Origin of the sequence: Mycobacterium europaeum (assembly GCF_002102155.1) — a bacterium.
GTDB lineage: Bacteria > Actinomycetota > Actinomycetes > Mycobacteriales > Mycobacteriaceae > Mycobacterium > Mycobacterium europaeum.
Map to the genome: position 1 here is coordinate 1 of NZ_LQOU01000032.1, position 54,622 is coordinate 54,622.

Annotated in this window: 58 protein-coding genes, 1 tRNA gene and 1 pseudogene (1 of these 60 cut by a window edge); 34 read left to right on the top strand and 26 right to left on the bottom strand. The window is 70.0% G+C overall.

The window, feature by feature from the left end; all coding sequences use genetic code 11:
- A partial coding sequence (locus tag AWC03_RS15375) for an MlaD family protein (protein WP_420845675.1) occupies positions 1-209 on the bottom strand: 209 nt, incomplete at its 3' end.
- A 241-nt stretch (positions 210-450) separates the two neighbouring features.
- On the opposite strand from AWC03_RS15375, the gene AWC03_RS15380 reads away from it, so the two are divergent.
- The 4 genes from AWC03_RS15380 (at position 451) to AWC03_RS15395 (ending at position 2,766) form a co-directional block, all read left to right on the top strand.
- A complete protein-coding gene (locus tag AWC03_RS15380) occupies positions 451-939 on the top strand; it encodes a glutathione peroxidase (protein ID WP_085241759.1) in 489 nt (162 codons plus the stop codon).
- Between the two features lie 229 nt (positions 940-1,168).
- Positions 1,169-1,378 (top strand): dodecin family protein, encoded by a 210-nt coding sequence (locus AWC03_RS15385; RefSeq protein WP_085241596.1) that lies wholly within the window; start codon positions 1,169-1,171, stop codon positions 1,376-1,378.
- Between the two features lie 14 nt (positions 1,379-1,392).
- Complete coding sequence (locus tag AWC03_RS15390; RefSeq protein WP_085241597.1) at positions 1,393-1,824, top strand: DUF2267 domain-containing protein; 432 nt, start codon at positions 1,393-1,395, stop codon at positions 1,822-1,824.
- Positions 1,825-1,878: 54 nt separating this feature from the next.
- A complete protein-coding gene (locus tag AWC03_RS15395; protein WP_085241598.1) occupies positions 1,879-2,766 on the top strand; it encodes a universal stress protein in 888 nt (295 codons plus the stop codon).
- A gap of 104 nt (positions 2,767-2,870) precedes the next feature.
- On the opposite strand, the gene AWC03_RS15400 is transcribed toward AWC03_RS15395, so the two are convergent.
- A tRNA-Met gene (locus AWC03_RS15400) sits at positions 2,871-2,947 on the bottom strand.
- Between the two features lie 112 nt (positions 2,948-3,059).
- On the opposite strand from AWC03_RS15400, the gene AWC03_RS28330 reads away from it, so the two are divergent.
- Positions 3,060-3,233, top strand: coding sequence for a hypothetical protein (locus AWC03_RS28330; protein WP_158089973.1), 174 nt, complete (start codon positions 3,060-3,062; stop codon positions 3,231-3,233).
- Between the two features lie 10 nt (positions 3,234-3,243).
- Here the strand turns inward: AWC03_RS28330 and AWC03_RS15405 are convergent, their stop codons facing one another.
- On the bottom strand, positions 3,244-3,894 hold the full coding sequence (locus tag AWC03_RS15405; RefSeq protein ID WP_085241599.1) for an HD domain-containing protein: 651 nt from the start codon (positions 3,892-3,894) through the stop codon (positions 3,244-3,246).
- A 141-nt stretch (positions 3,895-4,035) separates the two neighbouring features.
- On the opposite strand from AWC03_RS15405, the gene AWC03_RS15410 reads away from it, so the two are divergent.
- Complete coding sequence (locus AWC03_RS15410) at positions 4,036-5,016, top strand: GlxA family transcriptional regulator (protein ID WP_085241600.1); 981 nt, start codon at positions 4,036-4,038, stop codon at positions 5,014-5,016.
- A 3-nt stretch (positions 5,017-5,019) separates the two neighbouring features.
- On the opposite strand, the gene AWC03_RS15415 is transcribed toward AWC03_RS15410, so the two are convergent.
- Positions 5,020-8,013 carry a UPF0182 family protein gene (locus AWC03_RS15415; RefSeq protein WP_085241601.1) on the bottom strand — a complete coding sequence of 998 codons (2,994 nt, stop codon included), beginning with the start codon at positions 8,011-8,013 and terminating at the stop codon, positions 5,020-5,022.
- A 74-nt stretch (positions 8,014-8,087) separates the two neighbouring features.
- A complete protein-coding gene (locus AWC03_RS15420; protein ID WP_085241760.1) occupies positions 8,088-9,110 on the bottom strand; it encodes a YlbL family protein in 1,023 nt (340 codons plus the stop codon).
- Between the two features lie 77 nt (positions 9,111-9,187).
- Here AWC03_RS15420 and AWC03_RS15425 point away from each other — a divergent pair, with 77 nt between their 5' ends.
- The 4 genes and pseudogenes from AWC03_RS15425 to AWC03_RS15440 all read left to right on the top strand — a co-directional run bounded on the left by AWC03_RS15425 (position 9,188) and on the right by AWC03_RS15440 (position 13,092).
- Positions 9,188-10,552 (top strand): zinc-dependent metalloprotease, encoded by a 1,365-nt coding sequence (locus tag AWC03_RS15425; protein WP_167542752.1) that lies wholly within the window; start codon positions 9,188-9,190, stop codon positions 10,550-10,552.
- Between the two features lie 85 nt (positions 10,553-10,637).
- Positions 10,638-11,846, top strand: a complete 1,209-nt coding sequence (locus AWC03_RS15430) for a Fic family protein (protein WP_085241603.1) — start codon at positions 10,638-10,640, stop codon at positions 11,844-11,846.
- Positions 11,847-12,018: 172 nt separating this feature from the next.
- A pseudogene (locus AWC03_RS15435) lies at positions 12,019-12,201 on the top strand (zinc-dependent metalloprotease); the annotation flags it as partial.
- A gap of 78 nt (positions 12,202-12,279) precedes the next feature.
- Complete coding sequence (locus AWC03_RS15440) at positions 12,280-13,092, top strand: TOMM precursor leader peptide-binding protein (protein WP_085241604.1); 813 nt, start codon at positions 12,280-12,282, stop codon at positions 13,090-13,092.
- Here the strand turns inward: AWC03_RS15440 and AWC03_RS27485 are convergent.
- Positions 13,089-13,262 (bottom strand): hypothetical protein, encoded by a 174-nt coding sequence (locus tag AWC03_RS27485; RefSeq protein ID WP_090422838.1) that lies wholly within the window; start codon positions 13,260-13,262, stop codon positions 13,089-13,091. The two genes, AWC03_RS15440 and AWC03_RS27485, sit on opposite strands and share 4 nt — an antisense overlap.
- Before the next feature lie 140 nt (positions 13,263-13,402).
- Here AWC03_RS27485 and AWC03_RS15445 point away from each other — a divergent pair, with 140 nt between their 5' ends.
- The gene (locus tag AWC03_RS15445; protein WP_085241605.1) at positions 13,403-14,746 is read left to right on the top strand and encodes a macrolide-binding ATPase MABP-1; all 1,344 of its coding nucleotides are present in this window, start codon (positions 13,403-13,405) and stop codon (positions 14,744-14,746) included.
- On the opposite strand, the gene AWC03_RS15450 is transcribed toward AWC03_RS15445, so the two are convergent.
- The 3 genes from AWC03_RS15450 to AWC03_RS15455 all read right to left on the bottom strand — a co-directional run bounded on the left by AWC03_RS15450 (position 14,743) and on the right by AWC03_RS15455 (position 17,532).
- Positions 14,743-15,012, bottom strand: coding sequence for a WhiB family transcriptional regulator (locus tag AWC03_RS15450; RefSeq protein ID WP_085241606.1), 270 nt, complete (start codon positions 15,010-15,012; stop codon positions 14,743-14,745). The genes AWC03_RS15445 and AWC03_RS15450 overlap by 4 nt on opposite strands.
- Before the next feature lie 145 nt (positions 15,013-15,157).
- Positions 15,158-15,319 (bottom strand): hypothetical protein, encoded by a 162-nt coding sequence (locus AWC03_RS27490; RefSeq protein WP_167542711.1) that lies wholly within the window; start codon positions 15,317-15,319, stop codon positions 15,158-15,160.
- A 101-nt stretch (positions 15,320-15,420) separates the two neighbouring features.
- The gene (locus tag AWC03_RS15455; RefSeq protein ID WP_169716530.1) at positions 15,421-17,532 is read right to left on the bottom strand and encodes an ATP-dependent DNA helicase UvrD2; all 2,112 of its coding nucleotides are present in this window, start codon (positions 17,530-17,532) and stop codon (positions 15,421-15,423) included.
- 157 nt (positions 17,533-17,689) lie between these two features.
- Between AWC03_RS15455 and mrx1 the strand changes: the two genes are divergently transcribed.
- Complete coding sequence (mrx1, locus tag AWC03_RS15460) at positions 17,690-17,950, top strand: mycoredoxin Mrx1 (protein ID WP_085241608.1); 261 nt, start codon at positions 17,690-17,692, stop codon at positions 17,948-17,950.
- Positions 17,951-18,030: 80 nt separating this feature from the next.
- Entirely contained in the window at positions 18,031-18,705 is a 675-nt protein-coding gene (locus AWC03_RS15465) for a sensor domain-containing protein (RefSeq protein WP_085241609.1), read from the top strand.
- Positions 18,706-18,708: 3 nt separating this feature from the next.
- On the opposite strand, the gene nudC is transcribed toward AWC03_RS15465, so the two are convergent.
- From nudC to AWC03_RS15485, 4 genes are all read right to left on the bottom strand, one after another.
- A complete protein-coding gene (gene nudC / locus AWC03_RS15470) occupies positions 18,709-19,641 on the bottom strand; it encodes an NAD(+) diphosphatase (RefSeq protein WP_085241761.1) in 933 nt (310 codons plus the stop codon).
- Positions 19,642-19,697: 56 nt separating this feature from the next.
- Positions 19,698-20,768 carry a potassium channel family protein gene (locus tag AWC03_RS15475; protein WP_085241610.1) on the bottom strand — a complete coding sequence of 357 codons (1,071 nt, stop codon included), beginning with the start codon at positions 20,766-20,768 and terminating at the stop codon, positions 19,698-19,700.
- A gap of 90 nt (positions 20,769-20,858) precedes the next feature.
- Positions 20,859-24,167, bottom strand: a complete 3,309-nt coding sequence (locus AWC03_RS15480) for an ATP-dependent helicase (protein ID WP_420845674.1) — start codon at positions 24,165-24,167, stop codon at positions 20,859-20,861.
- Positions 24,134-27,280: an ATP-dependent helicase gene (locus tag AWC03_RS15485; RefSeq protein WP_085241611.1), complete on the bottom strand. Its 3,147-nt coding sequence runs from the start codon at positions 27,278-27,280 to the stop codon at positions 24,134-24,136. Before AWC03_RS15485 ends, AWC03_RS15480 begins: the two co-directional genes overlap by 34 nt.
- A gap of 110 nt (positions 27,281-27,390) precedes the next feature.
- Between AWC03_RS15485 and AWC03_RS15490 the strand changes: the two genes are divergently transcribed.
- The 3 genes from AWC03_RS15490 to AWC03_RS15500 are packed head-to-tail and all read left to right on the top strand — an operon-like array spanning position 27,391 to position 28,719.
- Positions 27,391-27,594, top strand: coding sequence for a hypothetical protein (locus AWC03_RS15490; protein ID WP_085241612.1), 204 nt, complete (start codon positions 27,391-27,393; stop codon positions 27,592-27,594).
- A 34-nt stretch (positions 27,595-27,628) separates the two neighbouring features.
- A complete protein-coding gene (locus AWC03_RS15495; protein WP_085241613.1) occupies positions 27,629-28,414 on the top strand; it encodes an alpha/beta fold hydrolase in 786 nt (261 codons plus the stop codon).
- Positions 28,415-28,416: 2 nt separating this feature from the next.
- Complete coding sequence (locus AWC03_RS15500) at positions 28,417-28,719, top strand: MGMT family protein (RefSeq protein ID WP_085241614.1); 303 nt, start codon at positions 28,417-28,419, stop codon at positions 28,717-28,719.
- Here the strand turns inward: AWC03_RS15500 and AWC03_RS15505 are convergent.
- The 3 genes from AWC03_RS15505 to AWC03_RS15515 all read right to left on the bottom strand — a co-directional run bounded on the left by AWC03_RS15505 (position 28,716) and on the right by AWC03_RS15515 (position 32,057).
- Positions 28,716-29,570: a TIGR02569 family protein gene (locus AWC03_RS15505; RefSeq protein ID WP_085241615.1), complete on the bottom strand. Its 855-nt coding sequence runs from the start codon at positions 29,568-29,570 to the stop codon at positions 28,716-28,718. The two genes, AWC03_RS15500 and AWC03_RS15505, sit on opposite strands and share 4 nt — an antisense overlap.
- 174 nt (positions 29,571-29,744) lie before the next feature.
- Positions 29,745-30,932, bottom strand: coding sequence for an adenylyltransferase/sulfurtransferase MoeZ (gene moeZ / locus AWC03_RS15510; RefSeq protein WP_085241616.1), 1,188 nt, complete (start codon positions 30,930-30,932; stop codon positions 29,745-29,747).
- Between the two features lie 90 nt (positions 30,933-31,022).
- Complete coding sequence (locus AWC03_RS15515) at positions 31,023-32,057, bottom strand: DUF3152 domain-containing protein (protein WP_244275371.1); 1,035 nt, start codon at positions 32,055-32,057, stop codon at positions 31,023-31,025.
- A gap of 201 nt (positions 32,058-32,258) precedes the next feature.
- Here AWC03_RS15515 and AWC03_RS15520 point away from each other — a divergent pair, with 201 nt between their 5' ends.
- Complete coding sequence (locus AWC03_RS15520; RefSeq protein WP_085241618.1) at positions 32,259-32,945, top strand: HTH-type transcriptional activator FasR; 687 nt, start codon at positions 32,259-32,261, stop codon at positions 32,943-32,945.
- Here AWC03_RS15520 and AWC03_RS15525 read toward each other — a convergent pair.
- Positions 32,932-33,201, bottom strand: coding sequence for a DUF3107 domain-containing protein (locus tag AWC03_RS15525; protein WP_085241763.1), 270 nt, complete (start codon positions 33,199-33,201; stop codon positions 32,932-32,934). The two genes, AWC03_RS15520 and AWC03_RS15525, sit on opposite strands and share 14 nt — an antisense overlap.
- 207 nt (positions 33,202-33,408) lie before the next feature.
- Between AWC03_RS15525 and AWC03_RS15530 the strand changes: the two genes are divergently transcribed.
- Positions 33,409-34,131 (top strand): MmpS family transport accessory protein, encoded by a 723-nt coding sequence (locus tag AWC03_RS15530; protein ID WP_085241619.1) that lies wholly within the window; start codon positions 33,409-33,411, stop codon positions 34,129-34,131.
- A gap of 3 nt (positions 34,132-34,134) precedes the next feature.
- Here the strand turns inward: AWC03_RS15530 and AWC03_RS15535 are convergent, their stop codons facing one another.
- The gene (locus AWC03_RS15535) at positions 34,135-34,854 is read right to left on the bottom strand and encodes a ferritin-like fold-containing protein (protein ID WP_085241620.1); all 720 of its coding nucleotides are present in this window, start codon (positions 34,852-34,854) and stop codon (positions 34,135-34,137) included.
- Positions 34,855-35,104: 250 nt separating this feature from the next.
- Between AWC03_RS15535 and AWC03_RS15540 the strand changes: the two genes are divergently transcribed.
- Both AWC03_RS15540 and AWC03_RS15545 read left to right on the top strand, forming a co-directional pair.
- Entirely contained in the window at positions 35,105-36,598 is a 1,494-nt protein-coding gene (locus AWC03_RS15540; RefSeq protein WP_085241621.1) for a DEAD/DEAH box helicase, read from the top strand.
- Between the two features lie 15 nt (positions 36,599-36,613).
- Positions 36,614-37,834: an Rv3212 family protein gene (locus AWC03_RS15545; RefSeq protein ID WP_085241622.1), complete on the top strand. Its 1,221-nt coding sequence runs from the start codon at positions 36,614-36,616 to the stop codon at positions 37,832-37,834.
- Between the two features lie 111 nt (positions 37,835-37,945).
- On the opposite strand, the gene AWC03_RS15550 is transcribed toward AWC03_RS15545, so the two are convergent.
- The gene (locus AWC03_RS15550) at positions 37,946-38,746 is read right to left on the bottom strand and encodes a ParA family protein (protein ID WP_085241623.1); all 801 of its coding nucleotides are present in this window, start codon (positions 38,744-38,746) and stop codon (positions 37,946-37,948) included.
- A 145-nt stretch (positions 38,747-38,891) separates the two neighbouring features.
- Here AWC03_RS15550 and AWC03_RS15555 point away from each other — a divergent pair, with 145 nt between their 5' ends.
- From AWC03_RS15555 to AWC03_RS15565, 3 genes are read left to right on the top strand one after another with little or no spacing between them, the layout of a single operon-like run.
- Positions 38,892-39,503: an acid phosphatase gene (locus AWC03_RS15555; protein WP_085241624.1), complete on the top strand. Its 612-nt coding sequence runs from the start codon at positions 38,892-38,894 to the stop codon at positions 39,501-39,503.
- Between the two features lie 53 nt (positions 39,504-39,556).
- Entirely contained in the window at positions 39,557-40,654 is a 1,098-nt protein-coding gene (locus tag AWC03_RS15560; protein ID WP_085241764.1) for an isochorismate synthase, read from the top strand.
- On the top strand, positions 40,651-41,127 hold the full coding sequence (locus tag AWC03_RS15565) for a GNAT family N-acetyltransferase (protein WP_085241625.1): 477 nt from the start codon (positions 40,651-40,653) through the stop codon (positions 41,125-41,127). The genes AWC03_RS15560 and AWC03_RS15565 overlap by 4 nt, the downstream gene beginning before the upstream one ends.
- On the opposite strand, the gene AWC03_RS15570 is transcribed toward AWC03_RS15565, so the two are convergent.
- Complete coding sequence (locus tag AWC03_RS15570; protein ID WP_085241626.1) at positions 41,079-41,519, bottom strand: hypothetical protein; 441 nt, start codon at positions 41,517-41,519, stop codon at positions 41,079-41,081. The genes AWC03_RS15565 and AWC03_RS15570 overlap by 49 nt on opposite strands.
- Before the next feature lie 89 nt (positions 41,520-41,608).
- Between AWC03_RS15570 and AWC03_RS15575 the strand changes: the two genes are divergently transcribed.
- Both AWC03_RS15575 and whiB1 read left to right on the top strand, forming a co-directional pair.
- Complete coding sequence (locus AWC03_RS15575; RefSeq protein WP_085241627.1) at positions 41,609-42,580, top strand: diacylglycerol/lipid kinase family protein; 972 nt, start codon at positions 41,609-41,611, stop codon at positions 42,578-42,580.
- A gap of 281 nt (positions 42,581-42,861) precedes the next feature.
- On the top strand, positions 42,862-43,116 hold the full coding sequence (gene whiB1 / locus AWC03_RS15580; RefSeq protein WP_007168139.1) for a transcriptional regulator WhiB1: 255 nt from the start codon (positions 42,862-42,864) through the stop codon (positions 43,114-43,116).
- 93 nt (positions 43,117-43,209) lie between these two features.
- Here whiB1 and AWC03_RS15585 read toward each other — a convergent pair whose 3' ends face one another.
- Both AWC03_RS15585 and AWC03_RS15590 read right to left on the bottom strand, forming a co-directional pair.
- A complete protein-coding gene (locus AWC03_RS15585; protein WP_085241765.1) occupies positions 43,210-44,709 on the bottom strand; it encodes a sensor histidine kinase in 1,500 nt (499 codons plus the stop codon).
- 53 nt (positions 44,710-44,762) lie between these two features.
- The gene (locus AWC03_RS15590; RefSeq protein WP_085241766.1) at positions 44,763-44,978 is read right to left on the bottom strand and encodes a biotin/lipoyl-binding carrier protein; all 216 of its coding nucleotides are present in this window, start codon (positions 44,976-44,978) and stop codon (positions 44,763-44,765) included.
- 206 nt (positions 44,979-45,184) lie between these two features.
- On the opposite strand from AWC03_RS15590, the gene AWC03_RS28335 reads away from it, so the two are divergent.
- Positions 45,185-45,259 (top strand): 50S ribosomal protein bL37, encoded by a 75-nt coding sequence (locus AWC03_RS28335; RefSeq protein ID WP_011728008.1) that lies wholly within the window; start codon positions 45,185-45,187, stop codon positions 45,257-45,259.
- Between the two features lie 7 nt (positions 45,260-45,266).
- Here AWC03_RS28335 and rsrA read toward each other — a convergent pair whose 3' ends face one another.
- Together rsrA and AWC03_RS15600 are read right to left on the bottom strand one after the other, a co-directional pair.
- The gene (gene rsrA, locus AWC03_RS15595) at positions 45,267-45,497 is read right to left on the bottom strand and encodes a mycothiol system anti-sigma-R factor (RefSeq protein WP_244275519.1); all 231 of its coding nucleotides are present in this window, start codon (positions 45,495-45,497) and stop codon (positions 45,267-45,269) included.
- 146 nt (positions 45,498-45,643) lie between these two features.
- On the bottom strand, positions 45,644-46,291 hold the full coding sequence (locus tag AWC03_RS15600) for a sigma-70 family RNA polymerase sigma factor (RefSeq protein WP_167542796.1): 648 nt from the start codon (positions 46,289-46,291) through the stop codon (positions 45,644-45,646).
- A gap of 302 nt (positions 46,292-46,593) precedes the next feature.
- Here AWC03_RS15600 and AWC03_RS15605 point away from each other — a divergent pair, with 302 nt between their 5' ends.
- The 3 genes from AWC03_RS15605 (at position 46,594) to AWC03_RS15615 (ending at position 48,259) form a co-directional block, all read left to right on the top strand.
- On the top strand, positions 46,594-47,442 hold the full coding sequence (locus AWC03_RS15605) for an SDR family oxidoreductase (protein ID WP_085241629.1): 849 nt from the start codon (positions 46,594-46,596) through the stop codon (positions 47,440-47,442).
- Between the two features lie 12 nt (positions 47,443-47,454).
- A complete protein-coding gene (locus AWC03_RS15610; protein ID WP_085241630.1) occupies positions 47,455-47,943 on the top strand; it encodes a YbaK/EbsC family protein in 489 nt (162 codons plus the stop codon).
- 64 nt (positions 47,944-48,007) lie between these two features.
- Positions 48,008-48,259 carry a hypothetical protein gene (locus AWC03_RS15615; RefSeq protein WP_085241631.1) on the top strand — a complete coding sequence of 84 codons (252 nt, stop codon included), beginning with the start codon at positions 48,008-48,010 and terminating at the stop codon, positions 48,257-48,259.
- On the opposite strand, the gene AWC03_RS15620 is transcribed toward AWC03_RS15615, so the two are convergent.
- Complete coding sequence (locus AWC03_RS15620; RefSeq protein ID WP_085241632.1) at positions 48,256-49,029, bottom strand: SOS response-associated peptidase; 774 nt, start codon at positions 49,027-49,029, stop codon at positions 48,256-48,258. The two genes, AWC03_RS15615 and AWC03_RS15620, sit on opposite strands and share 4 nt — an antisense overlap.
- A gap of 69 nt (positions 49,030-49,098) precedes the next feature.
- On the opposite strand from AWC03_RS15620, the gene aroA reads away from it, so the two are divergent.
- Both aroA and rsgA read left to right on the top strand, forming a co-directional pair.
- Positions 49,099-50,382, top strand: a complete 1,284-nt coding sequence (gene aroA / locus AWC03_RS15625) for a 3-phosphoshikimate 1-carboxyvinyltransferase (protein ID WP_090422826.1) — start codon at positions 49,099-49,101, stop codon at positions 50,380-50,382.
- Positions 50,379-51,359, top strand: coding sequence for a ribosome small subunit-dependent GTPase A (gene rsgA / locus AWC03_RS15630; protein WP_085241634.1), 981 nt, complete (start codon positions 50,379-50,381; stop codon positions 51,357-51,359). Before aroA ends, rsgA begins: the two co-directional genes overlap by 4 nt.
- On the opposite strand, the gene AWC03_RS15635 is transcribed toward rsgA, so the two are convergent.
- Positions 51,346-51,819 (bottom strand): winged helix-turn-helix transcriptional regulator, encoded by a 474-nt coding sequence (locus AWC03_RS15635; RefSeq protein ID WP_085241635.1) that lies wholly within the window; start codon positions 51,817-51,819, stop codon positions 51,346-51,348. The two genes, rsgA and AWC03_RS15635, sit on opposite strands and share 14 nt — an antisense overlap.
- Positions 51,820-51,914: 95 nt before the next feature.
- Here AWC03_RS15635 and AWC03_RS15640 point away from each other — a divergent pair, with 95 nt between their 5' ends.
- The 3 genes in view from AWC03_RS15640 to AWC03_RS15650 are tightly spaced (at most 5 nt apart) and all read left to right on the top strand, a layout consistent with a single transcriptional unit that may run on beyond the window.
- A complete protein-coding gene (locus tag AWC03_RS15640) occupies positions 51,915-53,090 on the top strand; it encodes a thiolase family protein (RefSeq protein WP_085241636.1) in 1,176 nt (391 codons plus the stop codon).
- A gap of 5 nt (positions 53,091-53,095) precedes the next feature.
- Entirely contained in the window at positions 53,096-54,184 is a 1,089-nt protein-coding gene (locus AWC03_RS15645; RefSeq protein WP_085241637.1) for an NmrA family NAD(P)-binding protein, read from the top strand.
- Positions 54,181-54,622, top strand: partial view of a DUF302 domain-containing protein gene (locus AWC03_RS15650; protein WP_085241638.1) — the 5' portion only. Its footprint extends 44 nt past the window's final position; the window shows 442 of its 486 coding nt (coding positions 1-442); the start codon lies at positions 54,181-54,183; its stop codon lies beyond the right edge, outside the window. The genes AWC03_RS15645 and AWC03_RS15650 overlap by 4 nt, the downstream gene beginning before the upstream one ends.

Sequence of the window (54,622 nt, forward strand, 5' to 3'; positions counted from 1 at the left end):
GCCGGCTTGCCGTCGCGCACGGTCTCGGAGATGTTGCCCACCCGGCCGATCTCCACCCCGTTGTAGGTGACCTTCGACCCCGGATCCATCACCAGCCCCGCCCGCGACGCCAGCATCGTCAGCTTGGTCTTCGGGGTGAAACCGCCGCGGAACTGAACGTAGACGAGCGTGAACACGATGGCCAGGGCCACCAGGACGGCGACGGCGATCCAGCGGTACGGGGGGACGCGCTGAGAGTTGACCTGTACCGGGGAAGACGTGGTCACCAGCGCCCCTCACCTCTGCGCCGCATCCCGGTGCCGCGGCGGTGCCTTCCCCGTATCACGGGCTGTACACACACATGCAATAACGAAGTCCCCAGGAATGTACCTTGGCGGTCATTCACAGGCGAACCGCCGTTCGCACAAATCAATCCGGCCCGTCGCCCGAGCTTGCGTTAGCGTCATGAGCGTGACCCTCAAAGACATCGCCCTGACCACCCTCGACGGCCGGCCGACCACGCTGGCCGAATTGTCCGATGGCGCAACGCTGGTCGTGAACGTCGCCTCCAAATGCGGACTGACCCCGCAGTACACGGCCCTGGAGAAGTTAGCCGAGGACTATCGCGGTCGCGGCCTGACGGTCGTCGGCGTGCCCTGCAACCAGTTCATGGGCCAGGAACCGGGCACCGCCGAAGAGATCCGGGAGTTCTGCTCGACGACGTACGGGGTGACCTTCCCGCTGCTGGCGAAGACCGACGTCAACGGCGACGACCGCCACCCGCTCTACGCCGAGTTGACCAAGGCCGCCGACTCCGCCGGTGAGGCCGGAGACATCCAGTGGAACTTCGAGAAATTCCTCATCTCCCCCGCCGGTGAGGTGGTTCAGCGGTTTCGGCCCCGCACGGAGCCCGACGCCCCGGACGTCATCAGCGCCATCGAGGCCGTGCTGCCGCGATAGGCGGCAGCAAACGGCTCGGCGGGCCGAAATCCACCCCGTTTCGCCCCCGCATATCGGGGCAGCGACGCTCACCATCAGGTTCAGCAACTGGCCCTACCGGCTTCGTCCGTTTCCGGCGAGTGGCCGAAAGTCCTCCGGCGCGGAGTCCATCGCCACTTTTTGCCTCCGTCGCACCGGAGTTGAATGGTCACTGCCTGAGATCATCCGATATCGACCCTGGGAGGTCATCATGTCAGGAGGCACTGTCGCTCGCGTCACCGAGATCAGCGCGAGGTCCGACACCAGTTTCGAAGATGCTGTGAAGACTGGCCTCGCCCGGGCCGAGGAGACCTTGCGTGGTGTCAAGTCGGCCTGGATCAAGGAGCAGTCGGTGGATGTGAAGGACGGCGGGATCGTGGCCTACCGCGTCAACATGCTGGTCACATTCGTCCTCGACTAGAGCCGGAGGTAACCATGTCGACGAAAACCAAGGTCACGGCGCTCGATCACGCAATCGACTCCGCGCACACCTGGATCAACGATGTGGCCAGGGAGTTCGACACCGAGGATCGCGAATTCGCCTACCGAGTCCTGAGGGCTTGGCTGCACACCCTGCGCGATCGGCTCACTGTCGAGGCGTGCGCTCACTTCGCGGCCCAGCTCCCCGACCTGATCAGGGGCGTCTTCTACCAGGCATGGAATCCCACTGTCGTCCCCGACAAGTACGACGCCAAGGCCTACGCCGTCCGGTTCGCGCGGGAGGCGAACATCGCGCTCGAAGACGTCGGCAAAGCCGCCGCCGCCACTACCGCGGCCGTCTCGCACCATCTGCCGGTTGCCCAGATCGACAAGGCGCTGGGTCAGCTCCCCATGGAAATTCGCAAGATGCTGCAGCCCCAGCAGTGAATCGATGCGCGTCACCTAATTCCTAGTCGCTTAACGAGAAAAGCAGGGAACGACATGTCCGGGCACGAAACCCATCGTGGCATCTTGGTCGGCGTTGACGGATCAGCCTCGTCGCTGGCGGCGGTGGACTGGGCGGCGCGCGATGCGGCGATACGCAATGTTCCGCTGACACTCATGCATGTCATCGCACCGGTCGTGCCGGCGGTTGCGCCGTGGCCGGCGATTCCGATTCCTGAAGACTATTTCGAGCGGCAGGACGACAAGGCACGGCGAATTCTCGAGGACGCGCGCAAGGTGGTCGCCGACAGCACCGGCGACCATGGCCCGCCGTTCGTGTACAGCGTGGTGGTACGTGGCCCGACCGTTTCCACGCTCGTCAACGAGTCCAAGATCGCGGACATCATGGTCGTGGGATGCCGGGGCGAAGGCGCGTTCAGCCGGGTCCCGTTCGGCTCGGCCAGCACCGGCCTGGTGAACTATGCGCATTGCCCGGTCGCGGTCGTCCATGATGAGGCCCCGCCGCGCCCGCAGGCACCGGTGCTGGTGGGGATCGATGGTTCGGCCGCATCAAAACTGGCGGCGGAGATCGCCTTTGATGAGGCCTCTCGCCGGGGCGTGGAGCTGGTGGCATTGCATGCGTGGTCGGACGTCAGCGTGTCGGAAGTGCCGGGTCTGGATCTCGAGATGATGGAAGTGCAGGCGCAGCAGGCGCTCGCCGAGTGGCTCGCCGGATTTCAGGAGCGGTACCCCGATGTCAGGGTGCGACCCGTGGTGGTGTGCGATCAGCCGGCTCGTCAACTCATCGAGCACTCGGAGTCCGCACAACTCGTCGTCGTCGGCAGTCACGGTCGCGGCGGATTCGCCGGCATGCTGCTGGGCTCGGTGAGCACAGCCGTCGCGCATGCGGCGCAATCGGTGGTGATCGTCTCTCGCGAGTCGTAGCGGCGGACGTGGGTGCGCGCTCGGGCTACCTCATCGCAATCGCGATGCCGGAACCCATAGTGTGGAAAACGGCCCCCGAAGAGATCTCCGGGGGCCGTTTCACTTGGTAGCGGGGACAGGATTCGAACCTGCGACCTCTGGGTTATGAGCCCAGCGAGCTACCGAGCTGCTCCACCCCGCGTTGGTGAATGACAGGTTACCGAACCGGAGCGAGCGCAACCAAATCGCGGGGTCACCGGGCCCGCGGCGGCGAGATTGCCGCCGCGGTCGCGGATCGTGCGGCGACGGCATCCGTGAGCGCACGCTCGGTGTGCCGGGCCGGCGGCGTTGCGGACTACGCTGCGCCGTTCTCCGACCTGAGCAGCCACGCCTCCTTCTCCAACGCGCCGATGAGCGCGTGCCGGATGTCCGCGGTCGAGGGGTCCGCGACCTCGACGTTGCGGTTGTCGTGGGGTTCTCCTGTGTAGTGGTGATGGCCTATTCCGGCCAGGTGTTGTTCACGATGTTGTCGACGAAGTCGTCGGGAACGAAGTCGGGATCGAACCGTCGGAGCACGTCGGCGTTGCAGGTACCGAAGGTGGTCTGCGGGCGGTGCCGCATCCCGTTGGTGAACGCCGCGAGGATGCGCCGCTTGAACTCCGGGCGCGGGTGGGCTGCGGTCACCGCGGCAAGGGCACCGGGGGCCAGATCGTCGCGGCCGATGCCGAGCACGTCGGTCTCGACACCCGCAGACACCAAAGCGATTTCGGGCTCGAGGAATTCGGGCACGCCCGGCGTGGTGTGCAGGGCGATGCCCAGCCACACCCTGTCGGCCTCGGATTCGTCGACACCACGTTGCGTCAGGAAATCCCGTGCCGCGTTGGCGCCGTCGACCTCGAAGCGGACCGCGGAAACGCGGTAACGGTCGGTGAGGCCCAGGTCGTGAAACATCGCCCCGACGTAGAGCAGCTCCAGATCCGGTTGCAGCCCGCGGCGAAGGCCCTGCAGCGCACCGAAGAAGAACACCCGCCGGGAGTGGTGGAACAGCACGTCGTCCTCGGCGGCGCGGATGAACTCGGTGGCCTCTCGCACCAGCGCGGTGTCGGGAACGCCGATGCCGGCAATGGTTTCGATGGACTTGGTGGCCATGATGTCGTCTCCCTTCCGAGTGACCCACCAGCCAGTCTGCGCCGCCGAGCGTTATCGGAGCGTGGCGGTTCCGGCCGTCAATCCCACAAATGGCGACACGCTCGCCTTGTCAACGGCCCGAGGGCCGGACACGATGATCGGGTGGCCGACCTGAGAACCACGCCTCGTACGGTGGTGGTAGTCGTCTTCGACGGGGTCAAACTGCTGGACGCCGCCGGCCCCGCCGAGGTCTTCGCCGAGGCGAACCGGTTCGGCGCCAGCTATGCACTCGAGATCGCGTCCGTCGACGGGCGCGAGGTGACAACGTCGATAGGGACGCCGTTCTCGGTCACCCGCAGCATTTCGTCCATCGAATCCGTGGACACCGTCATCGTCGCCGGCGGTGACGACTTGGTCGGCCGCCCAATCGATCCCGCGCTCGTCGACGCGCTGACAACGGTGCCGGCGCGAACCCGGCGGCTGGCCTCGGTGTGTACCGGTGCCTTCGTGCTGGCCCAGGCCGGGCTGCTCGATGGCCGGCGCGCCACAACGCATTGGCGGCACACGGGATTGCTGGCGCGCGCCTTTCCCGGCATCGGTGTGGAGCCCGATGCGATCTTCGTCCGGGACGGCGACGTGTTCACCTCGGCGGGCGTGTCATCGGGCATCGACCTCGCGCTGGCCCTGGTGGAAATGGATCACGGCCCCGCATTGGTCCGCGAAGTCGCGCGGTCGCTGGTGGTGTACCTGAAACGCGCTGGCGGACAATCGCAATTCTCGGTGCTGGTCGAGGCCGATCCCCCGCCGCAGTCGCCGCTGCGAGCGGTCGTCGATGCGGTCGCGGGCGACCCGGCCGCCGACCACAGCGTGGCGTCGCTTGCGGTCCGCGCGTCGCTGAGCACTCGACAGCTGACCCGGCTCTTCCAATCCGAGCTGGGGATGAGCCCCGCGCGCTATGTCGAGCTGGTTCGGATCGACTTTGCCCGTGGCGCATTGGAATCCGGCCGGTCCGTCAGCGAGACCGCGGGCTTGGCCGGCTTCGGCAGCGGCGAAACGCTGAGACGGGTGTTCGCCAGCCACCTGGGTATCAGCCCGAAGGCGTACCGGGAGAGGTTCCGGACGGCCGGAATGGCTGGGGCCTGAGGGCTATTTGGTGTTGTTGTACTTGGTGATCGCGTCGTCCAACCGCTGCAGCGCGGCCCCGTAGGCGGCGAAGTCGCCCTTCTTCTGGGCGTCCTTGGCCGCCCCGAGCGCTGCCTGAATCTCTTGCAGCGCAGCGGATTTGGCCGGGGACAGTGCCACCGATCCGTCCGGTACCTGCGGCGCGGCGGCCGGCGGCGGCGCCCCCGGTGCCGCTCCCGGCGTACCGGCAGGCGGGAGCGGGCCCGCCGGCGGGGCCTGGGGAGCGCCGCCGGCCTCGGTGGGCTGAATGCCCGTCGCGGCCGCGCCCGCACCGGGACCGAACAGCCCGGTCAGGGCGTCGCGCACGGTGGGGCCGTAGCCGATCTTGTCGTTGTACATCATCGCCACGCGGATCAGCCGCGGGTAGGACGAGGCGGCGTCGCTGGCCCCCGGGGAGGCGTAGACGGGTTCGACATACAGCAGGCCGCCCTGGCCCACCGGCAGGGTGAGCAGGTTGCCCCAGCGGATGCGGTTCTGGTTGTCGCGCCCGATCACGCCGAGGTCCTGGGACACCGCCGGATCGGTGGTGATGGCGTTGTTGGCCAGCTTGGGCCCGTTGACCTGGCCCGGGACGGTCAGCACGGTGATCTTGCCGTACGTCGCCGGATCGGAGCTCGCGCTGATGTAGGCCGCCAGGTAGTCCCGCTTGAACCTGTTCATCGCGGAGGTCAGCTGATACGACGACGAATTGTCGTTCTTGGCAATGTTTTTCGCGACGATGTAATAGGGCGGCTGATAGCTGCTCGCGGTCGGGTTCGGGTCCAGCGGCACATCCCAGAAGTCCGAGGTGGAGAAGAACGTCACCGGATCGTTGACGTGGTACTTGGCCAGCAGCATCCGCTGCACCTTGAACAGGTCTTCGGGGTAGCGCAGGTGCTCGGCGAGCTCGGGGGTGATGTCGCTCTTGGGCTTGACCGTGCCGGGGAAGACCTGCATCCACGCCTTGAGCACCGGGTCCTGCTCGTCCTGCTGATACAGCGTGACGGTGCCGTCATAGGCGTCCACCGTGGCCTTGACCGAGTTGCGGATGTAGGAGACCTGCTTGTCGGGGGCCAGCTTGTTGAACGCCACCTCGTTGGAGTCGGCGGTGGCCGATTCCAACGAGGTCAGTTCGGAGTACGGGTAGTTGTCCAACGTGGTGTAGCCGTCGATGATCCACACCAGTCGCTTGTTGACGATCGCCGGGTACACCGAGCTGTCGGTGGTCAGCCACGGCGCCACCGCCTCCACCCGCCGGGCCGGGTCGCGGTTGAACAGGATTCGACTGTTGGAGCCGATCACGTTGGAGAACAAGAAGTTTCGCTCCGCGAACTTGGCGGCGAACACGCTGCGCGACAGCCAGTCCCCGACGGGCACTCCCCCTAGCCCGGTGTAGGTGTAGTTCTTGGTGTCGGCGCTGGTCTCGTAGTCGTATTCGCGGTCGGCGCCGTTGCGGCCGACGATCGCGTAGTCGGCGGACGTGCTGGAGATGACCGGACCGTAGTAGATGCGCGGCTGGTCGAGCTGCGCCGGGCCGTCGGAGATCACGTTGCCGTTGGCGCCCACGACGTTGACCAGGAATTCGGGATAGCCACCGTTTTGGTTGGGGTCGTTCGCGATTCCGCGCACGGTGTTGGCCGGCGAGGCGATGAACCCGTTGCCGTGGGTGTAGACGGTGTGCCGGTTGATCCAGTCCCGCTGGTTGTCGATCAGCCGGTCGGGGTTGAGTTCGCGGGCGGCGACGACATAGTCGCGCAGCGAGCCGTTGCGGTCGACGTAGCGGTCGATGGACAGCTGGTCGGGAAAGTAGTAGAAGTTCTTGCCCTGCTGGAACTGGGTGAACGCCGGGCTGACGATCGTCGGGTCCAGCAGCCGGATGTTGGAGGTGGTCGCCCGGTCGTCGGCCACCTGCTGGGCGGTGGCCTGCGTGTCGCCGGCGTAGGTCCGATAGGTCACCACGTCCGAGGTCAGGCCGTACGCCTGCCGCGTCGCGGTGATGCTGCGGCCGATGTATTCGCTTTCCTTCTGGGCGGCATTGGGTTTGACGCTGATCTGCTCGACGATCAGCGGCCACCCGGCGCCCACGATCAACGACGACAGCAGCAACAACACCAGGCCGATCGCGGGGATCCGCAAGTCGCGCAGGACGATGGCGGAGAACACCGCGGCCGCGCAGATCAGCGCGATCGCCATCAGGATCAGCTTGGCCGGCAGCACCGCGTTGATGTCGGTGTACCCGGCGCCGGTGAAGGGCTTCCCGCCGCGGGTGTGTGACAGCAGCTCGTAGCGGTCCAGCCAGTAGGCGACGGCCTTGAGCACCACCAGCAGCCCGACCAGGGTGACCAGCTGGATCCGGGCCGAGCGGCTCAGCGCGCCGGTGCGGCCCGACAGCCGGATTCCGCCGAAGATGTAGTGCGTCAAGAGGTTGGCGACCAAGGCGAGGAACACCGCCACGAACAGGTAGCTGAGCAGCAGCCGGTAGAACGGCAGGTCGAACGCGTAGAAGCCGAGGTCCTTGCCGAACTGCGGATCCCGGATGCCGAAGTCCCCGCCGTGCATGAACAGCTGGATCCGCACCCAGTAGCTCTGCGCGATGATGCCGGCCAGCAGGCCGATCGCGACCGGGACCCCGATGCCCACCAGCCGCAACCGGGAGAGGACGACGGCGCGGTACCGGGCCACCGGATCGTTGTCGTTGCTGGGCACGAACACCGGGCGGGTGCGGTAGGCCACCGCGAGGCCGGCGAACACGATCCCGCCCACCAGCAGACCGGCGACCAGGAAGACCACGAACCGGGTCACCAGCACGGTCGTGAACACCGAGCGGTAGCCGAGCTCGCCGAACCACAGCCAGTCCACGTACGCGTCGATCAGCCGCGGACCGGCCAGCAGCAAAGCGATCACACCCAGTGCGATCAGGATCAGAATCCGGCTACGCCGAGTCAGCTTCGGCATCCGTGCGGTGGGCCGCATCCCCACTGGCTACGCTCCCTGCTCGATTGATCGACGGTGACAACTCTACGCATCGCGCGACCTGCGATCCCGGCCGTGCTTCAGCAGCTCGGCGGCTGGCCCCCGGACGTGATCGCGTGCAGCGCGTCGACCGCCTGGCTGAGGGTCTCGACCTTCACCAGGCGCAGGCCGGACGGATTGTCCGAGTTCGCCTCGTAGCAGTTTTTGGCCGGCACCAAGAACACGGTGGCGCCGGCGGCGTGGGCGGCGACCATCTTGTGCGTGATGCCGCCGATCTGGCCGACCTTCCCGTCGGCCGAGATGGTGCCGGTCCCGGCGATGAACTTGGAGCCGGCCAGGTCGCCGGTCGTCAGCTTGTCGACCACCGCCAGGCTGAACATCAAGCCGGCCGAGGGGCCGCCCACGTTGGCGAGGTTGAAGTTGACCACGAAGGGCGCCCAGGGCGCGGTGAGCACGGCGACACCGAGGAAGCCGTAGTCCCGATCCTTGTTCGCGCCCAGCGTAATTTGGGTGACGCCGGCCGGTTCGTTCTTGCGTCGGTAATCGATCGTCACCGTCTGACCGGGTTTGGTGCCCTTCAGCAGCCCCGTGAACTGGTCGACGTCGGCCACCGGGGTGCCGTTGACGGCGTCGATGGCGTCGCCGTCCTTGAGCTTGCCCGCCGAGGGGCCCGGGTCGGTGACCCTCGCGACGGTCACCGCGGCCGGGTACTTGAGGTAGCCCAGGGCGGCGTACTCGGCGCTGTCCTCGGAATCCTTGAAGTCCGCGTTGTTGGCCTTGTCCACCTCGTCCCGCGACTTGCCCGGCGGGTAGATCAGATCGCGCGGTACCAGCTGCTCCTGGTCCGAAAGCCACAGCGTCAGCGCTTCCCCCAGGGTCAGCTCGTCGCGCTGAGACACCGTGGTCATGTTCAGGTGCCCGGTGGTCGGATGCGTCGCCGTGCCCTCGATCGCCACCACCTGCTTGCCGTCGACCTCGCCGAGCGTGTCGAAGGTGGGGCCGGGGCCCAGCGAGACGAACGGGACCGTCACCACCGCGAGCAACACGCCGAAGACCAGGATCGGGACCAGCGCGACCATCAGGGTCAGAATCCGCCTGTTCACGCCGATCACACTAGACGGCGCCCGCGGCGGCCGGTTCAGCCACAAGCTGACCCGAGAGCGCCCGCCCCGTTTCCGCGGTGAGTACCGTTGACGGTATGGCTGACCTGCCTTTCGGCTTCTCCCCCGGAGAAGACCCCGACAAACCCGGGAAGAAAGACCCCCACTCGGGCTCCGGCGGCTCCGATCCGTTCGGGGCGTTCGGGATGGGCGACCTGGGACAGATCTTCACCCAGCTCGGTCAGATGTTTTCCAGCGCCGGCACCGTGATGGCCGGCGGGGAAGCGTCGGGACCGGTCAACTACGAGTTGGCGCGCCGGGTGGCCACCAACTCGATCGGGTTCGTGGCGCCGATCCCGGCCACCACGCAGTCGGCGATCGCCGACGCGGTGCACCTCGCCGAAACCTGGCTGGACGGCGCCACCGCGTTGCCCGCCGGCACCAGCAAGGCCGCGGGCTGGACCCCGGCCGACTGGGTCGACAACAGCCTTCAGACGTGGAAGCGGTTGTGCGACCCGATGGCGGAGCAGATTTCGACGGTGTGGGCGTCGTCGCTGCCCGAGGAGGCCAAGAGCATGGCCGGCCCGCTGATGGCGGTGATGTCGCAAATGGGAGGCATGGCCTTCGGCTCCCAACTGGGGCAGGCGCTCGGCCGGTTGTCCCGCGAGGTGCTGACGTCGACCGACATCGGTCTGCCGTTGGGGCCCAAGGGTGTTGCCGCCATCCTGCCCGACGCCGTGGAGTCGTTCGCCGCCGGACTCGAGCAGCCCCGCAGCGAGATCTTGACGTTCCTGGCCGCGCGGGAGGCCGCCCACCACCGGCTGTTCAGCCACGTGCCCTGGTTGTCGAGCCAGCTGCTGGGCGCCGTCGAGGCCTACGCGCGTGGCATGCAGATCGACATGAGCGGGATCGAGGAGCTGGCCCGCGACTTCAACCCGGCGACGCTCTCCGACCCGGCTGCCATCGAAAACCTTTTGGGCCAAGGCGTTTTCGAGCCCAAGGCGACCCCGGCGCAGACACAGGCGCTGGAACGCCTCGAGACGCTGCTGGCGTTGATCGAGGGTTGGGTGCAGGTGGTCGTGACCGCGGCCCTGGGCGACCGGATTCCGGGGGCGGCCGCGCTCAGCGAGACGCTGCGCCGCCGCCGCGCCACCGGCGGTCCGGCCGAGCAGACGTTCGCGACGCTGGTGGGCCTGGAGCTGCGGCCCCGCAAGATGCGCGAAGCCGCCGCGCTGTGGGAGCGCCTCACCGAGGCCGCCGGCGTGGACGCCCGCGACGCCATCTGGCAGCACCCCGATCTGCTGCCCGACGCCGAGGACCTCGACGAGCCGGCCGGCTTCATCGACCGGGTGATCGGCGGCGACACCAGCGGCATCGACGAGGCGATCGCCAAGCTCGAGGAGAACCCCGAGGATCCCGGCGCCGGGGGCGTGTCCGACACGTAAGTGACGCGGGCGTCGAGGCCACGGAACTGATAACAAGCGTAAGCTGTATTATCAGTTATGTATCTAAGTGATGATAAGCTGAGTTATGTCATCAGTTAGCTCGACCACTGCAGTGCGGTACGAAACCCTCACGTGGGGCGCGCCGGCCGAGGCCGGCTACCAGCGTTCGGACCTGCGTGCCGCCCAGCGCCAGTCCGGCGAATACGAAGCCGCCGTCCCAGCGGCGATTGCCAACCTCGCGGTCAGCCTGCCGCCTCAGGTGCAAGCCGATGCCGAGGAAGCCAGCCAGGAAATCGCACGCTTCGATACACAACTCGGGGGCGAGATCGCCCCGTTCGCCTCCGTACTATTACGTACCGAATCAGCAGCCAGTTCAAAAATCGAGAACCTCACTGCTAGCGCACGCGCCATCGCCGAGGCCGAAACACTGGGAAGCAGCAAGCGCCGCAACGCTTCGATGATCGTCGCGAACACAAAAGCGATGCAGGCGGCTATCGACTTAGCGGCCCAGATCAACGACAAGGCCATTCTGGCAATGCACGACGCGCTGATGCACGAAAGTGAACCAAGCATCGCCGGCAAATGGCGCACCGAACAGGTATGGATCGGCGGAGGCAACTTCGGCCCAAGGGGCGCCGATTTCATCGCGCCACACCACGACCGAGTCCCCGCCGCCATTGACGACTTAGTCCGATTTGCTAAGCGCAGTGACATCGCGGTCCTTCCGCAAATCGCAATTGCGCATGCACAGTTCGAAACAATTCACCCATTTCCCGACGGCAACGGACGCACGGGCAGGGCCTTGGTCCAGTCCTTGTTGCGCAACAAGCGGTTGACCCGTCAGGTCACCGTCCCCGTCTCAGCCGGACTGTTGACGGACACCAGTTCGTACTTCCAGGCGCTGACGGCTTATCGAGAGGGCGACCCCGCTCCGATAGTCGAGAAGCTCTCGGAGGCTTCAATCCTGGCCGTTGCCAACGGTCGACAATTAGTCGCTGATCTCCAAATGATTAGACAGCAATGGGAATCGAAGATCAGAGCCCGTCGCAACTCGGCCGTCCACCGTGTAGCCGATTTACTGATCAAACGCCCGGTAATCAACGCACAACTGGTTAGCGATGAATTGCACATTGCGATTAACAATGTCTATAGGTACTTGGACCCGCTTGTCGAGTCCAAGATCATCGCGGAGTTCACCGACCAGGCACGCAATCGCGCCTGGCGCACGCCGGAAGTTCTCGATGCGCTTGACGCTTTCGCCGAGCGGGCTGGCCGCCGGACGCTGCTCGCTTGATCTATCGGCGAAACCCCGATAGTGCACGGCACCGTTCCAATGTCTACGAGCAGCGTCGGCGATGCCCGGGAGGTCGCTCGCATCGGCCCGACGCACTAGTTTAGCTAGGCCCATAATCCTCGACAGCGTTCCGATACCCGGTGAAATCGCCGAGGACGGCGTGACGCATGCCGGCGTGGACGCCCGCGACGCCATCTGGCAGCACCCCGATCTGCTGCCCGACGCCGAGGACCTCGACGAGCCGGCCGGCTTCATCGACCGGGTGATCGGCGGCGACACCAGCGGCATCGACGAGGCGATCGCCAAGCTCGAGGAGAACCCCGAGGATCCCGGCGCCGGTCCTGTGGACAACTGACCGGGGCGCCGGCCCGCGGCGTGGCACAGTGCACCGGTGTCACCGACCCCGCTTGCCACCTATGCCCTGGACCCGGCCATGCCGGTGCTGCTGCGGCCCGACGGCGCCGTCCAGGTCGGTTGGGATCCCCGCCGGGCCGTGCTGGTGCGCCCACCGGGTGACTTGGCCGCGGCCGAGCTGGCCGCGTTACTACGGTCCATGCGATCGCCGATGCCGCTCTCGGAGTTGCGCCGACGGGCCGCCGACCGCGGCCTGCCGGACGCCGAGGGGCTGAGCGACCTGGTCGCTCAGCTGGTGGGCGCGGGCGTCGCCACCGAATGCGCGAAGTCGCGCGGTCGCGCGCCGTCCATCCGGATCCACGGCCGCGGGCCGCTCTCGGAGCTGCTCGTCGAGGCGTTGCGCTGCTCTGGCGCGCGGATCGCCCACAGCAGCCAGCCGCACGCCGCCGTGTCGGTCTCCGCCGTCGACCTGGTGGTGCTGTCCGATTACCTGGTCGCCGACCCCCGGATGCTCCGCGAGCTGCACGCCCGGCGTGTCCCCCACCTGCCGGTCCGGGTCCGCGACGGCGTCGGGCTGGTCGGTCCGCTGGTCATCCCCGGTGCCACCAGCTGCCTGGGCTGCGCCGACCTGCATCGGCGCGACCGCGACGCGGCGTGGCCGGCGATCTCTGCGCAGCTGCGGGAAACCGTCGGCGTCGCCGACCGGGCCACGCTGCTGGCGACCGCGGCGCTGGCGTTGAGCCAGGTGAACCGGGTAATCGCGGCGGTCCGCAACCAAGAGGCCGTACCCGAGCCCCAGACGCTGAACGCCACACTGGAATTCGACCTCGACGCCGGCGCCATCGTCGCGCGGCAGTGGACCCGGCATCCGCTGTGCCCCTGCGGGAACTAACCCAGCCGCCCCTGCTCCGGGACGTTCGCCGACACCGACTCGTAGGCGGTCGCGAGCTGGTGCAGGATCTCCGCGGTCAGGGTGCGGTCGTTGCGGTGTTTGTCCAGTGTTTCGATGATCGCCCTGAACAGGGAGTCCGCGGCGTCGTGCTGCGATTGCTTGGCTGACATGGCCTGGCCGGTACCGCCTTTCGGATGAGCCCTTCGCGGGGCCGCCGGATGCGACCCGCAAGGACAACCTAGGGCCCGCGGCCGACGCCCGCGCGGGGACGAGATGTTGTGAAGATCAAGCGCGAGCCACACCGGCCGTCGTGGATGATGGATACGTGGCAGACATCAAACGTGGCCGTGCGGCGCGGAACGCGAAGCTGGCCAGCATCCCGGTCGGCTTCGCCGGCCGGGCGGCGCTCGGCTTCGGCAAGCGGCTGACGGGCAAGTCGAGGGACGAAGTCCAGGCCGAGCTGATGGAGAAAGCCGCCAACCAGCTGTTCACCGTCCTGGGCGAGCTCAAGGGCGGAGCGATGAAGGTCGGCCAGGCCCTGTCGGTCATGGAGGCCGCGATCCCGGACGAGTACGGCGAGCCGTACCGCGAGGCGCTGACCAAGCTGCAGAAGGACGCCCCGCCGCTGCCGGCCAACAAGGTGCATCGGGTGCTCGACGGCCAGCTGGGCACCAAGTGGCGGGAGCGGTTCAGTTCGTTCGACGACAAGCCCGTCGCCTCGGCCAGCATCGGCCAGGTGCACAAGGCGGTCTGGGCCGACGGCCGCCCGGTGGCCGTCAAGATCCAGTACCCGGGCGCCGACGAGGCGCTGCGCGCCGACCTCAAGACCATGCAGCGGATGGTCGGCGTGGTCAAACAGCTCGCCCCGGGCGCCGACGTCCAGGGCATCGTCGACGAGCTGGTCCAACGCACCGAGATGGAGCTCGACTACCGGCTGGAGGCCGACAACCAGCGCGCCTTCGCCAAGGCCTATGAGGGCCACCCACACTTCGCGATCCCCCACGTCGTCGCGAGCGCGCCCAAAGTCGTGGTCCAGGAGTGGATCGACGGCCTGCCGCTGGCCGAGATCATCCGCAGCGGCACCCGCGAGCAGCGCGACCTCATCGGCACCCGGCTGCTCGAACTCACCTTCGACGCGCCACGCCGGCTGGGGATGCTGCACGGCGACGCCCACCCGGGCAACTTCATGCTGCTTCCCGACGACCGGATGGGCGTCATCGACTTCGGCGCCGTCGCGCCGCTGCCCGGCGGCTACCCGATCGAGCTGGGGATGACGATCCGCCTGGCCCGCGACAAGAACTACGACCTGCTGTTGCCGACGATGGAGAAGGTCGGCTTCATCCAGAAGGGCCAGCAGGTGTCGGTCCGCGACATCGACGAGATGCTGCGCCAGTACGTCGAACCCATCGAGGTCGACGAATTCCACTACACGCGCAAGTGGCTGCAGCGCATGACCGTGGGCCAGATCGACCGGTCGGTGTCGCAGATCAAGACGGCCCGGCAGATGGACCTGCCGCCCAAGCTGGCCATCCCGATGCGCGTCATCGCGTCGGTGGCCGCGATCCTGTGCCAGCTGGACGCCCGGGTGCCGATCAAGGCGCTGTCCGAGGAGCTGATCCCCGGCTTCGCCGAGCCCGACAGCGCCGTCGTCTAGGCCGCGGCCTCGTCTTTGCGGGGCCGCCCGCGCGGTCGTTTGAAGCTCAGGATCGAGCCCCGGTCGAGAATCTCGCCGCCCCACACCCCCCAGGGCTCGGCCCGCTCCAGCGCCGATGTCAGGCACTGCCGCCGGATCGGGCAGCCCGCGCACAGGGCCTTGGCGCGCTCCAGGTCGGCCGGGGTCTCGGCGAACCAGAGGTCGGGGTCGCCGGCGTGACACGGCAACGCGGTTGACGGCTGTCCGGGGACTGTCAGTACCGCCATGTCCTGCTCACCTGCTTCCTGGTCGGGGCTTCCTTCTTCTTCCGAATCCGGGCCAGGTAGCGGGCTTGGAAACTGACGCCCTCAAAACTGTGGCCACGGATCCTATGACTTCGGGTCCGTGGCCATTTCGGTGAAAACCGGGCTGTCAGGCGGCCATTCGGCGGACCTCGAGTCGCGCGGACGCGTGCGGCGCGGCGGCGGCGCGATGCTTGAGCGCGGCCGCCGGCATAGCGGTGTGGGCCGCCTGGAGGGCGCGCGCGGACAGCGCCGCAGCGGCCACGCCGACACCGAACGCGTCGTTGATCATCGCGGCCACCCTCCTTTCCGTCAGCGCGCAGAACGCGGTTTCGAGGGTAGATGGTCGCCGGCGTTCCCCACAACCGATTTTCTGACCTGCGCCTTTAGCGGTCAGCGGCCGCGCACCAGCTCCAGCACGTCGGGCCCGTACTGTTCCAGCTTGCGCGCGCCGATGCCGGGGATGGCGATCAGCGCGTCCTCGTCGTCGGGTCGCAGCTCGGCGATCGCGATCAGGGTGTTGTCGGTGAAGACGACATACGCCGGCACCTTCTGCTCCTTGGCGATGTCCAGCCGCCACGCCTTGAGCCGCAGCAGCAACTCCTCGTCGACGTCGGCCGCACACGTCTCACAGCGCCGCAGCATGACCGCCGCCGGGGTGGTCAGGTCCTTGTTGCAGATCCGGCAGCGCGCCGCGGCGCCCCGGTTGCGACGCGGTCGGCCCGGCGCGGTGTCCGCGCGCGCCTGCGGCGCGATGCCGTTGAGGAACCGCGACGGCTTGCGGCCCTGCCGCCCGCCGGGGCTGCGGGCCAGCGCCCAGCTGAGCGCCAGATGCGTTCGCGCCCTGGTGATCCCGACGTAGAGCAGCCGACGTTCCTCTTCGACGGCCTCGCTGTCGGGGCCGTGCGCCAGCGCGTGCGAGATGGGCATGGTGCCGTCGGCCAGCCCGACCAGGAACACCGCATCCCATTCCAGGCCCTTGGCGGCGTGCAGCGAGGCCAGCGTGACGCCCTGCACCACCGGTGGGTGCCGCGCGTCCGCGCGCAACCGGAGTTCGGCCAGCAGGCCGGTGAGTTCCAGCTGCGGGCGCTGGGCCACCTCGTCGTCGACCAACTCGGCCAGCGCGCTCAGCGCCTCCCAGCGCTCCCGGGCGCGGGTGCCGACCGGCGGCTCGGCCGTCAGCCCCAGGGGTTCCAGGACCGCCCGCACGACCTCGGGCAGCGGCCCCGCCAGACCATTCTCGGAGCCGCGCTCGGCGGCCCGCTGCAGCGCCAGCAGCGCCTGCTTGATCTCCTGGCGGGTGAAGAAGCCCTCGCCGCCGCGGACCTGATAGGGGATGCCCGCCTCGGTCAACGCCTCCTCGTAGGCCTCCGACTGCGCGTTGACGCGGTACAGCACTGCGATCTCCGACGGCGGGGTGCCCGATTCGATCAGCCGGGCGATCGCGGCCGCGACCGCGGCGGCCTCGGCCGGTTCGTCGGGATGCTGGTGAAACGACGGCGCCGGGCCCGGCGGGCGCTGCCCGACCAGGTGCAGCTTGCTGCCGGCGACCCGGCCGCGGGCCGCGGCGATCACCTGGTTGGCCAGCGACACCACCTGGGGGGTGGACCGGTAGTCACGTTCCAGGCGAACCACGGTGGCGTCGGGATACCGCCGCGAGAAGTCGAGCAGGAAGCGCGGTGAGGCCCCGGTGAACGAGTAGATGGTCTGGTTGGCGTCGCCGACGACGGTCAGGTCGTCCCGGTCCCCGAGCCACGCCGTGAGCACCCGCTGCTGCAGGGGGGTGACGTCCTGGTATTCGTCGACGACGAAGCAGCGGTAGCGGCCCCGGAACTCGTCGGCCACGGCGGCGTCGTTTTCGATCGCGGCGGCGGTGTGCAGCAGCAGGTCGTCGAAGTCGAGCAGCGTGACCGATTCGTCGCGGACCTTCAGCGCCTCGTAGGCGGCGTACACCGTCGCGACCCGGGCGGCGTCCAAGGGGATGTCCCGTCCGGCCGCCGCCACCGCGGCCGGGTAGTCCTCAGGACCGATCAGCGACGCCTTGGCCCACTCGATCTCCCCCGCCAGGTCACGGACGTCCTCGGTGCTGGCGTTGATCCGGGAGCGGCTGGCCGCCCGGGCCACCACCGCGAACTTGGTGTCCAGCAGCTGCCAGCCGGTGTCACCGACCACCCGCGGCCAGAAGTACCGCAGCTGCCGGTGCGCCGCGGCGTGAAACGTCAGGGCCTGCACCCCGCCGACGCCGGTGTCCGTGCCCGCGGCGGCGTCCAGCGCGCGCAGCCGCGAACGCATCTCCCCCGCGGCCCGCTGGGTGAAGGTGACCGCCAGCACCTGCCCGGCGGCCACGTGACCCCCGGCCACCAGCTGGGCGATCCGGTGCGTGATGGTGCGGGTCTTGCCGGTTCCGGCGCCCGCGAGCACACAGACCGGGCCGCGCGGAGCCAGCACCGCCTCGCGCTGCTCGTCGTCCAGCCCGGCGGTCAGGGCATCGGCGACCGTCGGCATGGCGTCCATCTTGGCAGCGGCGGCCGACAAACCGTGGCGCCGCCCGGTGCGCGTCGGCGAGTTGTCCTGACACGCCGGGATGCGGGGCGGCCACCGTCCCCCAACTACCGGCGCCCGCGGCGCGGAACACAGTGCCGCCCGGCTACGTTATCGAGCTATGACCTCTGCCCCGATCACCGTCTACACGACCTCGTGGTGTGGCTACTGCCACCGCCTGATGACCGTGCTGAAGTCCAACGGAATCGCTTACCAGGCGGTCGACATCGAGCAGGACCCCGCGGCGGCCGAGTTCGTCGGTTCGGTCAACGGCGGCAACAGGACGGTTCCCACGGTGAAGTTCGCCGACGGGTCGACGCTGACCAACCCCAGCGCGGCCGAGGTCAAGGCCAAGCTCGCCGAAACCGAAACCGGAGCCTGAGCGTCCCGGCGCGTCGACACGCGCCCGGCGTTGGTCAAGTACTCTTCGGACTCGCTGCGGCGGCCCTAACATTGGTGACCATGCCGTCGAGTCCGCGGTCGAGCCGTTTTCTCCGGCGCCTGTCGGTGCTGGGCAGGGCGTCGGCCGTCGTCGCGTGCTGCGCCTTGGTCGTGTCGGCGTGCGCGCACGCGCCGAGCAAGACGGCGACGGCTCCCAAACCCAGCTACGCCGAATCATTGGTCATCAGCCTCGAAGAAGCGCGTCGCATCGCCAATTTCGAAGGGCTGCAACCGTATTCGTACGCCGACCGGCACGATCCGCCGCGGGAGAACACCGGCAACCCGCCCGGCCCGTGCCGCGCGGTCGGGTCCACAGACCTCACGTTCGCGGAGGGCTGGAAGGAATATCGTTCGGTGGCCTACAGCGGCTCGACCGACGATTTGCGGCCCGGCGGCATCGCCCCGATCAACGAGATCACCAACACCGTCGCCGTCTACCCGGACGCGACCGCCGCGCGCGGGGCGCTCAACCAGCTGCACGCCACCCTGGACCAGTGCGTTTCGCTGCACCACTCGGCCTACGACTTCGTGCTGAACAAGCCGGACACGCAGACGCTCAAGCTCGGCTCCGACGGATGGATTCACCTGTACACGGTGAAGTCATCGGTGCTGGTGTCGGTCGGCGTGCTCGGGATCGAACCCACCGAGCAGGTCGCCAACACGGTCCTGCAGACGGTGACCGACCGGATCAAGTAGGGGTCAGCCGATCGCGGCCCAGGACTCGATGATCACACGCGCGATCGAGATCGACCCGGGCAGCAGAAATTTCGACTCCGCCGAACTGGACCAGTCGCCCGCGGCCAGCGCCGCGCGCACCTCGTCGCGGGTGAACCAGGCCGCCTCGACGATCTCGCCGTCGTTGAACGAGAAGTCCTCCGCCGGGTCGGCGACGGCGTGGAAGCCGACCATCAGTGAGCGCGGGAACGGCCACGGCTGGCTGCCCAGGTAGCGCACGTCGCGGACGGACAGGCCGATCTCCTCGCGGATCTCGCGGGCGACGCAGACCTCGAACGATTCACCGGCCTCGACGAACCCGGCCAGCAGCGAGAACAGCCGCTCCGGCCACGCCGCCTGGCGGGCCAGCACCGCGCGATCGCCGCCGTCGTGGACCAGGCAGATCACCGCCGGGTCGATGCGGGGGAACTCCTCGTGACCGGTGACCGGGTTGACCCGCGCCCAGCCCGCCCGCGCCGGCCTGGTCGGTGAGCCGTCCACCGAGCTGAAACGGGCGGAGTCATGCCAATTGAGCAGCGCGAGCGCCGACGACACCAGCTGACTGCTGGTGTCGTCGAGGATCGAGCCGAGTCCGCGCAGGTTCACCACCTCGGCGTGCACGTCGGGGTCCTCGGGCGCCTCCAGCGCGCCGCGGATCGCCCACACGTGGCGGCCGCTGTCGATGCGGCCCAGGAACACCGCTTCCGGTGGCGGCTTGTCGCCCAGCCTGGCCGCGGCGCCGAGCACCACCCGGCCGTCCGCGACCAGCACCTGGCTGCGCGAATCCACCCGCAGCAGCGCCGCGTCCGCCCACCCGGCGGCGGCCGCTTCGACGTCGGTGCGCAACTGGTCGGCGCGGTCGGCACCGACGCGCGACAGCAGCGGAACGTTGTGCAGCTGAAAGTCCGCAATACTCACGCGATCCGATTGATGGCGACCCGCTTCGCCCGGCTCCGCCGCGCTCGCGATCGCCATCAGTGCCCGGCCTGTCGGATGTAGAGCAGCCGGTCGTTGGCCTCGACGGCGTCCACCTCGGGGGCGCCGATGCGCAGCAGGTGGCCGTCGCGCACCACACCGAGCACGATGTCGCGCAGATGCCGCGGGGAGCCGCCGACCTCGGCCGGCTCGACCTCGCGTTCGGCGATCGCCAGCCCGACGTCGGGGGTCAGCAGGTCCTCGATCATCTGCACGACGCTGGGTGTGGTGGTGGCCAGGCCGAGCAGGCGACCGGCGGTGGCCGAGGACACCACCACCGAGTCCGCGCCCGATTGCTGCAGCAGGTGCTGGTTTTCGGCCTCCCGGATGGACGCCACGATCTTGGCGTTGGGCGCAATCTCCCGCGCGGTCAACGTCACCAGCACCGCGGTGTCGTCACGGCTGGTGGCGACGATGATCGAGGCCGCGTGCTGCGCCCCGGCCAGCCGCAGCACGTCGGCCTTGGTCGCGTCGCCGTGCACGGTGACCAGGCCGGCGCTGGCGGCGTGCTCGAGGGTGGTCCGATCCGTGTCGACGACGACAACGTCACCCTGGGCGGCCTCGTCACTGAGGATGGCGGCGACCGCCGTCTTGCCCTTGGTGCCGTAGCCGATCACGATCGTGTGGTTGCGCACTCTGCTCCTCCAACGCTGAATCTTCCACCCCTGCCGGGACCGCTCGGAGAGCACTTCGAGGGTCGTACCGACCAGCACGGCCAGGAACGCGATCCGCAGCGCCGTGAAAATCAGCGTGTGCACCAGCCGCGCGGTTTCGGTGTAGGGGGTGATGTCGCCGTAGCCGGTCGTCGACAGTGACACCGCCGAGAAGTACACGCAGTCCAGGAAGGTCAGCGGCTGGCCCCGCACATCGCGGTACCCGTTGCGGTCCGCGTACACGATGACGGCCGCGGCGAACAACACCACCAACGCGATGGCCACCCGGCGGGTGATGACGCGGATGGGGCTGGCGTGCTCCTCGGGGATGCGCACCACGCCGACCAACTGGTGGCCGCGCTGGGCGGTCAGCGTTTCGTCCAGACCGCTCACTTGCCGGGACTTACCGTTGCGCACGGCGGCCCGTCATCGGCTCGACGCCAGCGCACAAGACACGCACGCCTCAATGAAACCATGATCGCGATCCCGCTGGTCGGGCAGCGCGGGTCACCCGGGACCGGCCAGCATCCCGGCCAGTTCGGCGGGCGCGGGCAGATCGTCGGGAGCGACCGTGGTGCGGGCGCGCACGTAGTAGAAGGCGGTCCGCACCGACGATTCCGCGACCCCCGACAGCGCGGCCCACGCCAACCGGTAGACGGCGAGCTGGACGGCGGCGTGCCGGATGGCCTCCGGACCGCGCGGCGGTTCGCCGGTCTTCCAGTCCACGACCGTGGCGCCGCCGTCGGGGTCGGCGAACACCGCGTCGATGCGGCCACGCACCAGGGTGTCGCCGATCGGCATCTCGAACGGCACCTCGACGGCGATCGGGGTACGCGCCGCCCACGGCGATTCGGCGAATGCGGCCTGCAGCGCGGCCAATTCCCGGGTATCGCCGACGCCGGAGTCCGCCGCACCCGGCAGGTCGGCGAGATTGAACAGGCACTCGGCGCCGTAGAACTGCTGGACCCAGGCGTGAAAAGCGTTGCCCAGCAAGGCGTGCTGGTCCGGGCGGGTCGGCAGCCGATGCCTGAGGCGTTGCGCCGCGCCGTCGGGGTCTCGGGCCAGGTCCACCAGGCCGCTCACCGACAGCTGGCTGGGCAGTACCGCGGCGGGTGGCGCCGCCAACCGCGCGCGCTCGGCCAGCAACGCCTCGACGTCGGCGGCCCAGCCCTCGACGTCGGCGCCCTGCCCGCCAGCCTGCGCCGACATCGCGTGGGTGACCAACGCCGCACCGCGCTCGACGTCGACACGCCGGGCGGCCAGCGGATCGGCGGGCCAGACCGCTTCGATAGTGTTGTCGCGCAACGGGTTCCGGTCGCCTTCGGCCGGTGCGGGCGCCCACCGGTCCACCACCCCGCAGGGCTCGCCGGCCGCGGCCGAACGGTCGATGACCTCCTTGATCTCGCACAGGAAATCCGACGGTCCGCGCGGTTTGATCCCGGTGGCACCCCAGTGGTGGCCCGACACCAGCAGGGTGTCCTCGGCCCGGGTGATGGCGACATACAACAGCCGGCGCTCCTCGTCGACGCGCCGCTGGTCGAGTTGGCGACGATGCTCGGAGATCTTGTCGGACAGCTGCTTTCGATTGGTGACGTCCGAGACGTCCAGTACCGGGATGCCCAGTGCGCCCTCCGATGCGCGGTCGCCCCGCAGCAGCGGCGGCAGCTCGGCCGCGTCGGTCAGCCAGGAACTCCTGGAGGCGGTCGACGGGAAGACGCCGCCCGACAGGTGCGCCACCGCCACCACCTGCCACTCCAGGCCCTTGGCGGAGTGCACCGTGAGCACCTGGACGCGGTCCCGCGCGGCCACCAACGGGGCCGGCGGCAATCCGTTCTCGATCGACTCCGCCACGTCGAGGAATGCCAGCAGCCCCGACACCGATGCGGTCGCGCAACGATCCGGTGCGCCGGCGGCGTCGGCCCGCTCGGCGTAGCCGGCGACGACGTCGGCGAACGCGTCGAGGTGTTCGGTGCCGGTCCAGCCCGCGTTCGCGCCCGCCGCCGCGCGCACCTCGCAGTCGACCCCCAGCGCGCGGCGCACCTCGGCGACCAGGTCGGGCAGCGAATGGCCCAGGTGGCCGCGCAGGGCGCGCAGCTCGGCGGCCAGCGCGGCGACGCGCTGGTATCCCGCGGCCGAATACGCTTCGGCCGGGCCGGGATCGGCGATGGCGTCCGCCAGGCACGCGGTGTCGGCGTCCGGGCCCGCGGCCTTCGCGATCGATTCCGGCGCGGCCGCCCCGCCCGCGGCGGGGCCGTCGGCGAGTTGGCGGGCGCGCCGCCAGAGCGCGGCGACGTCCCGGCCCCCGATGCGCCAGCGCGGCCCCGTGAGCACCCGCATCGCCGCCGCGCCCGCGGTCGGGTCCGCGACGAGCCGCAACATGGCCACGACGTCGGCGACCTCGGGGATGGACAGCAGTCCCGCCAATCCGACCACCTCGACCGGGACTCCCCGGGCGCGCAGGGCGTCGGCGATCGGGGCGGCGTCGGCGTTGCGGCGCACCAGGACCGCGGCGGTGGGCGGGCTCACGCCGTCGGCCCGGGCCGTCCGGTAGCGCGCGGCGACCTCGTCGGCGATCCACTCCCGTTCGGCCTGCACATCGGCGAGCAGGGCGCAGCGGACGGTGCCGGGCGGGGCGTCCGGGCGCGGGCGCAGCGCGTGCACGGCGACCGATCGGCGCCGCGCCTGCGCCGATATCGCGTTGGCCAGCCGCAGGGTCCGCGGCGGGTTACGCCAGCTGGTCCGCAGCTCCAGGACGGGCGCGGGAGTGCCGTCGGAGAGCGGGAAGTCGGTGCTGAAGCGCGGCAGGTTGGTGGCCGAGGCGCCGCGCCAGCCGTAGATCGACTGGATCGGGTCGCCGACGGCCGTCAGCGCCAGCCCGTCGTCGGCGCCGCCGCCGAACAACGCCGACAGCGCGACCCGCTGGGCGTGCCCGGTGTCCTGGTACTCGTCGAGCAGCACCACCCGGTAGCGGCCCCGCAGGTCCTCACCGACCTGCGGAAAGCTCGCCGCCAACCGGGCCGCGCAGGCCATCTGGACGCCGAAGTCCATGGTCTTCGCGGCGCGCATGCGCTCGTGCAGCGCGTCGAGCAGCGGTACCAGCTCGGCGCGCTGGGTCTGGGTGGACAACAGCCGCAGCAGCCACTGGCTGGGGCCGCGGTCCCGCTGATAGGGGCCGGCCGGCAGGGCGTGGATCAGCCGCTCGAGCTCCACATGGGTATCGCCGAGCTGCCGGGTGTCCACCAGGTGTTCGGCGAGCTGGCCCCACAACCGCAGCACCATCGACGTGACCGCCGCGGGTGTCTTGTCGGTGCGCAGCTCGCCGCGGTACCCGCTGACCACGTCGAAGGCCAGCTGCCACAGCTCGGTCTCGCCGAGCAGCCGGGTGTCGGGCTCGATGGGCAGCAACAGTCCGTAGTCGCGGATCAGCGAACCCGCGAACGCGTGGTAGGTGCTGACCGTCGGCACGCCCGCCGGCTCGGTGGCCGCCGCGCCGCCGGCACCCAAGCCGACGCCGGCCAACCGGGCCAGCCGCGACCGGACCCGGCGCAGCAGCTGGCCGGCGGCCTTGCGGGTGAACGTCAACCCCAGCACCTGGCCGGGCTCGGCGTAGCCGTTGGCGACCAGCCACACCACCCGCGCGGCCATGGTCTCGGTCTTTCCGGCGCCGGCGCCCGCGATGACGACCAGCGGCCCGGGCGGTGCCGCGATGACCGCGGCCTGCTCGTCGGTGGGCGGGAAAAGACCGAGGGCACCAGCCAATTCGGCGGGACCGTAGCGCGCGTTCACTGCGCCGCCCCGTCGGCGTGGGCCGGGCACGAGGGCCGTACCGGGCAGTGCGAGCACCCGTCGTTGCGCCGGGCGACGAACCGGGGCCCGGCGGTCGCCCCGGCCGCACGCCGGACCAGCCGGCGCCATTCGTCGCGGGCGGCCGGCGTCAGCGGATCCTGCTCGCGTTCGGTGGCGCCCGAGGCTCCGGCCTTGCCGAGGTAGACCAGCCGCGCGCCACCCGGTTCGGAATCGGTCGGCTCCCCGGTCACCATTCCCTCGGCCACCGCCAGCTGATACATCGCCAGCTGGGCGTGTTGTTGGGCATCGTCCTTGCTGACCGGCGTCTTGCCGGTCTTGATGTCGACGATCACCAGCCGGCCGGCGGCATCGCGCTCCAGCCGATCGACCCGCCCGCGCAGCCGGACCTCGCCGCCGCCCTCCTCGGAGGCGCCGAGGGTTCCGTCGATCTCGACTTCGACGCCGACCTCGGTCAGCTCGCCACGGGTCTGCGCCCGCCACTCGACGAAGGCCTCGATCATCGCGCGGTGCCGCGCCAACTCATTGGCCGAATGCCACTCGGCCTCGAACGGCAGGTGCCGCCACGCGCGGTCCAGCTCGGCCAGCAGCTCGGTAGCGCTCCGGTGCGGCTCGGCGACCAGGGCGTGCAACACCGAACCGATGGTGGAGCGCAGATCACGCGGGCTGGTTCCACCATGCCGTTCGGCCAGCCAGCGCAGCGGGCAGTCGTCGAGCATCTGCAGGGTCGACGGGGTCAACGTGACGGCCTCGTCGTCGCCGCGCAGCGGTTCGCTGGTGCTGACGGGGATCAGCCCGTGCCAGGAGGCCGGGTCGGCGCCCGGGACCCCGGCCCGGGTCAGTCGCGCCAGTTGCGTTGCCGCGCAAGCACGCTCGGCGTCGTCGACAGCGTCGTCGGGTGCGCACACCACGCCGCGCAGCCGGCCCACCAGCGCGGGGGCCGACAGCACCCGGGGCGCCCAGACGGGTTGCGCGGCCGTGGCGTCGCCTCGGCCGTCGCTGGCCCACTGTGCGAGTTCGTCGCAGAAGGCGGACGGGAGCGCGGCCTCGCAGTCCGCTCCGCCCGTGTCGCTGTCCACGGCGGTCACCAGCACTCGGCGGCGGGCGCGGCCCAGGGCCGCGACCAGCAGCCGCCGTTCCTCGGCCAGCAGCGGCGCCCGCACCGACGCGTCCCCGGAGACGCCGTCCAGCACGTCCAGCAACCGCTGGGTGCCCAGCACGCCGCCACGTGGAACGGTGTTGGGCCACAACCCCTCTTGCAGCCCGGCGATCACCACCAGGTCCCATTCGTGACCCAGGGCGGCGTGCGCGCTGAGCACCCGCACCTGATCCACGGCCGAGACCGGCTCCTGGTTCACGCCCGGCAGGTGCAGCGCGGAGACGTGCTCGACGAGGCCGCGCAGCGACGCGCCCGACGTCCGGGACACGTATTGGTCGGTGAGGTCGAACAACGCGGTCACCGCCTCCAGGTCCCGGGTGGCCTGCGCGCCGGCGGGTCCGCCGCGGTCGGCCGCCGCCAGCCAGCGCCGCTGCAGGCCGGAGCGCTGCCAGGCGGCCCACAGGGTGTAGCGCGGGTCTTGGCCCGCACGATGGCAGCGCACGGCGGCGTCCAGCACGGCGCGGACGCGGTGCACCGGGCGAAACTGCGGGCCCGGCGGCGGCGCGTCACCGGTCAGCGCGTCGACCAGCAGGTCCGCGAGGTCGTCCGGTGCGCGATCGGGGTGGGTGCGCTGCAGTGTCCGGCGCAGCTGCCGCAGCGATACCGGGTCGACGCGACCGATGGGACCGGTCAACAGGGCGAGCGCGCGGTCGCCGTCGAGCCCGTCGGCGGTGGCCGACAGGACGGTGAGCAGCGCCCGGGCCGCGGGCTCGTCGGACAGCGGTCCGCTTGCCGCGGGCGCGGCCACCGGCACCCCGGCGGCGGCCAACGCGCGCGGCAATCGGGCGCCGGCCCGCGGCACCGACCGGACGATGACTGCCATCTGCGACCACGGCACGCCCTCGACAAGGTGCGCGCGCCGCAGCGCGTCGGCGATCATCGCCGCCTCCGCGTGCGCGGACGCGGCCAGGCGCACCGTGACCGAGCCCTCCTCGGCCCCGGTGCCCTCGATCCGTCGACCCGCACGTCCGCCGGGCAGCCGGCCCGCGACGCCGCTGACGGCCCGCGCCACCGCGGGCGCGCAGCGATGCGAGACCGTCAGCGTCACCGACGGTGAATCGCCCCCCAACAGCCCGGCGGATTCACCGCCGCGAAAGCCGAACACCGCCTGGTTGGGGTCGCCGGCGATCAGGGCCACGTCGGCGCCGGCCGCGAGCACCCCGACCAGCTGCGCAGCCTGCGGGTCGAGCTGCTGGGCGTCGTCGACCAACAGGACCCGCACCCGCGCCCGCTCGGCGGTCAGCAGGTCGGGATCGACGGCGAAGGCCTCCAGCGCGGCGCCCACCAGCTCGGCGGCGCCCAGCGCGGGCGTCGTCGCCTGGGGGGCCGCCGTCCCCACCGCCGCCCGTAGCAGCATCACCTGCTCGTACTGCCGGGCGAACCGGCCGGCGGCCGTCCATTCCGGACGCCGGTGACGACGGCCCAGCCGCTCCAGCTCCTGCGGGTCGACGCCACGTTCGGCGCAGCGCGCCAACAGGTTTCGCAGTTCGGTGGCGAAGCCCGCGGTGGTCAGCGCGGGGTGCAGGTGGGCGGGCCACGCCGTGGCCCCGCGCGGGCCGTCCTCGAGGTCACCGGCCAGCAACTCCCTGATGATGGCGTCCTGTTCGGCGCTGGTGACCAGCCGCGGCGGCGCATCGCCGGCCCGCTCGGCGGCCCGCCGCAAAACCGCGTACGCGTAGCCGTGCACCGTGCGTACCAACGGTTCCCGGACGGCGGTCCGGCAGGGGCCGGTGGCGCGGGGCCGCAGCAACGCCGTCGTCAACGTGCTGCGCGCCGTGCTCCCCAGCCGGCCGGAACCGGTAAGCAGCAGCACCGATTGCGGGTCCAGGCCGGCGTCGATGTGAGCGACCGCGGCATCGATCAGCAGGCTGCTCTTGCCGGTGCCGGGCCCGCCCAGCACCCGGACCGGCCCGCGTGCGCCGGGCAGCAGCAGAGCCCGCGCCTCGCTGTCCCAGGTGTACGACATGGCTGCATGCAATCACCAGGGTCTGACAAGTCGGCCCGACCCGAACCGGCGGCGACCCCTACGCTGGAGGCCGCGAACAGCCCGACCAACGGTGAGGAAGGTAGGTAGTCGTGACAGACGTCGAACGCGGCTTTCCCAGCGACGAAGCGCCCGAAGGCGACGCCGCCGAACAACTGCAGCCGGTCGACTTCGATGACGAGGCCGGCTTGGACACCGAATACGTGACCGCCGCGGACCGCGAGGCGAACGAGGCCGACGTGATCGAGCAGGCCTACGTCGTCCCCACCGACGACGAGTGGGAGGACGAACGCTGAGCCGCCCGCGAGCGGCCGTGGCGACGGTGCACCGGTGACCGCCGATCTCCACGTGCACCGCTACGGACCGCCCGGTCCGGTGCGGGTGCTGGCGCTGCACGGGTTGACCGGTCACGGGCAGCGCTGGCAGCTGCTGGCCGGGCTGTTGCCCGAAACCGCTTTCGCCGCACCGGATCTCATCGGCCACGGTAGGTCGTCGTGGGATGCGCCGTGGACCATCGACGCCAACGTCGCGGCGATAGCCGCGCTGCTCGACGACACGGCCGAGGCGCCGGTGCTGGTGGTGGGCCATTCCTTCGGCGGCGCCCTCGCCATGCAGCTGGCCGCGGCGCGGCCCGATCTGGTGGGGTCGCTGCTGCTCCTCGACCCGGCCGTCGGGCTGGACGGCGGGTGGATGCGCGAGATCGCCGACGCCATGCTGTCCTCGCCCGACTACCCCGACGCCGACGAGGCGCGGCTGGAAAAGCTGCACGGCTCCTGGTCGGATGTCGACCCGGCCCTGCTCGACGCCGAGATCGACGAGCATCTGATCGGGCTGCCGGGCGGTCGGTACGGCTGGCGGGTCAGCCTGCCGGCGATGATGTCGTACTGGAGCGAGCTGGCCCGCGACATCGTGTACCCGCCGGCCGGGAAGGCCACCGTGCTGGTGCGGGCCAAGCGGACCTCGCCGCCGTACGTCGGCGACCACTTGATCGCCGGGCTGCAGGACCGGTTGGGGTCGGACTTCCGGCTGCTGGATCTCGATTGCAACCACATGGTGCCCTACGCGGCGCCGGCGGACGTGGCGGAGCTGACGCGCGGGCTGCTGGGGGCCGGCTGATCGTGGCGCCGGTGACCGACGAGCAGGTCGAGCGGGTGCGCGCGCTGGTCGCGGCGATACCGTCCGGCAGGGTCGCGACCTACGGCGACATCGCCGACGCCGCAGGGCTTTCCAGCCCGCGCATCGTCGGCTGGATCATGCGGACGGACTCCTCGGACTTGCCGTGGCACCGGGTGATCACCGCCTCGGGGCGGCCGGCGCGTCACCTGACCACCCGGCAGCTGGAGCTGCTGCGTGCCGAGGGGGTTCTGGCCACCGACGGCAGGGTCGCGTTGCGCGAGGTCCGTTACGACTTTTCCCGCTAGAGCACCAGCCGGACCAGCGCCGCGGTGCGGGCCAGGCCAGGGAAGGCCTCGGCCGTCGACCGCGGATGCAGCGCGTGGACCGCTAGCCGAAACATCAAGGCGCGCAACAACATCTGCGGCCACTCCGGTAATGCGTTCCAGCGTTCGATGAGTCCGTCGTCGGCCTCGCCCCAGGACAGGGCGTCGACGACGACCACACCGGCCGCCCACGACGCGGGCCGCCAGTACGGGGTGATGTCGGTGATGCCCGGGGCGGCGGTGCCCACGAAAAGCACTGTGCCGTAGAGGTCTCCGTGCACCACCTGGTTCGGGCTCTTGGTCGGCCGGCGCAAGGTGGCCAGCTGGTTGATCAGCTCCACCGACCGCTCGGCGTCGGCCGTCGGCGGAGCGGTCCGCGCACCCGGGGGCACCGAGGCCAGCGGCCGTTCCTCCCACGCGGCGCGGTCGGCGGCGATGAAGATGTCGACGTCGCCCCACGGCGCGGTGGGCCCCTGGGTCAGGAACCGGGGGCGTTCCAGTTTGCCGGTCGCCTCGTGCAGGCGCACCGCCGCCGAGACCACCTCGTCATGGCGAGGCTCGGGCGTTCCGGCGACGAAAGTGTCCGCCCGCCATCCCGAAACCACGTACCGACCGTCCGTCGAGCGGACCGGGCGGGCCAGCCGAACGCCGTCAACGAACAGCGTCTCCCGCACCCGGGCGGACCAGGCCGCCCGGGCGTGGTCAGCCACCAGCGACAGGACGACTTCGCCGCAGCGCCAGCCGCCCTCCCAGCTCGCGCCCAGATAGACGGGCTGCACACCCGTCAAGCCAAACGCCGCCAGCACATGCTCCGGCGGTGGCTCGACATTCACACGGGAAGCTTAAACGAGGCCAGCTGCGGCGATCGCGAGCGCGGCGAAGCCGGGCGCGGCGGGTCGCCGCGCGCACACACGGCGATCGCGAGCGCGGCGAAGCCGGGCGCGGCGGGTCGCCGCGCACACACACGGCGATCGCGAGCGCGGCGAAGCCGGGCGCGGCGGGTCGGCTCAGTACATGACCATGTCGGGCTGCATCTGCTGCGCCCACGCCACGATGCCGCCCTGCAGGTGCACGGCGTCGGAGAATCCGGCCCTGCGCACCGCCACCAGCGCCGCGGCGGAACGCACGCCCGTCTTGCAATACAGCACCGGCATCCGGTCCTGCGGCAGCTTTGCCAGACCCTCACCGGAGTCGATCGACGACTGCGGGATCAGCTGCGCCCCGTCGATGCGGTTGATCTCCCACTCGGCCGGCTCGCGAACGTCGATCAGCGCCAGCTTCCTGCCCGAGTCCAGCAGCTCCCGCAGCTCCCGCGGGGTGATCGTGGAGCCGGTGACGGCCGAGTCTGCGCCGTCGGCCGCCGCGCCGCAGTACTGGTCGTAGTCGATCAGCCCGGTGATCTTCGGCGACGCGGGATCCTTGCGGATCGCGATGGTGCGGTAGGACATTTCCAGCGCGTCGTAGAGCATCAACCGGCCCAGCAGGGACTCGCCGATCCCGGTGATGAGTTTGATCGCCTCGGTGCCCATCACCGACGCGATCGAGGCGCAGACGATGCCCAGCACGCCACCCTCGGCGCAGGACGGCACCGTGCCCGCGGGCGGGGGCTCGGGGTAGAGGTCGCGGTAGTTGAGTCCCCGCCCGCCGGGCGCGTCCTCCCAAAACACCGAGACCTGGCCCTCGAACCGGTAGATCGACCCCCACACGTACGGCTTGGCGGCCAGCACGGCGGCGTCGTTGACCAGATACCGGGTGGCGAAGTTGTCGGTGCCGTCCACGATCAGGTCGTACTGCTTGAACAGGTCGACGGCGTTGCTCGAGTCCAACCGGGATTCGTGCAGGCGCACCCGGACCAGCGGGTTGATCGCGGCGATCGACTCGCGCGCGGACCGGGCCTTGGGCCGGCCGACGTCGGCGACGCCGTGGATGATCTGGCGTTGCAGGTTCGACTCGTCGACGACGTCGAAATCCACGATGCCGATCGTGCCGACCCCGGCCGCCGCCAGGTACAGCAGCGTCGGCGCGCCCAGCCCACCGGCGCCGATCACCAGCACCCGCGCGTTCTTGAGCCGCTTCTGCCCGTCCACGCCCAGGTCGGGAATGATCAGATGGCGGCTGTAGCGGGCCACCTCCTCGCGGGTCAGCTCCGTCGCCGGCTCCACGAGAGGCGGCAGCGCGGTCTGGGACGTCGACACGCCCGAACATCTCCTCGGTCTCGATTTGCGGTTCGTCGTACACCCATCACATCAGTCGCCGAACGGCACGGCAATGAATTCAACCGCGGGTCAGGCGATCGGGAACGGCCAGGGGTTGAATCGGCAGGTCTTCCCGTCGGCCTTGACGAAGTCCGGGTCGAACTGCGCGGCATCGTCATTCGACGTGGAGAACGTCTGCTGCATCATCACCGGCGCCAAAGCGCCCTGCTGCTCGCAGGGCTCGTGGCGCACGTACCCGATGGCGTGGCCGACCTCGTGGTTGATCACGTACTGGCGATACGAACCGATGTCCCCCTCGAACGGGACGGCCCCGCGCACCCAGCGCGCCTCGTTGATGAAGACCCGCGGCTGCCGGTCCTTGCCGAACGACGGGTTGTAGCAGGACGTCTCGAGGCGAAACTCGTAGCCGCAGCCCTCGCGAACCGTCACCGGCGACACCAGGGAGATCCGGAAGTCGGGGCTTCCCCCAGTGGTTCCGTCGATCCGGATGAACGCGAACTGCGGGTTGTGGGTCCAGCCCTTCGGATTGGCCAGCGTCTGGTCCACCATCTGGGCGAAAGCGTCGTCGCCGCCGAACATCGTGGGGTCGATGCCGTTCTCCACCTCGACGGTGTACCGGAACACCTTGACGGTGCCCTGGCCGATCTGCGGCGTCGTGCCGGGCACCACATGCCAGGTCTTGTCGCCCGCCTCGGTGAACGGGCCGCCGTCGGGCAGCGTCCCGGCCGGCAGGTTGGCGTCGAACGCCGCCAGCCCGCGTGGCGGCGCGTCGATGATCGACGTGCCCACCGCGCCGATCGCCTGCGGGCTCTGGATGGGCTGATTGGCCGTCGCCTTTTTCGCGCTGGTGCCGGTCACCGTCTGGTAGATCACCATCACGGTGACCACCGCCAGAACGGGCAGCGCGTACGCGCGCCAGCCGTAGGTGGACACGAACCGCCCCAGCCAGGTCTGTTTGCGCCATTGCCGCGGCCGCTCCCGGTCGGCCCTGGCCCGTCCGGCGTCGCGGGCGATCGGGTCGCGCAGGGCGCGCAGCGGTTCCCGCCACTCGTCCCGCAGCACCGGCACGCGACCGGTGCCGCGCGAAGGCGGCTGGGACGTCATTTCCCCAGGATTACACAGGGACGCGGCGTGGTCGTCCGTGGCGCGCCCGAATGCCCCGCCCGGCACCGCTTTCTGCCTGCGACGACGGCGGCGACGACACCGGCGGGAACGGCACGGGTAGTAATGTCTGTCGCAACGATCCGCGCGCGGCCGGCCCAGTGGTGCCGGCGGCCGGTTGCCCACACATCAGATGAGGACTCGATGAGCGAACTCGCCAAACCCGCGGCGCGGCGTGCCGTCAAGTCGGCCGACCGCGGTCGGCCCGGGGACGGCATTGCGGCCTCGAACCGGCGCGGCAACCGGCTGCCCCGGGACGAGCGCCGCGGCCAGCTGCTCATCGTGGCCAGCGATGTGTTTGTCGATCGCGGATACCACGCCGCCGGGATGGACGAGATCGCCGACCGAGCCGGCGTCAGCAAACCGGTTTTGTATCAACACTTTTCGAGCAAACTCGAGCTCTACCTGGCCGTGTTGGCCCGGCACGTCGAGAACCTCGTCTCGGGGGTGCAGCAGGCGCTGAGCACCACCACCGACAACCGCCGGCGGTTGCACGCGGCGGTCCAGGCGTTCTTCGACTTCATCGAGCACGACAGCCAGGGTTACCGGCTGATCTTCGAGAACGACTACGTCACCGAACCCGAGGTGGCCGCGCAGGTGCGGGTCGCCACCGAATCGTGCATCGACGCGGTGTTCGCGTTGATCAGCGCGGACTCGGGCCTGGACCCGCACCGTGCCCGGATGATCGCGGTGGGACTGGTCGGCATCAGCGTCGACTGTGCCCGCTACTGGCTGGACTCCGACCGCCCGATCTCCAAGGCGGACGCCGTCGAGGGCACCGTCGCGTTCGCCTGGGGCGGGCTGTCACACGTGCCGCTTACTCGCCTTTAGCGCCCTTCCCGGTGAGTTTGCCGACTTCGGCGCCGATACCGAAGCCGACCCGGCGCGCATCGGCGGGTCCGATCTCGACGTAGGCGATCTTGCTGGTGTGCACGAGGAAGCGGCGCCCCCGCTCGTCGTTCAGCCTCAGCAGCCCCGGTCCCTCGCTCAGCGCGGCGCTGACCAGCTCTTCGACTTCGGCCGGCGTCTGCGCGCTGGAGAGCATCAGTTCGCGCGGACTGTCCGTAATACCGATCTTGACCTCCACGGTCACCCCTTCCGTTGGTATTGAAGTCGACAGACCTGTCAGCAGCAGGCTAGTGGACGGCAGCGGGGCCGCACCCCCGACGGTCCCCGCCGCGCGGTTCGCGGCGAGCGAAACCCCGGTCGCGAGCGGATAACGATTCGCTTGCAGCTGTGTGCAGAGCGGGGTTCGACGACCGTTCTGTGCTTTCACATCGCTAACTTCGGCACCATGGGTACCACACTGGCCGATCTCGACAGGGTGCGGGACTACCCCGACGACGAGACCGATGAGCTCTACGAAGCCGACTCCTACCCCGAGGGCGACTACACCTGGACCGGCTGGCCGGCCGAGCTGCGCTGGCGCCCGGCCACGGCGATCCTGGGCGCCGTGGTGGCCGTCGGCGCGATCGCGACCGCGGTCATCATCAACAGCGGCGACAGCGCCTCGACCAAGGCCACCGTGGCGCCGCCACCCCAACCGGTGACGTCCGCACCGGCGACGACGAAGAGCTCGGCCGCGCCCAGCGCGCAGCCCGGCCCCTCGCGCACGGCCCAGCTGCCGGTCGAAACGTTCACCACGGTGACCCCGCCGCCCAGCGCATCGCCCACCCTGGCGCCCACGGGAACGCCGACCGCCGCCCCGCCCCTGACGTTGACGCCGCCGCCGTCGGCCGCGCTGAACCCGCGCACCGTCGTCTACAGCGTCACCGGCACCAAGCAGCTGCTGGACTTGGTCAACATCGTCTACACCGATGGGCAGGGCTACTCCCAGACCGAGTTCAACGTGTCGCTGCCGTGGACCAAGGCGGTGATCCTGAATCCCGGCGTGCAGAACCCCTCCGTGGTCGCGACCAGCTTCTACGGGCGGCTCAACTGCTCGATCGTCAACGCCTCCGGTCAACTGGTCGCCGCGTCGGCCAACAACTCGAGCCTGGCGACCTGCACGCGCTGAGCCTCAGCTCAGGCCCAGTTCCCGCATCCGCCGGTCGTGCGTCTGCTGCAGCCGGTCGAAGAACGCGCTGAGCTGGCCCAGGCTGCCGGCGCCCGTCACCACCAGGTCGACCAGCTCGTCGTGGTCGGCCAGCAGGTACTGGGCCTGCGTGATCGCCTCGCCGAACAGGCGGCGCGACCACAGCGCCAGCCGGCTGCGCTGCTTGCCGCTGGCCGTCACCGCTGCGCGCACCTCGGCGACGACGAACTGCGAGTGCCCGGTCTCCGACAGCGCCGCGCGCACCACGCCGGCGATCTCGTCGGGCAGCCCGTCGGCGATCTCCAGGTACAGGTCGGCGGCCAGCGCGTCACCGACATAGGTCTTCACCAAGGCCTCCAGCCACGTGCTGGGCATCGTCAGCCGGTGGTAGTTCTCCAGCGCCGAGACGTACTTCGACATCGCCGACACCACGTCGACGCCGCGGGCCTCCAGGGCGTCGCGCAGCAGCTCGTAGTGCTGCATCTCGGCGGCCGCCATGCTCGCCATGGAGATCCGTCCGCGCAGGTCGGGGGCCATCCGGGCCTCGTCGGTGAGCCGATAGAACGCGGCGATCTCGCCGTATGCCAAGACCGCGAACAACTCGTTGACGCCCGGGTGGTCGGCGGGCAGACGAGGGCCGGGCGACCGGTCCCCCGGGTCGGCTTCCAGGTCGGCTTCGGAGGGCTGCCAAGAGGGCCGGGTCATGGCAACACTGTAGTCGGCGGGCCCGGCGCAAAATGGGGCCCAGCTGTCGACCGGCTATCATGTGTGTAGATAGCGGCTGTGTTTCCGCAATAAGAGCCGCTATCGGCGAAATGTGCGTGCACAGCTGGCCCGCCCCGAGCGGGGCCGGCGACTCGGCGACGTATTCGGAGTCGGAACTCGTGCGCGCGTGACCGCGACAGAGAAACACCGACACAAACCGATATGTCACCGAAAGGCTTACTACCCACGCATGAGCACACTGACCAGCACAACTGAATTGACCTTTGCCAACCTCGGCGTCCGCGACGAAATTGTGCGCGCCCTCGCGGAAAAGGGCATCGAGCGGCCCTTCGCGATCCAGGAATTGACCCTGCCGCTGGCGCTCGCCGGCGACGACCTTATCGGCCAGGCACGCACCGGCATGGGTAAGACGTTCGGCTTTGGCGTGCCGCTGCTGCAGCGCATCACCGCCCAGGCCGCGACGCGCCCGCTCAATGGGACGCCACGCGCCCTGATCGTGGTGCCTACGCGCGAGCTCTGCGTGCAGGTCACCGAGGACCTGGCCACCGCGGCCAAGTACCTGACCGCCGAGGACGGCCGACAGCTGTCGGTCATCTCCATCTACGGCGGCCGCGCTTACGAGCCCCAGATCGATGCGCTGCGCGCCGGCGCCGACGTCGTGGTGGGCACCCCCGGTCGACTGCTCGACCTGGCCCAGCAGGGCCACCTGCAGCTCGGCGGGCTCTCGGTGCTGGTGCTCGACGAGGCCGACGAGATGCTGGACCTGGGCTTCCTGCCCGACATCGAGCGCATCTTGCGCCAGATCCCCTCCGACCGGCAGTCGATGCTGTTCTCGGCGACCATGCCGGGGCCCATCATCACGCTGGCCCGCACCTTCATGAAGCAGCCCACCCACATCCGGGCGGAGGCACCGCATTCGTCGGCGGTGCACGACAAGACCGAGCAGTTCGTCTACCGCGCCCACGCCCTGGACAAGATCGAGCTGGTCAGCCGCGTGCTGCAGGCCGAAGGCCGCGGCGCCACCATGATCTTCACCCGCACCAAGCGCACCGCCCAGAAGGTCGCCGACGAGCTGGCCGAGCGCGGCTTCAAGGTCGGCGCCGTCCACGGCGACCTGAACCAGGTCGCCCGCGAGAAGGCGCTGAAGGCCTTCCGGTCCGGAGACATCGACGTGCTGGTCGCCACCGACGTGGCCGCGCGCGGCATCGACATCGACGACGTCACCCACGTCATCAACTACCAGATCCCCGAGGACGAGCAGGCCTACGTGCACCGGATCGGCCGCACCGGCCGCGCCGGCAAGACCGGTGTCGCGGTCACCCTGGTGGACTGGGACGAGCTGCCCCGCTGGTCGACGATCGACAAGGCCCTGGGGCTGAACTGCCCCGAACCCGCCGAGACCTACTCGAACTCCCCGCACCTCTACGAAGAACTGGGCATCCCCGCCGAGACGACCGGCACCGTCGGCGCGCCCAAGAAGCCGCAGGGCCCACGCCGTAACACCGAGCGTGACGGCCAGAAGACCGAGCGGTCCGGTCGCGCCCGTTCCGGTGCGCCGCGGCGGCGCACCCGGGGCGGCCAGCCCGTCACCGGGCACCCCGGCGGGAACGCCGCTGCCGACGCCACCACCGGCGAAGCCGCCGAGGGGTCCGGCAACACCGGGACCAGCCGGCGCCGGCGCCGGCGCCGCAAGCCCGCCGAAGCCGGCGCGCACGCCAACTAGGCCGCGCGCCCACGGATGGTCAGACCCGAACGCCGCACCAAGGGCGACGTCTTGGCCGCCGCGGCGATCGCGGTCGTGGTCGCCGCCGTCGCCTCGCTGATCTGGTGGACCAGCGACGCCCGGGCCACCATCAGCCGCCCGGCCGCCGTTGCGGCGCCCAATCCCAACCCCGCCCGGCGGGTGCCGGCCGCGCTGCGTGAGCTGTGGACCGCGCCCAGTCCGGCCACCACCGCACCGGTGGCGGTCGGCGGCACGGTCGTCACCGGCGACGGCCGCCGGGTCGACGGCCGCGACCCCGGCTCCGGGCAGTCCCGCTGGAGCTATCAGCGCGACAGCGACCTGTGCGGGGTCTCCTGGGTCTACCACTTCGCCGTCGCGGTCTACCGCGACGACCGCGGGTGCGGCCAGGTCAGCACGCTCGACGGGTCCACGGGCCGGCGCGGGCCCGCCCGCAGCGGCTACGCCGACCCGCGCGTGCGGCTGTCCTCCGACGGCACCACGGTGTTGGCGGCCGGCGACACCCGGGTGGAACTGTGGCGCTCGGACATGGTCCGGATGGTGGCCTACGGCGACACCGACGCGCGGGTGAAGCCCTCGACGCGCGGGCTGCACTCCGGCTGCAGGCTGGTCTCGGCGGCGGCCAGCTCGTCGGCGGTGTCGGTGCTGGAGAGCTGCGTGAACCAGGCCGACCTGCGGCTGGTGTTGCTGCGGCCCGGCAAGGACGACGACGAACCCCAGCAACGCATGGTCGCCGAACCCGGAGTCAGGGCGGACTCGGGCGCCCGGGTGCTGGCGGTCTGGGAGAACGACACGGCGGTGTATCTGCCCGCTCCGCAGCCCCGGGTCGACGTCGTCGACGAGACGGGCACCACCGTGGCGAGCACCCTGCTGCCCAAGCCGCCGTCCGGCCCCGGGGCGGTCACGCACGCGGGCAGCCTGATCACCTGGTGGACCGGCGATTCGGTGATGGCTTTCGAGACGGGCAACCTGACACTGCGCTACACCATCGCCGCCGGGCCGACCACCGCGCCGTTGGGCCCGGGCGCGATGATGGCCGGCCGGCTGCTGGTGCCGGTCACCGGCGCGATCGGCGTCTACGACCCGGTCAGCGGCGCCAACGAGCGCTACATCCCGGTGAACAGGGCGCCGGGCCCGCCCGGACGGGCGGTGGTCCCGGCCGTCGCGGGATCCCAGGTGTTCGAGCAGCGCGGCGACACCGTGGTGGCCCTGGGCTGATCCCGCGACCCGTGTGCGCTCAGGGCGTTCCGTGTGCGCACGGGGCGGCGACACGCCGATGCTCCGCACCCTGGGCACACAATCAAAGCCGTAGGCGCACAACCAAAGCCGCTACACCTCGACGGCGAACGTCGGCAGCGGCTTGCCGGTCTTCCAGTGTTTGAGCAACGCCTTCGCCAGATCGGCGTAGGCCGACGCGCCCTTGTTCTTGCGACCCGACATGACCGAGGAGCCCGAGGCGCTGGCCTCGGCGAAGCGCACCGTCCGCGGGATCGGCGGGGCCAGCACCGGCAGGTTGTAGCGGTCGGCGACGTCGAGCAACACGTCGCGGGTGTGGGTGGTCCGCGAGTCGTACAGCGTCGGCAATGCGCCCAGCAGCCGCAGATCCGGGTTGGTGATCTGCTGGACGTCGGCGACCGTGCGCAGGAACTGGCCGACGCCGCGGTGCGCGAGCGTCTCGCACTGCAGCGGCACGATCACCTCGTCCGCGGCGGTCAGGCCGTTGAGGGTGAGCACGCCCAGCGACGGCGGGCAGTCGATGATGACGACGTCGAAGTCGTCGGCGAGCTTGGCCAGCGCCCGTTTGAGCGCGTATTCGCGGCCGGCGCGCATCAGCAGCATCGCCTCGGCGCCCGCCAGGTCGATGTTGGCCGGCAGCAGCGTCATGCCCTCCATCGTCGCGACCAGCGCGGCGCCGGGCTCGACCTCACCGAGCAGCACCTCGTGCACGGACACCGGGAGTTTGTCGGGATCCTGGCCGAGCGAGAACGTCAGGCAGCCCTGCGGATCGAGGTCGACCAGCAGCACCCGCTGACCCTCGTCGACCATCGCCGCGCCCAGCGAGGCAACCGTCGTCGTCTTGGCGACGCCGCCCTTCTGGTTGGCCACCGCCAACACCCGGGTCTTACTCACCAGCGCCCGCCCCTCTCGTCGCCTGGCACAAGCATCATTGCCGCCATGCGGTCAACAGTGCCCATCCTGGCACGTTCGCTCGCCGTGCGCTGCGACCAGTGACTCCAGCGGGGCCCCGGCATGTCGTCCGGCAGAATCGGTCGATATGGGCTTGCACAACCATCGATTGGTCCTGCTCCGCCACGGGGAGACCGAGTGGTCGAAATCGGGTCAGCACACGGGTCGGACCGACCTCGAGCTCACCGACACCGGCCGCGTCCAGGCCGAGCTCGCCGGCCGCGTCCTGCGCGAGCTGAACCTCACCGACCCGTTGGTGGTCAGCAGCCCGCGCATCCGCGCGCTGACCACCGCCAAGCTGGCCGGGCTGGCGGTCGACGAGGTCTCTCCCCTGCTCGCCGAATGGGATTACGGTTCCTACGAGGGCCTGACGACACCGCAGATCCACGAATCGGTCCCCGATTGGCTGGTCTGGACGCACGGGTGCCCCGGCGGGGAGAGCGTGGCGCAGGTCAGCGAACGCGCCGACCGGGCCGTCGCATTCGCGTTGGAGCACATGAGTTCGCGTGACGTGGTGTTCGTGGGGCACAGCCACTTCTCCCGTTCGGTCATCACGCGCTGGGTGGAGCTGCCGCTCGTCGAGGGGAGCCGCTTCTGGATGCTGGCCGGCTCGATCGCCGTGTGCGGCTTCGAGCACGGTGTGCGACAGCTCGCCGCGCTCGGCCTGACCGCCCAGCCGCAGGCGATCAAGCCCGGGTGAGCGCCGAAGACGGCGATGCGCGCCGCGCAACGGCGCGAGAAGGAGTCGAGAATCTGAACCACGAACCGCCGTTCGCGCTGTGCGGACCGACGCAAACCCTGGTGGCCGACGGGGTGCGGCAGCGCTACCGCGACGTGGTGGCCGCGCAGGACGCGTTGCGCTCGGGTGCCGCACCGATCGTGTTGGGCGCGTTGCCGTTCGACGTGGATCGGCCCGCAGCGCTGCTGACTCCCCACGCCGTGCACCGCACCGACGCCCCGCCGGACTGGCCGGGCGGCCCGCTGCCAGCGGTGCGTGTCGCCGCCGCCGACCCGCCGCCGGCCGACTACCGCCGCCGCATCAGCCGCGCGCGTGACCGACTCACCGCACCCGGCAGCGAGCTCAGCAAGGTGGTGCTGTCCCGCGCGCTGCGACTGGTCGCCGACGCGCCCCTGGACGCCCGCGTCATCCTGCGCCGGCTCATCGCCGCCGACCCGGCCGCATACGGCTACCTCGCCGACCTGACCGGCGCCGGCGACGACTACGCGGGCGTGGCGCTGGTGGGGGCCAGCCCGGAGCTCCTGGTGGCGCGCTCCGGGGACCGCGTCACGTGCCGGCCGTTCGCCGGTTCCGCACCCCGCGCCGCCGATCCCGAAGCCGACGCCGCCCACGGCGCCGCGCTGGCCGGTTCGGCCAAGGACCGGCACGAGCACCAGCTGGTCATCGAGACCATCCGGGCCGCGTTGGAACCGCTGTGCGACGAGCTGACGATCGCCGCCGAGCCCGAGCTGAGCCGCACCGCGGCGGTATGGCACCTGTGCACACCGATCAGCGGGCGCCTCCGTCAAACATCCACCACGGCAATCGATTTGGCGCTGGCCCTGCACCCGACACCGGCCGTCGGCGGTGTGCCGACCAAGGCCGCGGTGGAACTCATCGCCGAGCTGGAGGGCGACCGCGGGTTCTACGCGGGGGCGGTGGGCTGGTGCGACGCGCGCGGCGACGGGCGCTGGGTGGTGTCCATCCGCTGCGCGCAGCTGTCCGCGGACCGTCGCACCGCAATCGCCCGCTCCGGTGGCGGTATCGTCGCCGAATCCGACCCCGACCAGGAAGTCGCGGAAACCACAACGAAATTCGCGACCATCCTCAACGCATTGGACGTCGAGCAATGACCATTCGCCGCGCCACGCCCGGCGATACCGGCGCGATCACCGCAATGATTCACGCGCTGGCCGAATTCGAAAACGCCGCGGATCATTGCACGGTGACCGAAAAGCAAATCGCGGCAGCGCTTTTCGGCGCCACACCGGCGGCGCACGGGCACGTGGCGGAGCTCGACGGCGAGATCGCCGCGATGGCCCTGTGGTTTGTCAACTTCTCCACCTGGGACGGGGTGGCGGGCATCTACCTCGAAGACCTGTTCGTGCGGCCGGGGTTTCGCCGTCGCGGGCTGGCCCGCGCGCTGTTGGCCACCCTGGCGGCCGAATGCCTCGACAGGGGCTACACGCGGTTGTCCTGGGCGGTGCTGAACTGGAACGCCGATGCCATCACGGTGTACGACGGCGTGGGCGGCGAACCGCAGCGCGAGTGGACCACCTACCGGCTGTCGGGTCCGCGGTTGGCCGAGCTGGCCGAATCGCGCTGATCGCCGCCGGCGGCCCAGCGCAGGCCTCCCGGGCTGAAGAGCAGCCCCAACACGGCCAGCGCCACGACGCCGGCGGGAATCCCGACGGCGGGCCGGTGCGAGTCCACCGTCAGGTACCAGGCCACCGGCAGTAGCAGCAGCTGGGTGATCACGGCCAGCCCTCGGCCCCAGCGCTTCCCGAGCGTGAGCGCGCGACCGGCGGCCAGCACCACCGCCCCGACCACGACGAAAAACACGGCGGTGCCCAACCCGTTGACCACGCGCTGATCGGCCCCGGCGATGCCGCGCACCACCAGCACGACCGCCATGACCAGCGCGGCCACCCCCTGCACCGCCACCAGGAATCCCGCGGCGCGCACAGCGGACGGCGCGGCCCCCGGGTCGCGGCGCATACCTGTCACCCGCGTCAGCGTAGTCACCCCCGCCGGCGGGGGCGTTCCCCACAGCGCCGCCTTAAGGCGCCCGCATAAGCTCGTGCCTCATGCGCGCCGTGCTGATCGTCAACCCCACCGCCACGTCCACCACCCCGGCCGGGCGCGATCTGCTGGCGCACGCGCTCAAGAGCCGCCTGCAACTCACCGTCGAACACACCAATCACCGCGGTCACGGCGCCGAACTGGCCGAGAAGGCGGTCGCGGACGGGGTTGACCTGGTCGTGGTGCACGGCGGCGACGGCACCGTCAGCGGGGTGGTCAACGGCCTGCTCGGCCCTCCCGGGGCCGTTTCGGGGCCGACGGGCCCGGTGCCCGCGGTCGCGGTGGTGCCCGGCGGTTCGGCGAATGTGCTGGCACGGTCGCTGGGTATCTCGCGGGATCCGGTGGCCGCCACCAACCAGCTCATCCAACTGCTCGACGACTACCACCGCCACCACACCTGGCGCCGCATCGGCCTGATCGACTGCGGTGAGCGGTGGGCCGTGTTCAACACCGGGATGGGTGTCGACGCCGAAGTGGTCGCCGCGGTCGAGGCCGAACGCGACAAGGGCGGGAAGGTGACCCCGTGGCGCTACATCCGCGCGGCGATACCCGCCGTGTGGGCCTACACGCGCCGGGAACCGATGCTCACCCTCGAACTGCCCGGCCGCGAACCCATCACCGGGGTCAGCTTCGCGTTCGTGTCGAACTCCAGCCCCTGGACCTTCGCCAACGACCGGCCGGTATGGACCAACCCGGGCTGCACCTTCGAGACGGGGCTGGGCGTGTTCGCACCGACCACCATGAAGACCTTCCCCACCCTGCGCATCGTGCGGCAGATGTTCGCCAAGCGGCCCAAGTTCGAGTTCGACCACCTCATCACCGCCGACGACGTCCCTTGCGTGCGCGTCACCTCGACCGGGGGCCCGGTCGCCTGCCAGTTCGACGGGGATTACCTCGGGGTGCGGGAGACCATGACGTACCGGGCGGTACCGGACGCGCTGGCGGTCGTCGCGCCGCCCCGGAAAAACCCGTTCTGAGCTGCGCCGACGAGGCGGCTGCGGGCCGAGCGGCCAAACTTTTCCGCAAGAGTGGCCCGTCAGTGTAGTACAACTGTGTAAGGGCTCGGCTACGGAATGATCAAAGTGAGATAGCCCACGAGCTAACTCGGTGCTATTGACTTCTGTTGAGCCTGTGAAACGATCAAAAGGTTGCATGCAGAAATTTAGATAGGGGTACGGACCCTTTCTTGTGCACGCATTAACAGCCGAAGAAAATTGGCCGTGCGCCTTGCTGCGCACTCAGTGAGGAGTAAGAACGTATGGATTGGCGCCACAAGGCGGTCTGTCGCGACGAGGACCCGGAGCTGTTTTTCCCGGTAGGGAACAGCGGCCCGGCGCTCGCGCAGATCGCTGACGCGAAACTGGTCTGCAATCGGTGCCCGGTGACCACGGATTGCCTGTCCTGGGCCCTGAACACCGGCCAGGACTCGGGCGTCTGGGGCGGCATGAGCGAAGACGAGCGGCGCGCACTCAAGCGTCGCAATGCCCGGACGAAGGCCCGTAGCGGAGTCTGACCCAGTCAGAGCAAACAGTGCGGCCTCGACGAAAGTCGGGGCCGCGCTGTTGTGCAGGGCGCGGCGATGACCGAAGGCGCGTAAGTGTCATGCCTACATCGCCAACCGGGTCCGCCGACCGATCGGCACCCGCAGCACCACGTCGGTGCCGCGGGACGGGGCCTGGCGCATGCCCAGCGTGCCGTCGAGTTCCGCCGACACCAGCGTCCGCACGATCTGCAGGCCGAGGCTGTCGGACGTCTCCAGGCTGAAGCCCTCCGGAAGCCCGCGGCCGTCGTCGTGGACGACGACGTCGAGCCAGCGCGCCGACCGCTCGGCGCGGATGGTCACCGACCCCTCCTCGGCCGCCGGGTCGAATGCGTGCTCGATCGCGTTCTGCACCAGCTCGGTGATCACCATGATCAGGGCGGTCGCGCGGTCGGAGTCCAGCACGCCCAGGTCGCCGAGCCGATTGATCCGGATGGGCCGGTCCACCGACGCCACGTCGTTCATGATCGGCAGGATCCGGTCGATGACCTCGTCGAGGTTGACCTGCTCGTCGACCGACATCGACAGCGCGTCGTGCACCAAGGCGATCGACGAGACCCGGCGCACCGACTCGATCAGGGCTTCGCGCCCCTCGGCGTTGACCGTCCGGCGGGCCTGCAGCCGCAGCAGCGCCGCCACCGTTTGCAGGTTGTTCTTCACCCGGTGGTGGATTTCACGGATCGTGGCGTCCTTGGATATCAGCGCCCGGTCGCGGCGCTTCACCTCGGTGACGTCGCGGATCAGCACCGCCGCCCCGGCTCCGGCGCCGTCGACCACCAACGGCAGCGTCCGTAGCAGCACCGTGGCGCCGCCGGCGTCGACCTCCATCCGCATGCTTTTCCCGCCGGCCAGCAGGTCGAGCACGTGCTCGGCGAGCTCCTGGGCCTCGAAGGGGTCGGAGATCAGCGGGCGCGTCACCTTGACCAGGTTGCGGCCCTCCAGCTCGGTCGTCAGGCCCATCCGGTGGTAGGCCGACACCGCGTTGGGGCTGGCGTAGGCGACGACGCCGTTGACGTCCAGCCGGATGAAGCCGTCCCCCGCCCGGGGGGTCGAGCGGGACATGACCACGTCCCCCACGTCGGGAAACGTGCCATCGGCGAGCATGTGCACGAGATCGCTCGCGCACTGCAGGTACGCGGTCTCCAGTTGGCCCGACGTCCGGTCGGCCGCGACCGCGGTCTGATGCCGGGTGAGCACGGCCACCACCCGGCCGCCGTAGCGCACCGGGGAGGCCTCCACATGCGGGCCGGGCAGCAACGAATCCCCTTCGGCCGCACCGTAATCCCGTTGGGCGGTGCCGGATTCGAAGGCGTCGGCGACCAGCGGCAGCCGGTCGGCGTCGACGACACTGCCCACCGAGTCGGTGAGCAGCACCGTGGGCGCGGTGTTCGGCCGGCACTGCGCCACACACACCAACGTGCCGTCGTCGCGGCGAACCCACATCAGGTAGTCGGCGAACGACAGGTCCGCCAGCAGCTGCCACTCCCCCACCACCGCGTGCAGGTGGTCCACCGCGCTACCCGGCAGGACGGTGTGTTCGGCGAGCAGATCACCGAGAGTCGACATCACTCACTCCCCGGGCATTCCCGGCAACGGACGGCTACCAACCTTTTCGGGGGCTAGCTGATCACGGCAATCAGGTCGCCCGCCTGGATGACATCGCCCACCGAGACGCTCACCTTGCTGATGGTGCCGTCGACCTCGGCCAGGACGGGGATCTCCATCTTCATGGACTCCAGCAACACCACGATGTCGCCTTTGCCGATCTGGTCACCCTCGCTCACCACGACTTCGAGCACGCTGGCCACGATCTCGGCGCGGACATCCTCGGCCATCTTCACCCCACTCGTTGCGGCCATTGCGCAGGCCGGCTGCTGGTCATCAAGCTTCCGTCAGGCTCGGGTATATCGAACCACAGGACCGCTTCCGGCCGCGGCGCCCGGGCCGTTATGGCCGCGGTCGACTGCCGTGAGAGACTGTGCGGCAGGCTCACGGGCGCCGCGCGCCCGGATCAAAGACCAATCAACGGAGGGTTCGACCAATGGCCAAACGGGGCCGTAAGAAGCGCGACCGCAAGCACAGCAAAGCCAACCACGGCAAGCGGCCCAACGCCTGAGGACCCGCTACCGCGTCTCGCGGATGATGGTGGTCCGCCGGATCTCCAGCCGCAGCCGCTCGCGCAGGCCTTCGGGGGCCTTGTCGCCGCTGCATTTGGTGCCGATCAACGCCTTGATCCGCTCCTCGAGGCCGTAATGCTTGAAGCAGCCGGGGCACGCTTCGAGGTGGCGGCGCAGCTGGTCCCGCGATTCGGGCGTGCACTCCCCGTCGAGCAGGAGCCAGACCTGCCGGATCACCTCGGCACAGCCGACGGCGCCGTGCGCGTCATCGTTGGGGCACGTGTCGCTCGGGCTGGAGACGTCGCCCCATGCGCGCCGCTCTCCCCCGCTAGCGGGAGGTGCCCCCACAGCATCGCTTCGTTCTGCATCGTCGCCGGCGCGGCTCATGACGACACCTCCTCGTGTGCCTGGTGGCCGCGGTTGAAGCCCCGCTCCTTGGCCACGTCAGCCAGCAACCCACGCAGTTGACGGCGGCCGCGGTGCAGCCGTGACATTACCGTCCCGATGGGCGTGTCCATGATCTCGGCGATTTCCTTGTAGGGGAAGCCCTCGACGTCGGCGTAGTAGACGGCCATCCGGAACTCTTCCGGCAATGCCTGAAGCGCTTCCTTGATCTCGGTGTCGGGCAGCGCCTCGAGCGCCTCGACCTCGGCCGAGCGCAGCCCGGTGGACGAGTGCTCGGCGTTGGACGCCAGCTGCCAGTCGGTGATCTCCTCGGTCGGGTACTCGGCCGGCTGGCGCTGCCGTTTGCGGTAGCTGTTGATGTAGGTGTTGGTCAGGATCCGGTAGAGCCACGCCTTGAGGTTGGTGCCGGCGCGGAACGAACGAAACCCCGCGTACGCCTTCACCATCGTCTCTTGTAGCAGGTCTTCCGCGTCGGCAGGATTACGCGTCATGCGCAGCGCGCCGCCGTAGAGCTGGTCCAGCAGGGGGATCGCGTCGCGCTCGAAACGCGCCAGCAGCTCCGCGTCCGTCTCCGGCGGGGCGGGATCGGGGATCTCGCGTGCTGTCGCGCCGTCTGTGTCGGCCATGTCGATAACCCCGGTCCCTTCTGCTGCGGTGTCGCCGGAGGGCGCCGAAAGCGCCACCGGGCTTGCAGGAAAGCAAGCCAACTGATCGGCACCCATTGGACGGTCCAACAGGCTCGTCGCCGCTGACACCAAACCGCTCCTCCCAATCTAGAGGCTGGCACCGACAGTGTCTGCCCGGGTGCGCTCCGCAACATCAGAGACCGCTTGCTTCAACAGCGGCGCCCGACGTGCTCATTCCCGCCGAAGCCGGCGCCGCCCGTCCCCCGATCGGGGCGGGCGCGGCCGGACGTTAATGTGACGCCATGTCCCTGAATGGCAAGACCATGTTCATCTCCGGCGCCAGCCGCGGTATCGGCCTGGCGATCGCCAAACGCGCCGCACAAGACGGCGCCAACATCGCCCTGATCGCCAAGACCGCCGAGCCGCATCCCAAACTGCCGGGCACGGTCTACACCGCCGCCAAGGAGCTCGAGGAGGCGGGCGGACAGGCGCTGCCGATCGTCGGGGACGTCCGCGACCCGGAGTCCGTCGAATCCGCGGTGGCCAAGACCGTCGAGCAGTTCGGCGGCATCGACATCTGCGTCAACAATGCGTCGGCGATCAACCTGGGGTCCATCACCGAGGTACCGATGAAGCGGTTCGACCTGATGAACGGCATCCAGGTGCGCGGCACTTACGCCGTGTCGCAGGCCTGCATCCCGCACCTCAAGGCCGCGCAGAACCCGCACATCCTGACGCTGTCCCCGCCCGTGCTGCTCGGCAAGGAATGGCTGAAGCCGACCGCGTACATGATGGCCAAGTTCGGCATGACGCTGTGCGCGCTGGGGATCGCCGAGGAGATGCGCGAGGCGGGCATCGCGTCCAACACGCTGTGGCCCCGCACCCTGGTGGCCACCGCCGCGGTGCAGAACCTGCTCGGCGGCGACGAGGCGATGGGACGCGCCCGCAAGCCCGAGGTGTATTCCGACGCGGCCTACGTCATCCTGAACAAGCCCGCCCGCGAGTACACCGGCAACACGTTGCTGTGCGAGGACGTGCTGGTGGAGTCCGGGGTCACCGACCTGTCGGTCTACAACTGCGTGCCGGGTGGCGAGCTCGGCGTCGACTTCTGGGTCGACGGCGTGAACCCGCCGGGATACACGGGTCCCTAGCGGGGCCTAGCGGTGGCCCGTGCCGCCACGCCGGCGCTGGCGGCGCTGACCAAAGCCGGTGTGCCGCATCAGGTTGTCACCTTCGATCACGATCCGCGGGAACGGTCGTTCGGTGACGAGGCGGTGCACGCGCTGACCACGGAGCGCGGCATCGCGGCTGAGCAGATCTACAAGACCCTCGTCATCGCGATCCCCGGCGGCCTGGCGGTCGCGATCCTGCCTGTGCCGGCCCGGCTCTCGCTGAAGGCGGCCGCCGCGGCGCTGGGGGCGGCCAAGGCGAGCATGGCCGAGCCGGCCACCGCCGAGCGCGCGACCGGCTACGTGGTGGGCGCCGTGTCGCCGTTCGGGCAGCGCAGGACGCTGCCGACCGTCCTGGACACGGGCGCGCTGGCCTGGGATCGGGTGTACTGCAGCGCCGGTCGCCGGGGCTGGGACGTGGGGGTGTCACCGCGGGACCTGGTCCGGTTGACCGGCGCGATCACCGCCGACATCCGCGCGTAGCGCGCGGGCGTAACGCCACGGTGAAAACCGGGCCGATTTCTCGCCATGGCGTTACGCTCGCGCCATGACGACGAAGCGATCCCGCGGCGCGACGATTGTCGCCGCCGGTGTGCTGGCTTTTTCCGGGTTGATCACCGCCGGTGTGGGCATCGCCAACGCCGACACGATTCAGACCGAGGGCAACTATCCGACCCGCCAGGCCTGCCAGGACGCCGGGCCGGGCGTGAAGGCCTCGACGCCGGGAAACTGGAACAACTTCTGGTGCGTTCCGGACCGCAACGTCAACGGCAACTGGAAGCTGGTCCTCAGCAACTAGAGCAACCTCGCCTGCTCGGGCTCCGGGCCGACCGGCTCGAGTAGCTGCGGCCCGTTGTTGCGGACGTTGTTGACCAGCGTCGAGATCTCGCGCATGCGGATGCCGCGCACGTCGGGCGGATGGCTGAGCAGCTCTTCGTCGGCTGCAGCGTCGGGGTCCAGCCAGCGGTCCCACTCCTTCTCGGGCACCACCAGCGGCATCCGGTCGTGGATCTCGGCCAGCTCCCCGGGCGCGTCGGTGGTGATGATGGTGCAACTCAGCAGCGGCGAACCCTCTTTGGCGGGTTGCCCCTTTGGTTTCCATACCGACCACAGGCCCGCCATGAACAGCGGCTCGCCGTCCTCGCGGTACATGAAGAACGGCGTCTTGCGGGACTTCTTGCCGGCGGCGGCGTCATTGACCCGCCATTCGTAGTAGCCGTCCATCGGGATCAGGCACCGCTTCGACTTGGCGGCCGACCGGAACGCGGGCGAAGTCGTGACCTTGTCCGCGCGCGCGTTGATCAGCATCGGCCCCTTCGTTTCGGGCGCCCCGTCCGCGCCGGCCTTCGCCCACGGGGGTACCAGGCCCCAGCGCATCAGCCGCACCCGGCGGGTGGGCTCGTCGTCGGGGTCGGTGTGCCGGCTGACGACCGTCGCGATGGTCGAGGTGGGGGCGACGTTGTAGTTGGGCGCCCCGGCGGTTTCGAAGGCCCCGGTGGCCTCGTCGATCGCCTTGATCTTCTGGGCCAACAGCGCCGGATCGGTGGTGACCGCGAACCGTCCGCACATACCTTCCATGGTGGCAGAGCCACCGACTCCCATTGGTGGCAGAGGACCCCGACACGCGATGATGGACCGGTGACTATGTGGACGGCCCCGACCGCGACCCAACCGGTGCACGCGACCGTGACCGTTCCGGGCTCGAAGTCGCAGACGAATCGGGCGCTGGTGCTGGCCGCCCTGGCCGCCGCGCAGGGAAACGGCGCCCCGACCCTCAGCGGGGCGCTGCGCAGCCGGGACACCGACCTGATGATCGGCGCCCTGCGCGCCCTGGGCCTGCTCGTCGAAGGCACCGGGTCCGAGCTGACCGTCAGTGGCCGCATCGCGCCCGGGCCCGGCGCGCGCGTCGATTGCGGCCTGGCCGGCACGGTTCTGCGCTTCGTCCCGCCGCTGGCCGCGCTGGCCGAGGCGGTGGTGGAGTTCGACGGCGACGAGCAGGCCCGGGTGCGGCCCATCGCGCCGCTGCTCGACGCCCTGCGTGGCCTGGGCGTGCCGATCGAGGGCGCCGGCCTGCCCTTCCGGGTACACGGCAGCGGATCGGTCGCCGGGGGCACCGTGGACATCGACGCCTCGGCGTCCTCGCAGTTCGTGTCGGGGCTGCTGTTGTGTGCGGCGTCGTTCGCCGACGGGCTGACCGTGCGGCACACCGGCGCGACGCTGCCGTCCGCGCCGCACATCGCGATGACCGTGGTGATGCTGCGGCAGGCCGGGGTGGACGTCGACGACTCGGTGCCCAACCGCTGGCGGGTGCGGCCCGGCCCGGTGGCGGCCCGGCACTGGGAGGTCGAGCCCGATCTGACCAACGCCGTGCCGTTCCTGGCGGCGGCGGTGGTCAGCGGCGGGTCGGTGCGCATCACCGGCTGGCCGGCAGCCAGCGTGCAGCCCGCCGACCACATCCTGACCGTGCTGGGTAAGCTGAACGCCGTTGTCTCCCAAGGTGATTCGTTTCTCGAGGTGCAGGGCTCCGCCGACTACGACGGCTTTGACGTCGACCTGCGCGCGGTCGGCGAACTGACCCCGACGATGGCGGCGCTGGCCGCGCTGGCCAGGCCGGGATCGGTGTCGCGCCTCACCGGCATCGGCCACCTGCGCGGCCACGAGACCGACCGGCTCGCCGCGCTCAGCGCCGAGATCAACCGCCTGGGCGGGGACTGCACCGAAACGCCCGACGGCCTGGTGATCACAGCGACGCCGCTGCGGCCCGGCGTGTGGCGCGCCTACGCCGACCACCGGATGGCGATGGCGGGCGCGATCGTCGGGCTGCGGGTATCCGGGGTCCAGGTGGACGACATCGGCTCCACCGCCAAGACGCTGCCGGAGTTCCCGCAGCTGTGGGCGCACATGTTGGAGTCCGATATTTGAGGCCCGGCGATTACGACGAGTCCGACGTCAAGGTCCGCTCCGGCAGGGGCTCGCGACCGCGCACCAAGACTCGTCCCGAGCACGCCGACGCCGAGGCCGCGATGGTGGTCAGCGTCGACCGCGGCCGCTGGGGATGCGTGCTCGGCGGGGACCCCGGCCGGCGGGTCACGGCCATGCGGGCCCGGGAACTGGGCCGGACCCCGATCGTGGTCGGCGACGACGTCGACGTCGTCGGCGACCTGTCCGGGCGGCTGGACACCCTGGCCCGCATCGTGCGGCGCGGGGAACGGCGAACGGTGTTGCGGCGCACGGCCGATGACACCGATCCCACCGAACGCGTGGTGGTCGCCAACGCCGACCAGTTGCTGATCGTGGTGGCGCTGGCCGACCCGCCGCCGCGCACCGGGCTGGTCGACCGGGCGCTGATCGCCGCCTACGCCGGCGGACTGAGGCCGATCCTGTGCCTGACCAAGACCGACCTCGCCCCGCCGGAGCCGTTCGCCGAGCAGTTCGTGGACCTCGACCTGACGGTGGTGGTCGCGGGCCGCGACGATCCGCTGCTCGCCGTCGCCGACCTGTTGACCGGCAAGATCACCGTGCTGCTCGGGCATTCCGGCGTGGGGAAGTCCACGTTGGTGAATCGCCTTGTGCCCGAGGCGGAACGGGCCGTCGGCGAGGTCACCGACATCGGCAGGGGCAGGCACACCTCCACCCAATCGGTGGCCCTCCCCCTGGAAGGATCCGGCTGGGTCGTCGACACCCCGGGCATCCGCTCGTTCGGGCTGGCGCACATCGCGCCCGACGATGTGCTGATGGCCTTCTCGGATCTCGCCGGGGCGATCGAGGACTGCCCACGCGGCTGCGGACACATGGGTCCGCCGGCCGACCCCGAGTGCGCGCTCGACGCGCTGTCCGGCCCCGCCGCCCGCCGCGTGGCCGCCGCGCGCCGGCTGCTGGCCGCGCTCAATCAGACTTAGCCAGCCGCACACCCAGCTCGTCGGGCGGCACCAAATGCCCTTCGGTGCAGCGCATTTGGACCTCCGCATCGGCACCGCAACCCAGATGGGTCAGGCGAAGGCGATGGCGGCCGGGCAAGTGACGCCGGCCCCACTCGAACATCGCCCACACCACCGGCATGAAGTCGATGCCGGCCTCGGTGAGCACGTATTCCTCGCGACGGCGCTGACCGGGCTCGTGGTACGGCTGGCGCTTCAACAGCCCCAGCTCGACCAGCTCGGACAGCCGCGCGGACGTGGCGGCCTTGGTGATCCCCACCCGGCGGGCGAAGTCGTCGAAGCGCGTCGTGCCGTAGTAGGCCTCGCGCATGATCAGCATCGCGGACTTGGTGCCCACCACCGCCATGGTCTTCTCGATCGCGCATTCGCCCACGGCCGACCACGCGTCGCGGTCGGCCAGCGGACCCTGCAGCAGTGTCATAGATCACCTCCGCCTCTGGGTTGCTTTTAGTGTACCTAGGTGGTTACCTGGGTACAGCAGTCTATACCTAGATCCGTGGGACTCGAGGAGGAGCCATGAACCGCGACGCCGTCATCGTCGGAGCCGTCCGCACCCCCATCGGCAAGGGCAAACCCAGCGGCGCGCTGCATGACGTGTTGCCCGCCGACCTGCTCGCCCACAGCCTGCGCGAACTGCTCAGGCGCACCGGCGTGGACCCGGCGCAGGTCGACGACGTCATCGCCGGTGCGGTCGCGCAGGTCGGCGACCAGGCGGTCAACATCGCCCGCAATGCGTTGCTGGGCGCCGGCTTCCCCGAGTCGGTCCCCGGTGTCACGATCGACCGGCAGTGCGGCAGCAGCCAGCAGGCCATCAGCTTCGCCGCCCAGGGCGTCATCTCCGGCGCCTACGACCTCGTCGTCGCCGCCGGCGTGGAGTCGATGGGCCGCGTCCCCATGGGCACCTCGGTGCTGCCGGGCAGCAACCCGTTCGGCGACGACATGACCCGGCGCTACCCCGAAGGCCTGGTGCCGCAGGGCATCAGCGCCGAGCTGATCGCGGCGAAGTGGGGATTCTCGCGCGCCCAGCTCGACGAGTTCTCCGCCACCAGCCACGACAAGGCCGCCCGCGCCACCAAGGACGGGCTCTTCGACAACGAGCTGATTCCGATCGCGGGGCTGGCCGCCGACGAATTCATCCGGCCCGGCACGACGGTCGAGACGCTGGCCGGGCTGCGGCCCGCCTTCTACAGCGAGGCGATGAGCGCCCGCTTCCCGCAGATCAATTGGGAGATCACCGCGGGCAACTCCTCGCCGCTGTCCGACGGCAGCGCCGCCGTCATGATCACCAGCAGCGAGGTCGCCGGCAGGCTGGGCCTGCGCCCGCTGGCCCGCATCCACACCACCACGGTGGTCGGCTCCGACCCGCTCTACATGCTGACCGGGGTCATCCCGGCGACCGAAAAGGTGCTGCAGCGGGCCGGATTGACGCTGGCCGACATCGACCTGTTCGAGGTGAACGAGGCCTTCGCGCCCGTCGTGCTCGCCTGGGCGCACGACACCGGCGCCGATCTGGCCAAGACCAACGTCAACGGCGGTGCCATCGCGATCGGTCACCCGCTGGGCGCCAGCGGTGCCCGCATCATGACCACGCTGGTCAACGCGCTCGAGCAGCGCGGCGGCCGGTACGGGCTGCAGACGATGTGCGAGGGCGGCGGCATGGCCAACGCGACCATCATCGAGCGGTTGGGCTGACGACGATGGCGTCGCCCAGCATCTCGAGAATCTTCGTCATCGGCGGCACGGGCGCCCAGGGCATGCCCATCGTCCGCGCGCTGGTCGCCCACGAGAGATACGCTGTTCGATTCCTCAGCCGCGACCCCGGCTCCCGACGAGCGAAGGAACTGCTCGCCCTCGACAACGTGTCCGTAGTGGAAGGCTCATTCGCCGACGAAGACGTGCTGCGGGAAGGGCTCCGCGGCTGCGACGGGGCGTACATCAACCTCGACGGGTTCAACGCCGGTGAGAAGACCGAGACCTATTGGGCCATCCGGTGCTACGAGATCGCCATCGAAGAAGGCATCCAATTCTTCGTCTACGGCAACCTGGACTATGGGCTGAAGAAATCGGGATACGACTCCCGATTCCGGACCGGCCACTACGACGGCAAGGGCCGGATCGGTGAGTGGATCCTGTCCCAGAATCAGGTGAACGGCGCTCGGATGGGGGCGGCGGTCTTCACGTCGGGTCCGTACATCGAGATGGTGATCTCACCCGGTACACCCATGACGCCCACCGTCGAGGACGGTGTCGTGACGTGGCGGGTTCCGCTCGGCGAGGGTGCCGTGCCCCATGTGGCTCTCGAGGATTGCGGACATTACGTCCGCTGGCTCTTCGACCATCCCGAGCGCGCGAACGGCATGGACCTCGAGGTCGCCGTCGACCACATCGGCTATGCGGATCTTGCCGCGGCGTTTGAGAGGGTGACCGGACATCCGGCGCGGTACGTCGACACCGATTTGGACACCTACTGGAGGGAGGGACCCCTCAGCAGGATCGCAGATGCGCCCGCCGGGTACAACGCGGACCCAAATGACAAGAGCACCATGAACGTCCGCGACAACTTCACCGGATTCTGGAACCTCTGGAAATACGGAGTGGTTGAACGCGATTACGGCCTGCTCGATGAGGTGCACCCGACCCGGATCAGGAGCGCCGAGGAGTGGTTCCGAAGAGAGGACGAGCGGGGAAGAGCGCTGGGAAAGGGCGGCCTTTGGGAGAGGGTTCAACCGGACAACCGGACTCCGATCCTGAAGATCGGCGAGGATATGAGGGCGGGAAAATTATGACCGAGATCCGTTTCACCGGCGTGCGGGTGCGCTACGACAGCACCAAGAGCTACGACGAGCTGTTGGCCGCCCTACTGGCCGACATCGGCGAGCAGCCTGTCCCCATCAACGACATCGCGACGAGCACCGGCGACTGGGAGCCCTACCGGCAGCGGGTCGAATCCCACGTCGGGCCAAGCGGATTCATGCTCTTCGGTGTCGTCGACCACGGCGCGTGGATCGCCAAGGCGGGCATCGACCGCAGGGCGGTCCGCGTCATCCTCGGCAACCCGTTGATCGCGATCACGATGCTGCGCCACGACGTGACCGCGGGCCTGTTCGCTCCCGTCGAGCTGCTGATTGCCGACGAGGGCGCCGGCAGCAGCCTGACCTACGTCAAGCCGTCGTCGCTGATGGTAGTCGCACCCAATCCCGAGTTGCTCGGCGCCGCAGAACAAC

Bases quoted from the DNA above. Each gene is read 5' to 3' on its own strand.
- AWC03_RS15520 (WP_085241618.1), top strand. From the start codon at position 32,259: ATGAGCGAACTCGCCAAACCCGCGGCGCGGCGTGCCGTCAAGTCGGCC.
- AWC03_RS15640 (WP_085241636.1), top strand. From the start codon at position 51,915: ATGAACCGCGACGCCGTCATCGTCGGAGCCGTCCGCACCCCCATCGGC.
- AWC03_RS15530 (WP_085241619.1), top strand. From the start codon at position 33,409: ATGGGTACCACACTGGCCGATCTCGACAGGGTGCGGGACTACCCCGAC.
- AWC03_RS15465 (WP_085241609.1), top strand. From the start codon at position 18,031: ATGCCGTCGAGTCCGCGGTCGAGCCGTTTTCTCCGGCGCCTGTCGGTG.
- AWC03_RS15570 (WP_085241626.1), bottom strand. From the start codon at position 41,519: ATGCGCCGCGACCCGGGGGCCGCGCCGTCCGCTGTGCGCGCCGCGGGA.
- AWC03_RS15615 (WP_085241631.1), top strand. From the start codon at position 48,008: ATGACGACGAAGCGATCCCGCGGCGCGACGATTGTCGCCGCCGGTGTG.
- AWC03_RS15555 (WP_085241624.1), top strand. From the start codon at position 38,892: ATGGGCTTGCACAACCATCGATTGGTCCTGCTCCGCCACGGGGAGACC.
- AWC03_RS15565 (WP_085241625.1), top strand. From the start codon at position 40,651: ATGACCATTCGCCGCGCCACGCCCGGCGATACCGGCGCGATCACCGCA.
- AWC03_RS15395 (WP_085241598.1), top strand. From the start codon at position 1,879: ATGTCCGGGCACGAAACCCATCGTGGCATCTTGGTCGGCGTTGACGGA.
- AWC03_RS15620 (WP_085241632.1), bottom strand. From the start codon at position 49,029: ATGTGCGGACGGTTCGCGGTCACCACCGATCCGGCGCTGTTGGCCCAG.
- AWC03_RS15535 (WP_085241620.1), bottom strand. From the start codon at position 34,854: ATGACCCGGCCCTCTTGGCAGCCCTCCGAAGCCGACCTGGAAGCCGAC.
- AWC03_RS15440 (WP_085241604.1), top strand. From the start codon at position 12,280: ATGCCGGTGCTGCTGCGGCCCGACGGCGCCGTCCAGGTCGGTTGGGAT.
- AWC03_RS15590 (WP_085241766.1), bottom strand. From the start codon at position 44,978: ATGGCCGAGGATGTCCGCGCCGAGATCGTGGCCAGCGTGCTCGAAGTC.
- whiB1 (WP_007168139.1), top strand. From the start codon at position 42,862: ATGGATTGGCGCCACAAGGCGGTCTGTCGCGACGAGGACCCGGAGCTG.
- AWC03_RS15585 (WP_085241765.1), bottom strand. From the start codon at position 44,709: ATGTCGACTCTCGGTGATCTGCTCGCCGAACACACCGTCCTGCCGGGT.
- AWC03_RS27485 (WP_090422838.1), bottom strand. From the start codon at position 13,262: ATGTCAGCCAAGCAATCGCAGCACGACGCCGCGGACTCCCTGTTCAGG.
- AWC03_RS15545 (WP_085241622.1), top strand. From the start codon at position 36,614: ATGGTCAGACCCGAACGCCGCACCAAGGGCGACGTCTTGGCCGCCGCG.
- AWC03_RS15575 (WP_085241627.1), top strand. From the start codon at position 41,609: ATGCGCGCCGTGCTGATCGTCAACCCCACCGCCACGTCCACCACCCCG.
- AWC03_RS15430 (WP_085241603.1), top strand. From the start codon at position 10,638: ATGTCATCAGTTAGCTCGACCACTGCAGTGCGGTACGAAACCCTCACG.
- AWC03_RS15600 (WP_167542796.1), bottom strand. From the start codon at position 46,291: ATGGCCGACACAGACGGCGCGACAGCACGCGAGATCCCCGATCCCGCC.
- AWC03_RS15540 (WP_085241621.1), top strand. From the start codon at position 35,105: ATGAGCACACTGACCAGCACAACTGAATTGACCTTTGCCAACCTCGGC.
- AWC03_RS15390 (WP_085241597.1), top strand. From the start codon at position 1,393: ATGTCGACGAAAACCAAGGTCACGGCGCTCGATCACGCAATCGACTCC.
- AWC03_RS15385 (WP_085241596.1), top strand. From the start codon at position 1,169: ATGTCAGGAGGCACTGTCGCTCGCGTCACCGAGATCAGCGCGAGGTCC.
- AWC03_RS15605 (WP_085241629.1), top strand. From the start codon at position 46,594: ATGTCCCTGAATGGCAAGACCATGTTCATCTCCGGCGCCAGCCGCGGT.
- mrx1 (WP_085241608.1), top strand. From the start codon at position 17,690: ATGACCTCTGCCCCGATCACCGTCTACACGACCTCGTGGTGTGGCTAC.
- AWC03_RS15515 (WP_244275371.1), bottom strand. From the start codon at position 32,057: ATGACGTCCCAGCCGCCTTCGCGCGGCACCGGTCGCGTGCCGGTGCTG.
- AWC03_RS27490 (WP_167542711.1), bottom strand. From the start codon at position 15,319: ATGATCAACGACGCGTTCGGTGTCGGCGTGGCCGCTGCGGCGCTGTCC.
- AWC03_RS15455 (WP_169716530.1), bottom strand. From the start codon at position 17,532: ATGCCGACGGTCGCCGATGCCCTGACCGCCGGGCTGGACGACGAGCAG.
- AWC03_RS15485 (WP_085241611.1), bottom strand. From the start codon at position 27,280: ATGTCGTACACCTGGGACAGCGAGGCGCGGGCTCTGCTGCTGCCCGGC.
- AWC03_RS15450 (WP_085241606.1), bottom strand. From the start codon at position 15,012: ATGGCGGTACTGACAGTCCCCGGACAGCCGTCAACCGCGTTGCCGTGT.
- AWC03_RS15635 (WP_085241635.1), bottom strand. From the start codon at position 51,819: ATGACACTGCTGCAGGGTCCGCTGGCCGACCGCGACGCGTGGTCGGCC.
- AWC03_RS15645 (WP_085241637.1), top strand. From the start codon at position 53,096: ATGGCGTCGCCCAGCATCTCGAGAATCTTCGTCATCGGCGGCACGGGC.
- AWC03_RS15405 (WP_085241599.1), bottom strand. From the start codon at position 3,894: ATGGCCACCAAGTCCATCGAAACCATTGCCGGCATCGGCGTTCCCGAC.